This window comes from Leptolyngbya sp. FACHB-261 (assembly GCF_014696065.1).
In the GTDB taxonomy this organism is placed as follows: domain Bacteria; phylum Cyanobacteriota; class Cyanobacteriia; order FACHB-261; family FACHB-261; genus FACHB-261.
In genome coordinates this window covers 55,122-112,495 of record NZ_JACJPL010000036.1, presented here as the reverse complement: position 1 = coordinate 112,495, position 57,374 = coordinate 55,122, and the positions used below count along the sequence as shown (strand labels likewise).

Annotated in this window: 57 protein-coding genes, 1 tRNA gene and 1 pseudogene (2 of these 59 cut by a window edge); 33 read left to right on the top strand and 26 right to left on the bottom strand. The window is 48.8% G+C overall.

All coding sequences use genetic code 11. The features are described from left to right. The 3 genes from H6F94_RS31425 to H6F94_RS31415 form a co-directional block, all read right to left on the bottom strand. On the bottom strand, positions 1-1,035 hold the 5' portion of the coding sequence (locus H6F94_RS31425; protein WP_190806231.1) for a site-specific integrase. Its footprint begins 918 nt before the window's first position; 1,035 of the gene's 1,953 nt are visible here — the first part of the coding sequence; it begins with the start codon at positions 1,033-1,035; its stop codon lies beyond the left edge, outside the window. A 978-nt stretch (positions 1,036-2,013) separates the two neighbouring features. Further along, a complete protein-coding gene (locus tag H6F94_RS31420) occupies positions 2,014-2,379 on the bottom strand; it encodes a hypothetical protein (RefSeq protein ID WP_190806230.1) in 366 nt (121 codons plus the stop codon). Between the two features lie 118 nt (positions 2,380-2,497). Continuing rightward, positions 2,498-2,650, bottom strand: coding sequence for a hypothetical protein (locus tag H6F94_RS31415; protein ID WP_190806229.1), 153 nt, complete (start codon positions 2,648-2,650; stop codon positions 2,498-2,500). A gap of 772 nt (positions 2,651-3,422) precedes the next feature. Here H6F94_RS31415 and H6F94_RS31410 point away from each other — a divergent pair. After that, entirely contained in the window at positions 3,423-4,496 is a 1,074-nt protein-coding gene (locus H6F94_RS31410; protein ID WP_190806228.1) for a PDDEXK family nuclease, read from the top strand. A 213-nt stretch (positions 4,497-4,709) separates the two neighbouring features. Here the strand turns inward: H6F94_RS31410 and H6F94_RS31405 are convergent. The 11 genes and pseudogenes from H6F94_RS31405 to H6F94_RS31355 form a co-directional block, all read right to left on the bottom strand. Further along, positions 4,710-4,952: pseudogene (locus tag H6F94_RS31405) on the bottom strand (IS1/IS1595 family N-terminal zinc-binding domain-containing protein); the annotation flags it as partial. 158 nt (positions 4,953-5,110) lie between these two features. Beyond that, positions 5,111-5,653: an SHOCT domain-containing protein gene (locus H6F94_RS31400; protein WP_190806226.1), complete on the bottom strand. Its 543-nt coding sequence runs from the start codon at positions 5,651-5,653 to the stop codon at positions 5,111-5,113. A gap of 45 nt (positions 5,654-5,698) precedes the next feature. Then, positions 5,699-6,235, bottom strand: coding sequence for an SHOCT domain-containing protein (locus tag H6F94_RS31395; protein WP_190806225.1), 537 nt, complete (start codon positions 6,233-6,235; stop codon positions 5,699-5,701). 385 nt (positions 6,236-6,620) lie between these two features. Beyond that, positions 6,621-7,010, bottom strand: coding sequence for an IS4 family transposase (locus H6F94_RS31915; RefSeq protein WP_313949412.1), 390 nt, complete (start codon positions 7,008-7,010; stop codon positions 6,621-6,623). Positions 7,011-7,112: 102 nt separating this feature from the next. Beyond that, complete coding sequence (locus tag H6F94_RS31910) at positions 7,113-7,385, bottom strand: hypothetical protein (protein WP_199320791.1); 273 nt, start codon at positions 7,383-7,385, stop codon at positions 7,113-7,115. A gap of 108 nt (positions 7,386-7,493) precedes the next feature. After that, positions 7,494-8,027, bottom strand: a complete 534-nt coding sequence (locus H6F94_RS31385) for a hypothetical protein (protein ID WP_190806224.1) — start codon at positions 8,025-8,027, stop codon at positions 7,494-7,496. Positions 8,028-8,863: 836 nt separating this feature from the next. Further along, entirely contained in the window at positions 8,864-9,313 is a 450-nt protein-coding gene (locus tag H6F94_RS31375) for a hypothetical protein (RefSeq protein ID WP_190806222.1), read from the bottom strand. A gap of 277 nt (positions 9,314-9,590) precedes the next feature. Continuing rightward, positions 9,591-10,229 (bottom strand): RNA polymerase sigma factor, encoded by a 639-nt coding sequence (locus H6F94_RS31370; RefSeq protein WP_190806221.1) that lies wholly within the window; start codon positions 10,227-10,229, stop codon positions 9,591-9,593. 593 nt (positions 10,230-10,822) lie between these two features. Beyond that, entirely contained in the window at positions 10,823-11,491 is a 669-nt protein-coding gene (locus H6F94_RS31365) for a PD-(D/E)XK nuclease family protein (protein ID WP_190806220.1), read from the bottom strand. Positions 11,492-11,836: 345 nt separating this feature from the next. Further along, positions 11,837-12,142: a hypothetical protein gene (locus H6F94_RS31360; RefSeq protein WP_190806219.1), complete on the bottom strand. Its 306-nt coding sequence runs from the start codon at positions 12,140-12,142 to the stop codon at positions 11,837-11,839. A 1,032-nt stretch (positions 12,143-13,174) separates the two neighbouring features. Further along, complete coding sequence (locus tag H6F94_RS31355) at positions 13,175-13,630, bottom strand: hypothetical protein (protein WP_190806218.1); 456 nt, start codon at positions 13,628-13,630, stop codon at positions 13,175-13,177. 444 nt (positions 13,631-14,074) lie between these two features. Here H6F94_RS31355 and H6F94_RS31350 point away from each other — a divergent pair, with 444 nt between their 5' ends. Continuing rightward, positions 14,075-14,332 carry a hypothetical protein gene (locus H6F94_RS31350; RefSeq protein WP_190806217.1) on the top strand — a complete coding sequence of 86 codons (258 nt, stop codon included), beginning with the start codon at positions 14,075-14,077 and terminating at the stop codon, positions 14,330-14,332. Positions 14,333-15,221: 889 nt separating this feature from the next. Here H6F94_RS31350 and H6F94_RS32760 read toward each other — a convergent pair. Then, a complete protein-coding gene (locus H6F94_RS32760) occupies positions 15,222-16,382 on the bottom strand; it encodes a site-specific integrase (protein ID WP_190806216.1) in 1,161 nt (386 codons plus the stop codon). Positions 16,383-16,546: 164 nt separating this feature from the next. After that, positions 16,547-16,618, bottom strand: a tRNA-Cys gene (locus H6F94_RS31340). Positions 16,619-16,731: 113 nt separating this feature from the next. Here H6F94_RS31340 and H6F94_RS31335 point away from each other — a divergent pair. Both H6F94_RS31335 and H6F94_RS33170 read left to right on the top strand, forming a co-directional pair. After that, complete coding sequence (locus tag H6F94_RS31335; protein ID WP_190806215.1) at positions 16,732-17,850, top strand: FHA domain-containing protein; 1,119 nt, start codon at positions 16,732-16,734, stop codon at positions 17,848-17,850. Between the two features lie 51 nt (positions 17,851-17,901). Beyond that, positions 17,902-20,136: a protein phosphatase 2C domain-containing protein gene (locus H6F94_RS33170; protein ID WP_190806214.1), complete on the top strand. Its 2,235-nt coding sequence runs from the start codon at positions 17,902-17,904 to the stop codon at positions 20,134-20,136. Between the two features lie 14 nt (positions 20,137-20,150). Here the strand turns inward: H6F94_RS33170 and thiS are convergent, their stop codons facing one another. Continuing rightward, positions 20,151-20,375, bottom strand: a complete 225-nt coding sequence (gene thiS / locus H6F94_RS31325) for a sulfur carrier protein ThiS (protein ID WP_190806213.1) — start codon at positions 20,373-20,375, stop codon at positions 20,151-20,153. Further along, positions 20,351-21,439: a thiamine phosphate synthase gene (locus tag H6F94_RS31320; protein ID WP_190806212.1), complete on the bottom strand. Its 1,089-nt coding sequence runs from the start codon at positions 21,437-21,439 to the stop codon at positions 20,351-20,353. The genes thiS and H6F94_RS31320 overlap by 25 nt, the downstream gene beginning before the upstream one ends. A 124-nt stretch (positions 21,440-21,563) precedes the next feature. Here H6F94_RS31320 and H6F94_RS31315 point away from each other — a divergent pair, with 124 nt between their 5' ends. The 6 genes from H6F94_RS31315 (at position 21,564) to rbp (ending at position 27,462) form a co-directional block, all read left to right on the top strand. After that, on the top strand, positions 21,564-23,402 hold the full coding sequence (locus H6F94_RS31315) for a DUF1565 domain-containing protein (RefSeq protein WP_190806211.1): 1,839 nt from the start codon (positions 21,564-21,566) through the stop codon (positions 23,400-23,402). 117 nt (positions 23,403-23,519) lie between these two features. Next, the gene (locus tag H6F94_RS31310) at positions 23,520-23,738 is read left to right on the top strand and encodes an Hfq-related RNA-binding protein (RefSeq protein WP_190806210.1); all 219 of its coding nucleotides are present in this window, start codon (positions 23,520-23,522) and stop codon (positions 23,736-23,738) included. Positions 23,739-23,973: 235 nt separating this feature from the next. After that, entirely contained in the window at positions 23,974-25,158 is a 1,185-nt protein-coding gene (locus H6F94_RS31305; protein WP_190806209.1) for a glycosyltransferase family 4 protein, read from the top strand. 104 nt (positions 25,159-25,262) lie between these two features. Further along, the gene (gene mazG, locus H6F94_RS31300; protein ID WP_190806208.1) at positions 25,263-26,135 is read left to right on the top strand and encodes a nucleoside triphosphate pyrophosphohydrolase; all 873 of its coding nucleotides are present in this window, start codon (positions 25,263-25,265) and stop codon (positions 26,133-26,135) included. 41 nt (positions 26,136-26,176) lie between these two features. After that, positions 26,177-26,956 (top strand): DUF1350 family protein, encoded by a 780-nt coding sequence (locus H6F94_RS31295; protein WP_190806207.1) that lies wholly within the window; start codon positions 26,177-26,179, stop codon positions 26,954-26,956. A gap of 197 nt (positions 26,957-27,153) precedes the next feature. Beyond that, entirely contained in the window at positions 27,154-27,462 is a 309-nt protein-coding gene (gene rbp / locus H6F94_RS31290) for an RNA-binding regulator (RefSeq protein WP_190806206.1), read from the top strand. Between the two features lie 309 nt (positions 27,463-27,771). Here the strand turns inward: rbp and mdh are convergent, their stop codons facing one another. Continuing rightward, positions 27,772-28,743 carry a malate dehydrogenase gene (mdh, locus tag H6F94_RS31285; protein ID WP_242041540.1) on the bottom strand — a complete coding sequence of 324 codons (972 nt, stop codon included), beginning with the start codon at positions 28,741-28,743 and terminating at the stop codon, positions 27,772-27,774. A 261-nt stretch (positions 28,744-29,004) separates the two neighbouring features. Beyond that, positions 29,005-29,844 carry a calcium-binding protein gene (locus H6F94_RS31280; protein WP_190806205.1) on the bottom strand — a complete coding sequence of 280 codons (840 nt, stop codon included), beginning with the start codon at positions 29,842-29,844 and terminating at the stop codon, positions 29,005-29,007. A gap of 308 nt (positions 29,845-30,152) precedes the next feature. Here H6F94_RS31280 and H6F94_RS31275 point away from each other — a divergent pair, with 308 nt between their 5' ends. Continuing rightward, positions 30,153-30,980 (top strand): hypothetical protein, encoded by an 828-nt coding sequence (locus H6F94_RS31275; protein WP_190806204.1) that lies wholly within the window; start codon positions 30,153-30,155, stop codon positions 30,978-30,980. An 83-nt stretch (positions 30,981-31,063) separates the two neighbouring features. Here H6F94_RS31275 and H6F94_RS31270 read toward each other — a convergent pair whose 3' ends face one another. From H6F94_RS31270 to H6F94_RS31260, 3 genes are all read right to left on the bottom strand, one after another. Next, entirely contained in the window at positions 31,064-32,599 is a 1,536-nt protein-coding gene (locus H6F94_RS31270; RefSeq protein WP_190806203.1) for a cryptochrome/photolyase family protein, read from the bottom strand. A 531-nt stretch (positions 32,600-33,130) separates the two neighbouring features. After that, positions 33,131-33,457: a hypothetical protein gene (locus H6F94_RS31265; protein ID WP_190806202.1), complete on the bottom strand. Its 327-nt coding sequence runs from the start codon at positions 33,455-33,457 to the stop codon at positions 33,131-33,133. A gap of 21 nt (positions 33,458-33,478) precedes the next feature. Continuing rightward, a complete protein-coding gene (locus H6F94_RS31260; RefSeq protein WP_190806201.1) occupies positions 33,479-33,856 on the bottom strand; it encodes a hypothetical protein in 378 nt (125 codons plus the stop codon). A 1,572-nt stretch (positions 33,857-35,428) separates the two neighbouring features. On the opposite strand from H6F94_RS31260, the gene H6F94_RS31255 reads away from it, so the two are divergent. From H6F94_RS31255 to H6F94_RS31170, 18 genes are all read left to right on the top strand, one after another. Continuing rightward, positions 35,429-39,502, top strand: a complete 4,074-nt coding sequence (locus H6F94_RS31255) for an NACHT domain-containing protein (protein ID WP_190806200.1) — start codon at positions 35,429-35,431, stop codon at positions 39,500-39,502. Between the two features lie 360 nt (positions 39,503-39,862). After that, on the top strand, positions 39,863-40,069 hold the full coding sequence (locus H6F94_RS31250; protein WP_199320790.1) for a hypothetical protein: 207 nt from the start codon (positions 39,863-39,865) through the stop codon (positions 40,067-40,069). 86 nt (positions 40,070-40,155) lie between these two features. Next, positions 40,156-40,476, top strand: coding sequence for an isochorismate lyase (locus tag H6F94_RS31245; protein ID WP_190806199.1), 321 nt, complete (start codon positions 40,156-40,158; stop codon positions 40,474-40,476). Positions 40,477-40,644: 168 nt separating this feature from the next. Beyond that, the gene (locus H6F94_RS31240; RefSeq protein WP_190806198.1) at positions 40,645-40,842 is read left to right on the top strand and encodes a DNA-binding protein; all 198 of its coding nucleotides are present in this window, start codon (positions 40,645-40,647) and stop codon (positions 40,840-40,842) included. Beyond that, the gene (locus tag H6F94_RS31235) at positions 40,842-41,225 is read left to right on the top strand and encodes a type II toxin-antitoxin system death-on-curing family toxin (RefSeq protein ID WP_199320789.1); all 384 of its coding nucleotides are present in this window, start codon (positions 40,842-40,844) and stop codon (positions 41,223-41,225) included. Before H6F94_RS31240 ends, H6F94_RS31235 begins: the two co-directional genes overlap by 1 nt. A gap of 277 nt (positions 41,226-41,502) precedes the next feature. Beyond that, entirely contained in the window at positions 41,503-42,423 is a 921-nt protein-coding gene (locus H6F94_RS31230; RefSeq protein WP_190806197.1) for a fructosamine kinase family protein, read from the top strand. A 90-nt stretch (positions 42,424-42,513) separates the two neighbouring features. Then, positions 42,514-43,071 carry a dihydrofolate reductase family protein gene (locus tag H6F94_RS31225; protein WP_190806196.1) on the top strand — a complete coding sequence of 186 codons (558 nt, stop codon included), beginning with the start codon at positions 42,514-42,516 and terminating at the stop codon, positions 43,069-43,071. A gap of 108 nt (positions 43,072-43,179) precedes the next feature. Further along, entirely contained in the window at positions 43,180-43,713 is a 534-nt protein-coding gene (locus tag H6F94_RS31220) for a nucleotidyltransferase domain-containing protein (protein ID WP_190806195.1), read from the top strand. Between the two features lie 79 nt (positions 43,714-43,792). Continuing rightward, complete coding sequence (locus H6F94_RS31215; RefSeq protein WP_190806194.1) at positions 43,793-44,392, top strand: class I SAM-dependent methyltransferase; 600 nt, start codon at positions 43,793-43,795, stop codon at positions 44,390-44,392. A gap of 211 nt (positions 44,393-44,603) precedes the next feature. Then, positions 44,604-45,053 carry a GNAT family N-acetyltransferase gene (locus tag H6F94_RS31210; protein WP_190806193.1) on the top strand — a complete coding sequence of 150 codons (450 nt, stop codon included), beginning with the start codon at positions 44,604-44,606 and terminating at the stop codon, positions 45,051-45,053. A 211-nt stretch (positions 45,054-45,264) separates the two neighbouring features. Beyond that, positions 45,265-45,621, top strand: a complete 357-nt coding sequence (locus H6F94_RS31205) for a hypothetical protein (protein WP_190806192.1) — start codon at positions 45,265-45,267, stop codon at positions 45,619-45,621. 60 nt (positions 45,622-45,681) lie between these two features. Further along, positions 45,682-46,464 (top strand): aminoglycoside phosphotransferase family protein, encoded by a 783-nt coding sequence (locus H6F94_RS31200; protein ID WP_190806191.1) that lies wholly within the window; start codon positions 45,682-45,684, stop codon positions 46,462-46,464. 244 nt (positions 46,465-46,708) lie between these two features. Continuing rightward, positions 46,709-47,578 (top strand): helix-turn-helix domain-containing protein, encoded by an 870-nt coding sequence (locus tag H6F94_RS31195; protein WP_190806190.1) that lies wholly within the window; start codon positions 46,709-46,711, stop codon positions 47,576-47,578. A gap of 61 nt (positions 47,579-47,639) precedes the next feature. Continuing rightward, complete coding sequence (locus tag H6F94_RS31190) at positions 47,640-48,749, top strand: Kelch repeat-containing protein (protein ID WP_524537859.1); 1,110 nt, start codon at positions 47,640-47,642, stop codon at positions 48,747-48,749. 65 nt (positions 48,750-48,814) lie between these two features. Continuing rightward, positions 48,815-49,717, top strand: a complete 903-nt coding sequence (locus H6F94_RS31185; protein ID WP_190806188.1) for a helix-turn-helix domain-containing protein — start codon at positions 48,815-48,817, stop codon at positions 49,715-49,717. A gap of 433 nt (positions 49,718-50,150) precedes the next feature. Continuing rightward, positions 50,151-51,182: an aldo/keto reductase gene (locus H6F94_RS31180; RefSeq protein ID WP_190806187.1), complete on the top strand. Its 1,032-nt coding sequence runs from the start codon at positions 50,151-50,153 to the stop codon at positions 51,180-51,182. Between the two features lie 319 nt (positions 51,183-51,501). Beyond that, positions 51,502-52,245 (top strand): SDR family oxidoreductase, encoded by a 744-nt coding sequence (locus H6F94_RS31175; RefSeq protein WP_190806186.1) that lies wholly within the window; start codon positions 51,502-51,504, stop codon positions 52,243-52,245. 42 nt (positions 52,246-52,287) lie between these two features. Next, positions 52,288-52,578, top strand: a complete 291-nt coding sequence (locus tag H6F94_RS31170; protein WP_313949410.1) for an antibiotic biosynthesis monooxygenase family protein — start codon at positions 52,288-52,290, stop codon at positions 52,576-52,578. Positions 52,579-52,696: 118 nt separating this feature from the next. On the opposite strand, the gene H6F94_RS31165 is transcribed toward H6F94_RS31170, so the two are convergent. Then, positions 52,697-53,362 (bottom strand): TetR/AcrR family transcriptional regulator, encoded by a 666-nt coding sequence (locus H6F94_RS31165; RefSeq protein ID WP_190806185.1) that lies wholly within the window; start codon positions 53,360-53,362, stop codon positions 52,697-52,699. 118 nt (positions 53,363-53,480) lie between these two features. On the opposite strand from H6F94_RS31165, the gene H6F94_RS31160 reads away from it, so the two are divergent. Together H6F94_RS31160 and wrbA are read left to right on the top strand one after the other, a co-directional pair. Further along, positions 53,481-54,482, top strand: coding sequence for a Rieske 2Fe-2S domain-containing protein (locus H6F94_RS31160; RefSeq protein WP_190806184.1), 1,002 nt, complete (start codon positions 53,481-53,483; stop codon positions 54,480-54,482). Positions 54,483-54,641: 159 nt separating this feature from the next. Then, positions 54,642-55,271 (top strand): NAD(P)H:quinone oxidoreductase, encoded by a 630-nt coding sequence (gene wrbA, locus H6F94_RS31155; protein WP_190806183.1) that lies wholly within the window; start codon positions 54,642-54,644, stop codon positions 55,269-55,271. A gap of 252 nt (positions 55,272-55,523) precedes the next feature. Here wrbA and H6F94_RS31150 read toward each other — a convergent pair whose 3' ends face one another. Both H6F94_RS31150 and H6F94_RS31145 read right to left on the bottom strand, forming a co-directional pair. Next, positions 55,524-55,862: an ester cyclase gene (locus H6F94_RS31150; protein ID WP_190806182.1), complete on the bottom strand. Its 339-nt coding sequence runs from the start codon at positions 55,860-55,862 to the stop codon at positions 55,524-55,526. Continuing rightward, entirely contained in the window at positions 55,784-55,993 is a 210-nt protein-coding gene (locus H6F94_RS31145; protein WP_190806244.1) for a hypothetical protein, read from the bottom strand. The genes H6F94_RS31150 and H6F94_RS31145 overlap by 79 nt, the downstream gene beginning before the upstream one ends. 493 nt (positions 55,994-56,486) lie before the next feature. Between H6F94_RS31145 and H6F94_RS31140 the strand changes: the two genes are divergently transcribed. Next, positions 56,487-57,236, top strand: a complete 750-nt coding sequence (locus H6F94_RS31140; RefSeq protein WP_199320787.1) for an SDR family oxidoreductase — start codon at positions 56,487-56,489, stop codon at positions 57,234-57,236. Between the two features lie 80 nt (positions 57,237-57,316). Next, positions 57,317-57,374, top strand: partial view of a GAF domain-containing protein gene (locus tag H6F94_RS31135; protein ID WP_190806181.1) — the 5' end (the start) only. It continues 560 nt past the right edge of the window; only the first 58 of its 618 coding nucleotides appear in the window; the start codon lies at positions 57,317-57,319; its stop codon lies beyond the right edge, outside the window.

Here is a 57,374-nt window from a genome sequence, read left to right as displayed (position 1 = left end):
CGTACCTGGAGCGATGGGATGGCCCTGCTCATCCAGAACCTCATCTGGCTTATCAGTCGGGTTATGTTGCCACCTCAGCCAATGAATATAGGCAGAAGCTAAAGCAGAGGTCTTCCTGGCAGCCTGGAACGCCTTTTCCTGAACTTCCTTGCGCTGCACACGTTCCAAATCCTCTACGCCTTTGATAGACACCAGAGGCATGAGTAATTCAAGACATAACTGTTCAGTCGGCACGGGAGGATAGGCTTTAGCCATGTCTCGAAGCCATCTGGGGATGGGCAGACCTCGTTTAGCCTCTGAGGAGAGGCTAGTGTCTAACGATTTTGCCTTGTCAATTCTCAGCCAACCTAGAAGCCTATAGACACCTTCAAGCCTGATTCTCAACGTAGCCTTGCTGACCGTTTGCTCAATAGGTCTAGCTTGCGGATAATACGAATCGTGCCAAAAGCTATAGAAATCGCTTAACTGTAATTCTAGTTTGGATTCCCGTTCCTCGGTACTGGTAGCTAGTGCAGAATCTTCATCCACCCTGCCATCTATTGCCCCTGCCATAGCTGGTCTGTAGCTATAGGGTTCTAGTATCTTCTTCTTGGTCAGGCGATTCTCTGGCCTCCAGCAGCCCGGTTTGCCTTTTAGCCTCGGGGCACAAACCTTGGGTAACCGTGTAGAGCTTTTGGCAACGGGAGCAGTGGTAAACCAGCCTTTGTTCTCGCAAGCTTGCAAGAACTTCTTGAGATGGTGCTTATATTGCCGACGACTACCAGGAGAGGTACCAAGCTTCTCGAAGATCTCAGACTGCCACCGTTCTACTTTGTCAAGGTTTTGTAGATCATCTAGACTAACTTGGTGCGCAAACTCCAGGCCTAGTTCAATCTCTTGATGTGTGAGGCTCTTGCCAGTTTGAGGCAGAAGTGCGTTCCAATGAGGTAGTAAATAGCGAATCACAGAGGTGTGAAGCTTCGCAATATCACTTTTACTCAGGCCCTGCGCATATAACAATAGCGCAGCTCCGAGAGACTGGGAAGATGAAGCCATAGGGAATAAGTCCGAGACTTAGTGACTGCTCAATTTTAAACAATTGAGTGCTACCAATATAACACTTTCTTATCTAGACGAAAAGACATTGCAAATTAGTTAGCTTTATAACTCACATCGTTATAAAGCTAGAACCCTCACAGAACAGCTGTTTCGGTTTATTTATCTGTTACATGCCTCTAAAAAGCGTGTTATACACCGTTATATGGAAAGTTCTTGCAAATGAACTTTTTGATATCGCTCCTAACAGTTCTCTAAGGTGGGAAAGCTAACGCCATTCTTTCATGCTATCTAGAGTTCAAAATCTTCTAAAGCTCGCGAAACCTACAAATAATCGAGGATTTAAGTAAGGCCCGATAGCAGTGGGGGGTGCCCGGTCCAAAAACGCCACAAATATAGCCAATGCACGAGACGCTAGAGTCATAGTCTGGGAATTCAACCCTTGTGAAGTCCTCTGGTTACATTGCGATGAAGCAATGAAGCCCTGCATCTTGAGTCCTAACAAGCCTCAGGAAGCCAATGAACTTCCTGGGGCTTGTTAGTGTCTAGCGGTTCCAGTCTTCTGGGTGATCGGCGATTGAGCAGTCTGGTTTGAGCAGCCACTTGGCTGGGGCTGCTTTCCAAAAGTATTGAAGCTGATCTCGGAAGTCAGGGTTTCAACAGGAGATGACGGGCCAATACATCTGGCACTCAAGCACTTAGCAAGTCCCTGCCCATCAAGGTCTTGCCCTGCGGGTGCTCCGCTCCGCTCGCAGCCTTGACTCGACCTCAAGATCTTGCACCAGTTCTCAACAAAAAGCTCCCCACGACATCCAGGGGAGCTGAACTGGTCGTTTTTGTGCCAAATGGCCCTCTCCAGGTTTCCCCTCGGGCTGGAGGTTTCAACAAGAAAGCCCCTGCCGTGGGGCGGGGGCTCTATGTCTGAGGAAATCGTCAAAGTCGTGGCACAGCGCGGCACTGGCGATTACCTGTTGTTGCTTAAGCGGTCAGCATGTGGGTTTCTACTTGGGCGGGAATCGCAGCTGTCTCAAACCGTTCCCGCAGCTTCTCAGGAATCGCGGCTTGCAGGTTGCGCACATCGTACTGGCTATCGGACGGGCTGATCACGCCAGCGGAAGCGGTCAGTAGGCGGTCCCGCAGTTGTTGGGGAATCTCAGCCGTCAGCAGATGGTTACGGACTTGAGCCGGAATCTCTGCCGTCAGCATGTGGTCCCGCACTTGGGTTGGGATGGCGGCAGTTTCAAAGTGCTCCCGAATTTTTTCGGGGATGGCCGCTTGAGCAGCAGAAGCTAAACCGAGCGTGAAGAGGGTAGCTAGAGCGGCGTTGCGAAGAGTGCTTTTCATTTCCTTTGCCTCAGACTGTTTGGACTCGAACTCTCGATGTCTTTAATGTAAACCCTAACAGTTTGTATATCAACAGTCTGAGCTGAAGATCTTTGAGGGGAGGCTGGTGGCTCCTGCCTCAACTGCCTTGGCTCAGGCAAGAGCCAAGGAGAACTCCGAAAAGTGCCTGTACATAGTCATGCAGTAGGGCACTTGCCAGAACTGGGTTGAATTGAGCCAGTAACAGCAGCTCTCCTAGAATCAGCAGACTCAAGATTGCGATTCGCTTCATCGGTTTCGAAAGTGGGAGGGAAAGACTGTGACCTCCCATCTCCTAAACCCTTGTCCAAACGACCCATCGCCCTCGCTAGCTACACACCAGCACCCCATTCGGAGCTGGATAGGCTTCGCCCGTGGGCGAGCTAGAAGATCAATTCCTAGAACATAGGGCTGGAAGTCTCAGCGAGCAGTTGGGACAATGCCTTGCAGGCAAGAGCTCAGAGCCTTGCTCGTCGTCAATGCCATGCTCCTAGGAGGCGCTCTGAGATGCCCTTATCCACTCTATGTAACTGCTAAGGGTGAAAGCGAACGCCACTCTGCTTGAACAGTCAAAGGTCATGCCCCCGTCCTCAACCATAGGTAGTGCAAACAATCAGACTGCTCTCCTGCCCAACTACCAGTTGCACTTTCTATGTGTGCCGTTTCCGTTTGCCAATCTGGTAACAGCACTGTTTTTTGAGTGCTCAATCAGTGTTTTCATCACATGCATGACTACATTACACTCATAGATTGAGAACTGCAGTTGCTTCTTGTCTAGCAAGTGGAAGAGCCTGCACTTGATGAGCAGTTTCTCCACCTTCTGTACAGCCCGACAGACTGTTACTTTGCTTTCAGGCGATGTGAAACTGGGTATGGCATTCCCGCTAATATATGGGAACGACCAACAGTTAGTCCTCAACCCCAAGCTTGTAAGCCAAGCTTGCTAACTGGGCAACTCATTGAGTACCCCTTTCTCTATCAAATCTGAACGAGTAGAATTGACCAGACTTTAAGTACATGACTCTATGAACCACGATCTACCTAACGCGACAGGAGTAAGATTTTTCTTCGAAAGTGAAGAAGCATTGGAAGATTTTGTCTGGGAGAATTTAGGAGAAATACTGAATTTAAATCCAATAAAGCGTCAACACTTCACGGACAAGCAGGTATGTGACCTCCTCGCAGTGAATGAGAATCAACAGTTAACTATTATTGAACTTAAGAACTCTGAAGATCGATATATCGTTCAACAGTTGACTAGGTACTATGATGCTCTGTTAGAGGAGAGGCCTTTCTCTGAGAAAATTGACTACAACCGATCTATTCGCCTGGTAGCTATCTCCCCCTGTTTTCATAAGCATAACTTTGTAGATAGAAAGCATCATGCTTTACCTTTCGAATTCTTCTCTTTTGAAATTACTAGAATTGACGACGGACTCTATTTTGAGCTTAAGAACGTAGACAACGGCCAGGTTATCAAGGTCAGGATTCCTGGCCAACTGGAAGGCAGCAAAGTGTTTTCTACAGTGTCTGAGCCTATCCCTAACCTAAAAGCTCCCCACCCCAAGCCGCTACAGAAATTTTTGGAGGAAATAAGCAAAGAGGAGCAAGAGAAAATCTTGTACATCAGAGACAAGATGCTTAGTTTCAATGAGCAGATGAAGGAAATCACAGAAGGAACAACAATTCTTTACGGGCTGAAAAAAGGCCAGAATGATATTTATAGAAGTAGTATTTGTGGCGAACTGTTTACTCGGAATTTTAAGGATTGGAGCGAAAAAGGTTTGGCTTTATGGCTTCCTTATCCAAAATTAACAGGCGGAGGAATGAGTTTTTGCAAACCTCTTGTAAAAAATACCGTTAGAATAAAGGTCGAAACTAGCGACTGGGAGAATATTATTAGACTCTCGATTATAAAATCCAGACGCCATTGGGGCGCAGTAAATTCTCACACTCCTCAAGAATATATGAGAATACATACAGCCTTAACAGGAAGCACAAAAGCTATAAGTACCCTGAATGACCTACTGGAGGTGACCCTGAAGAATTGGCAAGAAGAAATCTCTAGCAATAACAAACCTCTTATGAAGAAGATTTGAGTAGCTGACTCTATCAAATGCTTGAGCTAGGGTGCTCATAGACATTGCTTGACTAGCTCCTACATATACCCGCTTGCTCGAAACCATCTTTCTAATCGGTAGTGCATCAGATTGTTGTGGGATAGGTAGCAATATCACGCCAATTCCAGGGTTGAAGGGCTAATCCTGCCGTTGTACGGCTGTCGTCTTCAAGCGACTATGCTGCCATATCCAAATGCCCACGACCGTGTTGTAAGCAAGTCTAGTTGTTCGACTAATATCTCTTAGGCTACTTCCCTTACTATACGCTTGTAGAACTTGTCTAACTTGTTCGTAACTGATCTGGCGACGGTAATACAGACTGTCAAAAAATTCTGAGAAGGTTTGATAGCAAGCGGGGCACAGATATCGCTGATGACCGTTGGGCAGCTTGCCATGTTTATGAGCTTTAGCGTGACCGCACAGGGGACAGCTCATATCAGTGTCTCAGGGACTAGATTATCCCTTCACTTTACTAATTCCGCATTGGATTAACGCACTACCAAAAAAGCCGCCTACTAAAGGCGGCTCATTCTGCAAACATTCAACAGTCAGAAACCTGACATTACCTTGATGACTTTTCAGACATTTTTTTGTTACTCAAGCATTGCTTTTCTTCTCAGATATTCATCTCGGCTAATCAAACTTCGCTCAAAGGCAATCTTTAAGTTATAAAGCTTTTCAAAGTTATCGACACGCTTGTTCAATTTAGCTTCTGTAACTTCAAATTCTTCTAGGTCAATTACTCCCATATCTTTGAGTTCTTGGAGTTTGTGCACTTCATCCTGAACTTGCTTCTTGGCTATAATTAGTTCTTGCGCTTTCAGTTGATCGGCTTGCTTAGCTTTGATTTCTTTAATGACTTCCAAAAGTTGCTGTCGCTCCCAATCTAGTTCCTTGATAGGAATAAATAAAGGCATCAGAAACTCTTGATTAACAGGCTCAGTTTTTCGTAGAGAATCAGCAACTGTTTGCCCTAGTAGGGTATATCTTTTCTCGATTTTGAGATCAATTTCCTTGATTTTGACCTCTAAATTAGAAAGTTCTTCATTTCTTTGGGCTTCGGCTGAGGTTTGAGTTGAGACTTCCGAAAATCCTTCATTAATTGCTCGACCTAGATTACCGAGAAACTTATTCATGACTAGTAGCTCCTTTTAGATTAACAATGTCTCAACAACTTGGAATCACAGAGATTCCAGAATTATTTGTTTTTGTTGCTTGAATTCTTCTTCAGAAATTTCACTGGCTTCATATTTTTCCCTGAGGTGCTTCAGCCGGTTTATAGCTTCTTGATTTGTTCTGACTCCAGTGAAATCTTTTTCGGATTTATGGAAGCTAGAAGCTGAAGCGGCTATGTTTTTTTCTTGTAGCCGTTGACGAGCTTTGTTAACTGCCATTACTTGTTCGGCTGCTATAGCTCCAGCTCCTATCAGACCCAGAGAATTGTCAAAACTTTTTGAACTTTCTTCTGCTTCCGTCACTGAGTAAAACATGAAGCTTACAGCACAAAAGTAGCCTAGAATCTTAAGCGAATTGATCCCTCTATTTAAGTAAATGAGCCCAGCCAGGGGAAAAATGAAGCTCAAAATTCCAGCTGTAGCAGCATTTTTTGAAGCCAGTTCTTCAGTTCGTACTATATCTCTATTGGTGGGAATAAGAGGGTTCCAAGGGTTTACAGTAGTATTGCTTTCTGGGCTGTTTGCTAATATTTCTTTGTTCATTGCCTGTATTCCCTAGCTGCTATAGTTCTGAATATAACGGCTGAGGAAAGCGTAGGTAATTAATGAATTCACTGATTTTTTTTTAGACTTATAATTTAATCCAGTATTTTCACGGTTCACTATGCAGATAGCTCGCAAACTTCACAGAATGTGCTTGAAAAGTTAACAGGTAGCGATGGAGGCAGTAATGTGTTTGGCTTCGCTCAAGGGATAGGGAGCCGGGCTCTCTTGTCTGTTTGGCTCCCCGACGCGGGGGCTAAGCATTACCCATAAGTGTTGAATCAGGTGGAGAGGCAGAGCTAGGGCGTAAGAGTTGCCAAGTGGCGGCAATATCATGGAGCCTTCGTAAGCCTCGCCAAATCGTTTTGACGCCCGGTTCCCCATCCTATTTACGACCTAAAAAACTGCCCAGTTGAGCCAGCCAAGCGACTGCCTGATACAAAGTTGGGGCGCTCTGAGGCAGTGTGGTCGTTTGGTGAATCGTGCCATAGAGGGCTTGCCATTCATGGCCCTTCAACACAGCATCACAAGTGGTCTCTGGCTGCTGCCGCGCTTGGTAGGTTAACCACAACAACCGCCAAGCCACAATACAGTAAGTGGTTAAAGCCCGCTCCAAGTGCTCCGCCGTCTCCAACTGCAGCTTCTCGAGTTGACAGCCGCTTTTGAGGACATAGTGGTAGCGCTCAATCAGCCAGCGCAAGCGGTACCAGCGCACACACTGTACGGCTTCTGCCAAGGAGTGGACCGGCAAGGTCGTCACCAGTAACCAACGGATGGGGGTAACGTCTGGCGATAGACTCCTCCTCGGCTAAGACTACCTGCAAGCGAACCGGGGACAGGGTCGAGGGCTGCCGATGGTGGCGAGGCGGCTGAATGCTCAAGCTGACAAGCGCAGGCTGAGCTTGGCCTGACGCTCCGGTCGCTGCTCCTGACGCGGCACGGCTACGCTTATCTCCCCCGACACTGGCGTTTGCTCCAGACTTTGGTGCAGATATCGCGCTTCGTGGTCCACTCGCCGATTGTGAGTCACCCGAATCAGCAGATGTGACGCCGGGCGTCGAGGCAGGGCAAACAAGTCATAAATGTCTGCTTCACGGTCCGCTACCGGGTAGTCTTTTAGAGATCTGGGTTTACCTATCCCTTTTGCCAACCTTAGTTACCAAGAGCAAGATCCATAGCTTGACGTTGGTCAAATGCCAAACAGGTGAGCGCTCTCTGGCAGACCCTTCGGCAGCTTATATAGTTCGATCACTTGTTGCTATGGAGAACAGATCCGCCATTCTCCATCTTCCATCTCAAGTTGATAAAGTTCATTGTCTCCAAGAACCTCCTGGTAGCTACCAAAGAGAAGATTGACGATGAAGTATCCCCTAAGTTGAACTGTTACAGAGTTGCCGTTGTTCTTAGCTTCACTTATTTGATACTCAACGTGGTTCAAATCGATTGACAGAACTTTAGAGCCGTCTGGACCCATGTTCTTGGCCCAACTCAAGATAAAATACAGAAGCTTTAGCTGCTCTGCTTCACCAGTGTTCTTAATAAAGTCTGAACGAATCTTCTGGCAGACTAGATTAGTTGCTTGAGCTAGATCAGCGTTTGCTATGGCCTGAGTAAAAAGCTGCGCTACATCCTCAGGCCTTTGCCAATGCTTGTCTCTGTACGACAAGGGGATAGCTTTCCAGTTTAGGCTTTTTGAGATCTCAGAATCCAATCCGGGGGGTTTACTAATAAAAGCGGCTGCCACTATGACGAATACACCTAACGTAGCAGCACGCTTAGCTGTTAGTCTCATGGCTCAAACCGTTTCCTCTCAACTAGGTTTTCAGAGTTAATCAGGCAAGAATTTAGTGAAGCCTTTGGAAGACGATTGAGAAAAATTAGCAAAATGGTGCCGCTCGCGAAAATTGTGCTGACCACGACTCCCAGACTCACTATGGAAGTCAGCAATATAAGTAGAATTCTTTTTGTCTTTCCCTCATTTTTGTTTCTGTACGCATAGCAAGCTAAGCATGATGCTAGAAGTAAGCCTGATATACTTCCTAAGAAGATTCCCGAGATAGACGAACTGCTGAGTACAAAGGCTTGAACTATCTCTGCACTTTGCTTTAGTCCTATTCGCGTTCCTCGCCTCAGGCCCTCTCGGTAACCCTCTATTTTTCCTTCTGTAAATCCTTGGTTCCTACCAGTATTCAATCCTTGATGGAATCCTGCTGTTTCTCCCCGGCTGTATCCTACCCTCCATGCGTCTCTGTGCAGATTTCTTGAACCTGGGACAACTCCTAAAGCAATGAACACCACAGCAACCAATAAAAGCTGGGTGGGTGGATTGGATTGCAATGCCATAGTCTTATTCTTAGTACCCTATCCAATGAATGGCTTTCTATTGATAAGTGGAAATTTCTATGTCTTTGTGACAGATTTCTCTTTCAGTCAGCTGAATAACCTCACTAGAGTGTAAGTAAAGTCTAAATTTTGATGCGAGCGTTTGGAGAGTAAAGTGTTGTAGGATGACATTCTCCATTCTCAAGTTATGGGCTCAATAGGGGAGCCAATTTTTGGTGGAATTGACCTAACTTATGAGTACAGGCTGCTACCACCCGTACTCATAAGATAGTAGCCTCGGAATTTTTATCTAAACCTCGGTTGCGGCTTGATCTTTTGGAAGGAAAAGCAGCTAAATCTATGTCCCCCTAAAGGCTTGCCGCACTCAGGACAGGGGTGTTCAATTAACTCGGCTAGAGTTGGGTCAAAATCTCTCCCTCTAGGTAATAAGTCAATGACTTGATCCTTACCTTGAGCTTGTATTGATAAAGAGCAGTTGGACTGCTCCTTATGGGAGCCGGGCTCATATAGAGAGTCAGGTTGCTCACCGTTTCTATAATCTTCTTGAGAAACACCTAGATATTCTCTCAACCAGGCTTGCTGATTCCTGTCAGCTTTGATATGGTCGTCAGTCTCTGAATTCAACTTGTGATCTAGAAAATGGTCGGTTTCATTCAACCAAAAATTTAGAAGATTGTCAGACTCAGCTTTACTCAGTATCTCTTCCATACGGGCTGCGTCTTCTACACCTAACATCGGAAGTAGGGACAACTTGTAGTACTCCCGAATTAGGCTCCTGTGTTCTTTGGAACACGGAAGTGCATAATCTCTACCCGCTTCCATCAAAAGTAACTCCTTTACACGTTCCCGTGATTCAGATCCTAAGATAGTGACAGAACCCCTAACTTTGTGACATGCAAATCGGCTATAAATTTTCCCAACGCTGAGGGCTAGCTTGAGTTGAGAAAAGGCAGATTTCACCTCTCCTGTGCCTCAGGGAGACGTACTGAGTCGTGATTGAGTAAGCTGAGAGTTAGGAAATAGGTTCTGGCCAGCGCAATTGGTGAAAAATTCTTCGCAACTTCTTGCGGGCGCGACTGCTTCTCTGCCTCAAGGCTGCTTCACTAGAAGTACGCCGACCCTCAGAGCTTAATCGCTCGCTAATCTGCTTGAAAGACAGTCCATCAACGAACTGTAGATACAAAATTTGCCGATCATCCTTAGAGAGCCGCTCAAAGGCAAACGATATTGTCCTTAGATTTTCATCAGCTTCATCCTCAATACCAGAACCATTATCTTGAGACACCACTCCACTCTCTATCAAGAAGTCAGTTAACAGTCCTTCCTGATTAAGACCTGTGTGTCTCCGGTTGAGTTCTCGGACGGGCTTCTTTCGCTTCGCTTCATCTCGGCTAAGCTCATTGATATAGTTGAAAGCTACCCTCCTAGTCCAAGCTCCACAAATCTCGATATGAGTGACCTGGCCTGACTCGAACTTGCTGATGGTACGCAGCCAAACCTCAGAAAGAATGTCTTTGGCCTCGTACTCGTGCAGGCCATGCTGGTTCAGCATCCGCCGGAGATACGCAAACAGAGAACGAGCTTCTGGGTTACTATCCGAGGCCAGTAAAGCTAGGAAGCCTTTCTGGAATGCATCCCTTCCACTAGACATTGAGCAACCCCCATAGTTCTATCAAACTGTTGACGGAGCTGATACCACATATTTGTACAGGCCTGTAAGTAGGCTGGGTCAGTAGCTACCGGAACATCGCTTCTGGGAAGTTTTTTCAGGGTTAGGATGTGTGTGAGCACTGTATGCCTCCTAATTTAGGACTTGCTTTAGAAGTCTGTGACGCCACATCTCAGATTGTGACAGTTTCCTAAGAAAGCTCGCTCAAGCTCCCGATAGCGCCATTCTGCTTGAGCTCAGCCAAAATCCTAATTAAAAGGGCCTTCGCCTACAGCATCAGTACGCTTGTACTAATCTTCCAGCCTTGATAATCATCCCGTATTTATGCTGTCCTTAAAGAAGGTATGAAAAGCTAGCCAAGCAGAGGCATTACGTTAGTGCGCAACTAATAATTCTGGTGTTAGCAAGGCAATTTTTAATGTGATTTGCCCCGCTTTTTTATAAGTGCGAGTTTCTCAAGCCTGTGGGAAACTGTTGAATGGTAGTAGTGTTGCTCGGTTCCCTCGTTCCTGTTTCCGCTTGTTAGGGAAACAGTTGAGTAGAACTCTTTAACTCTTAGGCGCCTAGAACGAGTTTTAGAAGAGATCATGCTCTTGACTTACCTCAGGGAGATCCTCATTTACTCTCTCTGAGCAGTATTTCTTTGAGACATCGCAGAACCGGCACTCTCGTAAACTTGGAACTTTTCTGGCTGGTCTTGAATTGCTCACGGTTTCAACCGTTCTTCGAAAAGTCCCTCTAAAGCTGTCTACTGACGATGCGAGGATGTTCTCGACGCTGTCCAAGTACACTATTCGTCCTTCCAGCTTTAACCCCTGACAGTGTCTTGCCCCCAGGGGCAGCAATAGCATGTAGATTAAGACCTGCATATGGTCTGAGCTTCTCGGCTTGCCTGTTTTGCAGTCCTCAACAATGGCTTGATCTCCCTTAATAGCTACAATATCTGCCTTCCCCGCAACCTTGGTGATTCCATCTCTACCCAGAATCTCAAATCTATTGTCATCCTCGACGTAGACTGTGAATCCTTCTGCTTCCAGCTCTTTCACACGTCTATTAACCAACTCGTTGTGCGCAGAATTCCATTTCACTGCGTCGAAACCACTAGGTGTCTTCTCATACTTGTAATGTGCGCGAAACCAGGACGCCCACTCGCACTGATTTTCATCAACCATGAGCTTAGACAACCACGTCACCCAAATGTAAGGAGTTACCCTTCTCGATGCCAAAGAATCTATTGAAGTCATGTCAGTTGAGCTCCTGAGGCTTTAACTTCAACACAAAACAGGCTCCCGCTTCTGGCAGAGACACTTTCTACGAGGCTATCTCCTGAGAACCACTTTGTTAATCAACGACTAGCTAGCAATGGAACTTGAGTTTCTATTTAGAAAACGAAAATCTGCAGAGCAACACGCTTAGGAGCAGTGCAAGACCAAAGCTCTTTGATCCTGGTAAGACCTTGAGCGCAGTACCCGGAAATATCGGCTCAGAGCCTTTATGGGCAGTCAAGACTCAAGATGGCGTGCTAGCTGAACAAGACCGACAGAGTTTCCTCTTGTCCTTACTCAGCTCTCGCTCAGCTGATGCTCGCTTTAGGGTTCACCCGAGATGCCGTCGCGTTCAAACTCTTCAACGACATCATCAAAGAGAGCTGACTCCAAATCAGGCCCCTCCACCTCCGTGATGTCCTCTACTAAGAGCTGATATCGCTCGATTGCCAGGTCGCTAAGCTCATCACAGAGTTCTGATACCTGTCGCAACTCCTTGGCAGTGGCTTCGAGGGGCGTGCGATGAGTGGAAGCACTGATGCCGATATCCGCAATTGCCTGCTCTCGGGTGGCAGCTTGGGCTGCATCAATTCGGTAAAGAAGCCGGAGTCTAAGCTCGGTGAGATGCATGCCTTAGTTCTCCAACATTACAGTGCGAGTCAAAACACGGACCACGTGTCCAGGAGAGAGGTTATCTGGCACAGGGGGGCTCCACTCCGTTGGCTGTGCAAAGCCGATTAGAAACAGTTGGCGAAGGACCTCATCAACGGCTCCCTTCGAACCGCTGGCTAGGAGGAGCACCTTCTGTCTTCCTGGCTCGTCAGTTTGTATTCTCCCTGGCGGGAGTGGGGTTCTCGGACCTTCTTGCATGTCATGTTGCTCCTTGTTGAGTGATGTTCTATTGCAACGAAACCCAACCTGTATTGACCTTCTGCCGTGCAACACCTTGAACTCTCAAGGCTGATGCTGCTCTACCTTTTTCGCCTCTACTGGCTCTTTCTTTAGATCGATTTGCCCCTTCAACGCCTACTGACGTAAGCAAGTTCAGACACACCACTGCTGTACCTTCTATAAAAAAGCTCTCCGGAGTGGAGAGCAAGTTTTTTGTCGTCACTGACGATAGTTATTCTTCGGGAAAATTTGGAGGAAGGGGGATCAACTCCCGCACCTGGTTGATAATATCTTCCTTCCGAATGCTCTGGAGAATCTGATCTTTGAGCTTTTGAGGGTAGCTTTCAAGGGTTGGCCCCCAGTTGTTTACCGAGCTGTATTTATAGCCTGTGATCCTTGCTATTTCCTTAACACAGGCTATTCGGTACCCGTGCTCATCGGGTTCGATCTTATAGAACTTCGGCACCCATCGCCGACAGTATTCCCAGGGCTCCAAGGGCTGTCTCCGAACCACGTCAACCCTTTTATGGGACGTCCAGGGAGGAATTGCTAGCAGAATTTTTGCCCCCTCATCTCTCATCTATCTTCACTAGCGACTCTTACTCTACATCAGTGACGACAGATGTAGAGTTCACTAGCTAGAACTGGAGGGACTGAAAACTGAACCGGCAGCAGCGCCAAACTGCTTTAGTAGCAAGAGTCGTTGAACCATAAGGGCAAAGCTTCATGCTTGAGCAAACCCCCAGTATCGACGTGAGGGAATCATTGCTGCTACTCACTCTGCCTTTGCTTCCATTCTCTCTCTAGTCTTTGCAGTCCATCCTGGATAACTGCTAGGACTTCCTCTATAGGCGCATGCTGCACCCACTCCCGAGCGGGCAAGCTCTCGATCACAGCTGCTTTGGGCAGGTCTCCCATAGTTGTAATGGGCCGTTTTGAGTGGATTTGAGGTACTTCGTCCTGTCCAGTCAGCCAGTCTCGTACTGTTCGGGATGTCCAAGGTTGGGTTTCTTTCTTTCGGCGATACTGAGCAATCGCATCGAGACTTGCCTCACTCAGCCCTCTTATGAGCTCACCATTGCGCCACTTCTGCAGCGCTCTAGGGGCCAGGCCCAGTTGAAGTGCTAACTGGCGTTCACTACCTAGCTGCCTGCTCTCATCCTGTACCCAAGCCGCAAGACGCTCTTTGTACTCCGCGTCCAGTGGGGAAGAAAAAACTGTAGCCATATGAGGACCAACTGAGGACTTTGACTACCAAAAACCTATCAAGTTTCCCGGCTACATTTTATGAACCATGTTGACTACTATGGTAGCCATGCCGTAGGATTCATTTGTATTCATTAGACACGTGGAGAACCCAACAATATTTGAGAGGATTGGGTAGACAGATCAGTAGCAAGAGCCAGTGTGCCTTGCTGCATTCATACATGGGGAGCGATAGCTAGAAAATGGAGCAGATTGGATGAGCTGATATGTGACTGGGCTAACCGAACTACTAACACTCACATGCAGATTAAAGTTTGCTGAAACGGTAGTTTAGCTTCAAATAAAAGGCACGAGAGATTTGCTCTGCTGCACTCAACATCTGCTTTTCCGCGGCGGATGTTCAGCTCTCTGATAAAGCTCTTAGAAATGTAACAATTCCTAGGCGAGAGAAAAGGAGATTCAGTTATGCGCAGGCTCAAGATTGGTCTGGTTCTTAAACCCTCCGTTGATGACAAGTGGTTATCTTTAGATGAGGCCAGCCAAGACCTTGGCAATGGTTATAGTCGCTCAAGTATCCTAAGGCGGATCAAAGAGAAGCAATGGAAAGAAGGCTACCACTGGATTGATGTCTCGGCTTCTAGCAGGAAGAATGGTAAGCGCTTCTACAAGGTCTACAAAATTAATGTGAGTGCGGTGCGTCGGAGTTGGATAACGAGCCAGTAGAGGCTGGGGGATTTAGACCTTCTTGAAGAATTAGCGCATCACAGGATTTACGACAGGTATCTTCACCAATTTATTCTCTGTGAATTCTGTACGTGTTATTAGTGAATGACCCGTGAGTGTTAAGGCAAAGTCGGGTAGCAAACTAAGCTCAGATTCCCGTTTGTAAAGCAGTGTCGAAGATCGTAAGGCTTCATGAGAGACTCGTGCTCATAAAACCACTTAGATATTTTAGTGCCGTGCCAAACGTTGTCATAAGCACCAGTATTCGGCAACCTGATGTTTTGGAGTTGCCAAAGTTTTGCCCTTTCGGGGTAAAGAGGATAAGTGAAACGCTCACCAGTCTTTGTAAGTAACTGCACCCTAGCCACCGGCAAATCTTTCCAGTCCAAACGAAACACTTCGTATGGCCTTAAACCCGAAGTAACCATAGCACCGTAGCCCATTGCCATGCCTCATTTTTGATCTGCCCCGATAATTTGAGATTAGATCATCGTGCCTATATTCAGACTCAGGCTATTCAGGCTCTGGGCAGAAGCCAGACTCTAAGGAAATCAGCAGACGCATTGCTGCCATGCAGCCAGAGAAAGCTCAGGCAATTTTTGAGCAGCTGCTCAACTTAACTCAAGGTTAGAGGCGAAAAAAATGCCTAGAATTGCTCAGATCAAAATCCCCTCCAGGCCCCAGCCATTGCCTACAGATCAGTGGTTAGATCTTAAGGAAGCTGCTGAACACTTAGGCAACGGTTACAGTGTCCGCTCGATTCAAAGGCGTATTGATTGGGGTCTTTGGCTCGAAGGCTATCACTGGGCGAATGCTCGCGTTACTCCCGTTCAGCCCGCTCCCTCGTCTGACAATAGAAAGCGCAAATATAGAGTAATTAAAGTCAACGTCACAGCTGTTCAGAGGGACTGGTCGTCCGTAGGATAGTCGGTGCTTGAGGACGATCCGCTCTATTAATTATGGCATGGTAAGCTCGCCTGTAAGTTTGCTCACCAATCCAAGCTCTATAAATTTCACAATGCACAGTGACTGAATGGCCCATCAAGACGGCGGCAAAGTCAGGCGGCAGTGCAAATTCAAATGCTCTGCGTGCCCAGCAATGCCTGAGCTCATAAGGCTGAAATGGAACCTTGTTTTTAGAGAACCAGCCAGAGACTTTAGTTCCTAACTTCGAATTGTCGTAATCAGCTTCCTGCTTATTCAGTTCTTCTAAATTAGGCAGTTTTATATCTTGTAGTTTCCACTGCTCTGCCCACTCTGGATAAAGCGGATAAACATATCGTCTGCCCGTTTTCGTAAATTTGCTCACTTCCACCACCGGGAACTCTCGCAAATCAAGGTGAAAGACCTCGTGAGGACGTAAACCCCAGACGGCCATTGCCCCATACACCCATTGCCAAGATTTATTCTTGATCTGCTCTCGATAGCTGGCGATCAGTTCATCTGAGGGCAGCTCACGGGCGCTGACCCTGCGCATTGAATACTTGCCGCGTAGGTCGCTGAAGCTGACTGGCAATCCTGCACACTTGGCCAGCGCATTGCAAACCATTACCGTGCGTGTGCGGTTTTTGCTGTCGGGCTCAGTCTCCAGAATAATGCGACGCAGCAGAGCCGGAGTCATTTGCTGCGTTGGAGGAAGGCGGCGCAGCACCGTTTTGTAATCCTTCTCCCAGGTGGGTCTACTTTTGGGTTTATGCTTTGCCCAGAATTGCTCCTCCAATTTGGACGACCAGTAAAAACAAGTGCCCTCGTTCAGGTCCGGCTTTAACCAATCACTCCATTTGAATTGGTCTAAGGCAAGCTCTGCCCCCATCATCTGTGCAACCTTTTCTGCCTTGGCTACTCCTTCTAATGAGGCATCTAATCCCAGGGCAAGCTTCTGTTGATGGGGCTTCTCTCTCACACTTCCTGGCTTCGGCGGGAATGTTGCTTGGACGCAGATTGCGCCCCCTCTGCGCATCAGACTGATGCGCAGCCGGGAATCCTTCAGCCGTTGATTGGCTTGCTGGATCGCCTCATCAATCACCAGATCGTGCCCGTCCTCGGCCATTTTGTACTTACTTTTGTCTTACTTTATTGTCATTCTCTGTGCAAATCTGTCGTTTTTGTGCAATATCTGACACTTTCTTTAAGCCAACTAATACGGACTTAAGGCATAAAAAACAGCCCTTCAAGGGGGCTGAAATGCTTTTCTAATAAAGGTTTCAGGTCTTAAGGCGGCACCCAGATTCGAACTGGGGGATAAAGGATTTGCAGTCCTCTGCCTTACCACTTGGCTATGCCGCCATGCCAGAAGGTTAGTATATCAGATCTGTAGAGTCTGGGATTGCCTGCTTTATCCTGGAGGGGATGCATTGAACTGGGGAGGGGCTGGTGTAGCCCCGCATCACTGGACTGCTATGACCTCTAACCCCTCGCCTCTGATTCAAAAAACTGGCCTTGGCCTTTTGACGCCGCTCTCAGTGGCTACGATTGAGGAAGGGTGCGTTGGCTTTCTGCTCAAGAATGGGCGCTTAGTTCGTACCATGCCACCAGGCCGCTATATGAACCTGGCAGTCCCATTGCTCGAGCAATGTCAGCTTCTGATTGTAGACACGCGCTTACGGACTTTACGCGTGCAAAGCAAAGCGGGTGACTTCTGCTCACGCGACCAGCAGCCGCTCAAGCTAACTCTGAGCCTCACTTACCAGGTCATTGATGCCAAGCGGGTAGCTTTGGAGTTGTCAGATCCTCTAGAGGCCCTCACTGTTGCCGTGAAAGATAATCTAGCTTTGCTTCTGGGTGGCTATACCCTAGCTGAGCTGCAACAGGATGGCCCCCTGCTGGTCCGTGATTTGCTGATTACCCGTGTGGATGCTTTCTACCCTCTAGGATTTCACCTAGAGGAAGTACGAGTGAGCAATCTCGGTCCAGATGCAGCGCCACTCCGCTCAGGGCGTAAGCCCGTAAAGATCCCAGCGCCAGAGCCCTACATGCAGTCAGCTGAGGATGCCGAGATCCAGGCTCTGCGGGCAAGCTTGGGAACGCCTGAGGCTAGAGTTTTTAAGGCAGGTGTTCCGGAAACAGGTGTTTCTAAGGTCAAGATTAACGAGGCTAAGCTTAATTCTTTACCGGATGTACCAAAGGTGGCAGCGACGTTTGTTGTAGAAGCTCCTATACCGACCTCACGCCCAACGCCTGTATCGCGTACACTCAGTACGCAGCCGACAGAGTTAGCCGCTCAAACACCTCGCTTGGTGCATTTGGCTTCTGGGGAGAGCATCAACCTGGCGCGAGTGCCCCTCACATTCGGACGCGACGGCAGTAATCGAATCCAGATTCAAGACTTGCAATGCTCTCGCTACCACGCTTGTATTTCGCTCAGCTCTCAGGAGAGCAGACAGTACCACCTGATAGATTTGGGTAGCTCTAACGGTACCTTCGTGGATGGTCAGCGATTGAAGCCCCACGAGCCGGTAGATTTACGGAGAGGAGAAGTGATTCGGATGGGTCAGCAGGAGTGGGTATTTGAAACATAGAGTTTCAGGCTTCAATGATTGGAAACAAGCCTCCAAGTGTGAGTGGGTCCCATGAGCAGCAATGAGCCGATCATCTACTGCCCCAACCCCAGTTGCCAGAGCCCTAATCCGCAGACCCATAGCTTCTGCCAGCGCTGCCGCACGTCGCTGCCGCATGTCTACCTGTGGGCCAGTATCCCTAGCGAGTTAGCCGATACTGCTCAGCACTGGGAAACGGGCAGCCTTTTACAAGACCGATATCGAGTTGTAGGGCCCCAACGGTTGCTCGATACTCGTCCCAGTTGGATGCCGCAATTGCCGGAGGAGCTGTCGGATACCCTCCTAACTTATCTCAAGCTTCAGCCCTGGCGATTACACTTGCCTGAGGTTTATGGTGTGTTGTCAGAGGAAGTGGGAGAAATTCTGCTTCTAGAGAAGAGCCCCCTAGATGAGCGGGGCGAACTCAAACCAACTCTAGAGCAAACCTGGGCAGGAGTTTCGACGCTGCGCAAGCTCGCCTGGTTGCAGCAGATTCTCGCGCTCTGGACACCTCTGGCCCAAGCAGGGGCAGCTACGAGCCTGCTCTGGCCTGAGAATATACGCGTGGATGGGCCATTGGTTCGGTTGCGGGAGTTGCTGTTTGACGATATCGAGCACCCCGTCTCCGAGCTGCAACTAGTCGGTCTGTGGTCCCGTTGGCTAGCACAATCGCCGGTGGAGCAAGTGCCTGCCCTACAAGAGCTATGCCAGTCTCTGACCTCTGGCAGTCTGAGCATTCCAGAGGCTCAGAACAAGTTAGATGCGATTTTAGTGAATCATGCCCGAACCGTCCCCCTGAGCATTCAGATTGTAGGTGGCACTGATACAGGCCCTCAGCGCTCTCAGAACGAAGATACCTGCTATCCCAATGACCGTTTGGGAACCAGCCGCGAAATTCGCCTGGGCATTGTCTGCGATGGCATCGGTGGGCATGAAGGCGGGGAAGTGGCGAGCCGTCAGGCTGTGCAAACGCTGCGCCCCCAAGCTCAGGCCCTGATCACCGAGCTAGACCAGGAGAACTTAACGCCTCCGGCTGTGGTTGCAGCCCAACTAGACACGATGGTGCGGGTGGTCAACAACCTGATTGTGGGCCAGAACGACAGTGCCAGCCGGGAGGCTCGCCAGCGGATGGGCACCACCTTGGTCATGGCTTTAGCCCCGGCGTCAGGAGTCAGCCAGAGCAGCCACGAGCTGTACATTACTCACGTGGGCGATAGTCGCGCCTACTGGATCAGCCGCGATAGCTGTCACCAAATTACTGTGGATGACGATGTTGCCTCGAGGGAAGTGCGTCTGGGGCATGCCCTGTACCGCGAGGCACTGCAACGGTCAGATGCCGGGGCTTTAACTCAAGCCTTAGGCACCCGAGCCTCTGATTTTCTACATCCCTCAGTGCAGCGCTTCATCCTAGATGACGACTGCGTGATTCTGTTGTGCTCTGACGGCCTCAGCGATTACGACCGGGTGGAGCAGTATTGGACTGAGACCCTGCGTCCGATTCTTGATCAGCAGCTCTCGCTTACTGAAGCCTGTACTCGCTTGATCGAGTTGGCCAATACCCGCAATGGTCATGACAACGTCTCGGTGGTGTTAATTCACGCTCAGTTACAGCCACCCAAAGCAATTGATCCTGAGTCTTTGGAAGATACACTGCCCCGGAACTCAACCACGACCCAAGCAGACGCGGATGGTGTCCCAACGATTCGTGAGGATCCGCTCGCTCAAGGCATAGATTTGGGTGACGTCCCAACGATTCGCGAGGATCCGCTTCCTCCACACTCAACGAGTGAACAGGCAGAACCTAGCGTTAGGTTGGGGCAATCCACTGCTGCGGCTCAAGTTGCCGAGGTTGAACCGCTCAGCGAGCCGCAACCCACGCTGATTCCCGGTCACTTGGTCAAGCAGCCTGAGCTTCTGCCGGAGCCACGGGGTCGTTGGCGAGAAGCGACACTGGCGGTGCTGGTATTGCTGGCTTTGGGTCTCGGCTTGGGCGGTTGGTGGTTCTCAGATCGTGCCAACCAGGAGCAACTGCGTCAGTTGGTACAACCATCGCCCGTACCAACGCCGGAGTTTAGTCCCTTACCAACCCCAGCACCATCTCTAGAGGTGCCTACACCGAGCCAAACACCCCCAGCGCCAACAGCACCGGGCTTGACCTCTCCTGCACCAGCGTCTCCAGGTCTGGTCTCACCAGGACCCACCGCGCCAGCAGTACCCACAGATCCCACAGCACCAGCAGTGCCTAGTCCAGCAGTGCCACCTTCTTGATCTAATACTTCCGTTTAGCCTCCGCCGACAACTGTCACGATTTCTAGCCGGTCGCCATTCTGCATCTGCGTCTGCTCCCAGAACTGACGGTGCAGAATCTCGCCATTGTATTCAATCGCAATCAGGCGCGGGTTGAGCTTGAGTTGGGTCAGAAATTCGGGCAGTAGCGTCTGAGGAGCACAGGTCTGGGGCTCGCCATTGACCTGGAGGGTAATCAGGTTGGAGCAGTCGGAGGACATGGAACAGGACTCGCATTCAAGGTCAGTTGCGCCAGCAGGGCGCGGGTGGCTTCGGTGGGATTGGCTGCGCTCATAATCGCCCGTACGACCGCAACCCGCTCAGCTCCGGCAGCCAGCACATCCGGCAGGTTAGTTGCGTCAATGCCGCCAATGGCGTACCAGGGCAGAGGTGCTTTAGCGGCGGCATAGCGAGCATAGTCTAGACCAGTGGCAGCCTTACCCACCTTAGTGGGCGTTTCATAGATTGGACCCACACCGATGTAGTCAGCGCCGGATTCAATCGCTTTAGCCATTTCGCTGGGGTTGGTGGTGGACTGACCAATAATTCGGTTCGGCCCTAGCAGTTGGCGCGCAATGGCAACGGGCATATCCTGCTGGCCCAAGTGCACACCGTCTGCGTCCACAGCAAGCGCCAAATCAACTCGATCATTAACGATAAACAGAGCCCCATATTGGCGGCAGAGTTGAGCTAGGTGCTGCGCTAACGGTAACCGGACTTCGTCATCAGCAGTTTTGTGGCGGTACTGAACCAGGGGCAATCCTCCCTGCAGTGCCGCTTCCACCACGGCCAATGGGTTGTCAACCGGAGAGGTCACTAGATACAAACGAGCTGCTTTCAGGCGCTCCAGCCGTTCGTTGGTCACCGGGTTACTACCCAATAAGGCACTTTCTAGGATGTAGACTCGGTAGCGCAAGTGCTTGAAGTGACTGCCCATCCGAGGTTGCCACAGCTTGCCGTATTCCTCCAGAACCCGGAAGGCCTCCTGAACCCGGCACAAATTGGCCCGCAGCACAGCCTCTAGACTATTGCGCTCCTCTTCAGCGGCATGGGACAGCCCTGTCCCTGGATCTTGAGCCGTATCGCGGGCTGCTAGGAGGTCTGCCGTGTGCCAGGGCGCTAGCTCCGCTCGTAACTGTTTACATTCCTGGCTGAGCTGGGCATTCTCCAAGCCAAAGCGACACCATTCCTCAACCACTCGCAAGCCCTCACGGGCGCGATCTAGATTGGCATCCAGAATGCGCTTGATCGCTTGGTGATGGAGCTGAGCTGGGGCTGATGGCATCTTTTTCGCTTCCCAATCAGTCTTAATCCTACCTGAGCAGGCTCAGCGCTTTGAAAGTGAGGGGTTCTTGAAAAAAATCGGCTACAGTCTCAAGCAATATGGTCCTGTGATGAGGAGAAACGCTATGGGTAGGAGTGGGGGTAGGACGGGTTACAAATGGTCAGCAGGCAAACCACTACAAACAGGCCGCTTTTACGGTCGTTTGGTACTGGTGTCGCTGCTGCTGGGTAGTGGTGGCGCAACCGTCTTAGCCCAAAGTATCAATACCAACCCACCTGGTTCGCTTACCCCTCAGACCCAGCGCTTTCTCTACGTCGATCCGGTTAACGGTAACGATGCCAGTAACGGCACTTTGCAAGCGCCACTGCGCACGATTACCAACGCCCTGACCCGAGCCCAAGTGGGAAACATCATTCAGCTTCAGCCGGGGATTTACAGCAGCGCCAGCGGCGAGAGCTTTCCGATTGTGATGCGACCAGGTGTTGTTATTCGCGGTGAGGAGAGTAGCCGGGGCAATGGCATCGTAATTACAGGCGGGGGTGGCTTCACCAGCCCCAGCTTCGCCGGACAAAATATTGCCATCTTGGGAGCCAGTCAAGCTGAACTGCGCGGGGTCACTCTCACCAACACCAATCGACGCGGCTATGCACTGTGGGTAGAGTCGAGCAGCCCAATTGTGGTGAATAACACTTTCACTGGCAGCACCCATGACGGCATTTTTGTTACCGGCAACGCTGCTCCTACAGTGCTCAACAACTACTTTTACCGCAATGGCGCTAACGGCATTTCTATTGTCGGTACCTCTCGGCCAGAGGTTCGGCAAAACGTGTTTCAGCGGACTGGCTTTGGCGTTAATGTGGGCCAGAACGCTAGTCCCTTAGTTGCCCAGAACCGCATTGTCGAAAACCAGGATGGCGTGATTACGCAGGCGAATGCTCGTCCAGTCCTACGCGGTAACCTGATTGCCGATAACGTGCGCAACGGCCTAGTTGCAATCACCAATGCGCTACCCGATTTGGGTACCCCCACCGAGCCCGGTAGCAACAGCTTCCGCAACAACGGTCAGCGGGATATCCAGAACACGACCCGTGGTAATACCCTGGTCTCGGTAGGTAATCAGTTAAGCGCTGCCCGCCTAGCAGGCAAGGTAGAGCAGGTCGCGACCGGTCAGCCAGTGCCCGAGCCGAACGTGCCGCCAATTGCCGTTGTACCGCCTGCTCAGGCCTCACCTACGCCACTTCCCAGCTTGCCCTCACGTCCCACGCCCACGGCAACGCTGCCCATTCCCACGCTTCGCCCCAGCCCCGCCTCGCCTGTGGCAACGCTGCCACCACGGCCCACAGCGACTCTGCCAGGGGCACCAATTCCCATTCCTACGGCGACTGCCGCACCTTTTCCGACTTCCACGCCAACTGCCATTCCCATTCCGGTGCCCACTTTTCGACCGGGTCCTACGCCGCCCGTGGCAGTTCTGCCGCCAATAACCTCACCGACGCTGCCATCAACACCTCTACCAGGCCAGGCTCCCTTCACACCTAGCCCTTCTCCCACTAGCTCATTTCCGCCTCTACCGCAGCGACCCGTTCCGGGTCCGGTTGGGCAAATCCCTACGCCGCGTCCACTTCCTAGCCCACAACCTTTGCCTAGCCCGCAACCGCTACCCAGCCCCGCAGCCCCTCCAGTTTTACCCACTGTGCCAGTGCGTCAGACCCCAGTCTCGCGTCCTTTGCCAGGGCCAACGGGCTCAGAGGTTCGCTATCGAGTGGTGGTTCCAGCAGCCAGTGACAGCCAGCGGGCGCAGGTCCGTCGGGTAGTGTCAGGGGCATTTACGACCAGCTATAACGGTCAGTCAGCCATGCAGGTGGGAAGCTTCCGTGATCGGGTGAATGCTGACAGCTTAGTGGAACAACTTCGGCAGAATGGTCTAACTAATGCCACTGTTGAGGTCATTAGCCCTAAATAGTATGGGGACAGCGTTAGTCCCCTTCAGGGCTGCTGTACTGCTCTAGCAGATTGTCCCAGCGAATTATTCTTGCAACAAATTTTCCCGTTGAGTTGATGCGCCCCTAAGGAGAAATCTGTGCCTACTGAACTTGAGACTAATCTGCCCAGTATCCGTCAGCTCCAAGCCCTGATCAAAGAAAGTCAGGAAGTTGAGATCAAGTTATCCACTAATGACCTGATTGTCGGTCGGGTGCGCTGGCAAGATCCCTATTGCATTTGTGTGAATGATCAATACGACCAACCAACGATCATCTGGCGACAGGCAATCGTGTTCCTCAAATACAAGCCCATCTGAGATTAGATAAAGGGCCAAATAAAGGGCCAAGACAGGAGTCTGAGATATCCCGCTTACTAGGCCTCCTTACTGGGCCTCACAGAACAGCCTTCTAAGAGAGGACCTCTAAACGTATTTCTTGATTTTCTCGATGATGTCTTAAGCGATATCGCAATGTTGCGATCCTCGGATGGTGAGAGTCGCAACATTTTTTTATGATGTCGATGACACAGTTTTATCGGAGTGTGCGCTGCCCATGAAGATTCTGGTCCTCGCTTGGGAGTACCCGCCTCGGATCGTTGGCGGCATTGCTCGTCATGTTGCAGAGCTGTACCCAGAGCTGGTGGCGCAGGGCCACGAGATCCACTTGATCACGGTCGAATTCGGCGCAGCTCCCCATTATGAAGTGGTGGATGGAGTGAAGGTTCATCGGGTGCCGGTGGCCTATAGCCACGATTTCTTCCATTGGGTCGTCAACATGAACGAGAGCATGGGCAACCACGGCGGCAAGCTGATGCTCGAAGACGGCCCCTTCGATCTCATTCACGCCCATGATTGGCTAGTGGCCGATGCGGCGATTGCCCTTAAACACAGTTTCAAGCTGCCACTGATCGCCACGATCCACGCCACCGAATATGGTCGCTACAACGGTATCCGCACCGATACACAGCACTACATCAACAGCAAAGAAGAGCGGTTGGTCTATGAAGCTTGGCGGCTGATTGTCTGCAGCCATTACATGCGCGATGAGCTGGGCCGAGCCTTCCATTGCCCCTGGGAAAAAGTGGACGTGATCTACAACGGCATTCGACCTGAGAAGAAGAAGCATCAGGACTTTGACCGTTGGGCTTTCCGTCGTCGTTTCGCTGAGGACCACGAAAAAATCGTGTACTACGTGGGCCGCATGGCCTACGAGAAAGGCGTCCACCAAATCGTCAATGCAGCTGCCAAAGTTGCCTGGGAAATGGGAGGACAGGTCAAGTTCGTGATTATTGGCGGCGGCAACACCGACTCTTTGAAGCGGCAGGCAGGGAGTTTGGGTCTGTGGGACAAGTTCTATTTCACAGGCTTCATGTCCGATCAGGATCTAGACCGATTCCAGACCATTGCCGATTGCGCCGTATTCCCTAGCCTGTACGAGCCCTTTGGCATTGTGGCTTTAGAAAGCTTTGCGGCCCATGTGCCAGTCGTAGTCTCAGATACGGGCGGCTTCCCTGAGGTGGTGCAACACACTAAAACGGGCATCGTCACCTGGACCAATAATGCCGACTCCCTAGCCTGGGGCATTCTGGAAGTGCTCAAAAATCCTGGCTATGCACAGTGGCTAACTGACAACGCAGCCGAAGATTTAGAGCGCCGCTTTAAATGGTCCAAGATTGCGCAGCAGACCGAAACCGTCTACGCCCGAGTTGCCTACGAACGCGCGACCTCTAACTGGTAGCGTCGCTGGCTGGTAACGTCGCTGGTAAAGTCAACTGAGACAACTCGGAAACCCCTGGTAAACCCTCGGCAACCCCCCGGCAAACCCTTGGTAGTGAAGTGGCCATGAAGCAACTGGCAGAGCTGATCGAAATTGTGGCTAGGCTACGCGCTCCTGACGGTTGTCCCTGGGATCGCGCCCAAACGCCGCTAAGCCTGACCCCCTATGTGGTTGAAGAAGCCTACGAAGTAGTTGATGCCATCCAGCAAGGTGATCCTGAGGCCATCGCTGATGAATTGGGCGACCTGCTGCTGCAAGTCGTCTTGCAGGCTCAAATCGCTAGTGAAATGGGCCAGTTCAACCTGGATACTGTCGCTGAAAAAATCTGCGCCAAGCTGATCCGGCGGCATCCTCATGTCTTTGGCACCGTCTCTGTGAGCAGCCCCGAAGAGGTGCAACGCAATTGGCAGCAGATTAAGGCCGCCGAGAAAGGCGAGTCCGAAGCTGACCGCAATGCCCTCAGTCGCAAGCTCGACCGCTATGCCCGCACAATGCCACCGCTGTTAGCTGCCTTGAAAATTTCAGTCAAAGCGGCGGAAGCAGGCTTCGAATGGGACGACATGGGCGGGGTGTGGGCCAAGTTCGAGGAAGAGCTGCAAGAGTTCCGCGAAGCGCTGACTGAGGGCGACCTAGACCACATGCAGGCCGAGCTAGGCGACTTGCTGTTTACTGTGGTTAACTTGGCCCGCTGGTCCAAGCTCGACCCTAGTGATGCATTACAAGGCACCAATCGCCGCTTTGTGCAGCGCCTCCAGCTCATGGAGCAGGTGGCTGAGCGCCCACTGGAAGAGTATACGCTTGCCGAACTTGAAGGCTTTTGGCAGCAGGCCAAAGCTCGCTTGCGCCACGGCTCTGAAGGGAAGGGCTCCGAAGCTAGGAATTCTGAGGACAGGGATTCTGAAGACAAAGCCGCTGAGCGCAAGACCGACCCAACCTAGATAGAGCAGGCTTAGATCAAGAAGCGCCTAGAATAGTTCACATGACTTCACAAATCACACCGGCCTGGCGAGACTTCGCAGGTTGCTCGGTTCTGATGCCACCGGAGCCGATTGCAGTCATCCATTTTCTGGGCGGGGCCTTTGTCGCAGCCGCTCCCCACCTGACCTACAGTTGGCTGTTGGAGCGCTTGGCCAGCTCTGGCTATGCCGTCATTGCCACACCCTTTATCAATACCCTCGACCACAAGAGCATTGCCGGCGAGGTCTTACGCAGTTTTGAGCGGACCTGTGCTCGGCTAACGCTGATCGACCTGCCAGTTTATGGCCTCGGACACAGCATGGGCTGTAAGTTGCATTTGCTAATCGGCAGTCTGTTTCCAGTCGAGCGCGCTGGTAACATCCTGGTTTCCTACAACAACTTCAGCGCCCGCAACGCGATTCCGCTGGTTGATCAGTTACCGCCACCGCTGGCCTTTGAGTTCGACCCCTCGCCTCGCCGCACTAATTTGATCATTGAGCAGCGCTATCGGGTACGGCGCAACTTGTTGGTTCGCTTCACTAATGACACTCTGGACCAGAGTCAGATTCTGGCTCAGCAGTTAGAGTCTCTATTTCCTGCCAAGCTAACCACCAGCGTGACCCTAGATGGCAGCCACCTCACTGCTTTGGGCAATCACCAGCTCTGGCAAAATGCCTTTGGTCAGGTGGGTCAGGTCTTCACACCTTTCGATGCGGTAGGCCAGTGGTTTAAGCAAGAAGTCACCCGGGAGATCCGTCAGCTTGAGGGTGTCGTGCTACGCTGGCTAACTCAAGCGGCATAACCCAGTGACTAGCAACAAAGACGCGACTCCCCTTAAAGGGATGTGGGAGGTTTAAGTTGCTGCTATAGTTGACGATCTCCCGTAATTATCATCTACAATGCAGGCAGATTTAGTTCGGCCTCAAGATCTGATGAATCCGTTCCGGTCTCAAGTTCTTCCCGAACTGTCCTTTATGCCCTCAGTTTGGGGAGAGATCCATGACAATTTACGTTGGTAACCTGTCCTACCAAGCCACGGAAGACGACATCCGTGAAGTGTTCTCCGAATACGGTAAGGTCAATCGTGTAACCCTGCCTATGGACCGTGAAACTGGTCGCATGCGCGGCTTCGCCTTTGTCGAAATGGCTAAGGATTCAGAAGAAGACACAGCAATCACTGAACTAGACGGCGCTGAGTGGATGAACCGCCAGATCAAGGTCAACAAGGCCCGTCCTCGTGAAGAAGGCGGCAGTGGCGGCGGACGTGAGGGCCGCAGTGGTGGTTTCTCAGAGCGTAGCCGTTACTAAAACCTAAAACCTGACCCCTTTCAGAGTTCAGTTTGATTGTTTTTAGAGGCCCTTACTGGGTCTTTTTTATTGGCTGTTTGAAGCTTTTCAAGGCTTTTTGAGAGTGCGTAATAGGCTTTGGTCATGCCTTGACAAGACTCAACAACCCTAGAGCCAGAACTAGAAGCATTGTTTGCTTGAAGCATTTTGCCGGTCTGGAGCTAGGGTTGTTGGTTAAATAAATGGGTGAACAAGCAGGGCATACTCAGGCCAATAACCAACAGCCTAAGGAACACAAGAAACTCAGGAGCCCCGTTTTTCAAGGCGAAGTCAGGAAGTCAGCGCAGCCAGTTGAGACAGACTCTTCTGAATAGACTGCGCCGATTGTTGTAAGGCTAAACGCTCCTGGTCCGTCAAAACCAGCTCCAGAATCGACTCGACGCCCCGACAGCTGAGACGCACTGGCACCCCGATAAATAAGTCGTGCAGACCATACTGACCAGCGAGATAGGCCGCGGCTGGCACAATTCGGCTGCGGTTGAGCAGGATAGATTCGAGCATCACATAGGTCGAGGAGGCGGGCGCATAGAACGCTCCTCCCGTTTGCAGCAGTTCTACGATTTCCGCACCCCCGTTGCGCGTGCGCTCAACCAAACGCTCAATCGTGGCTGCATCCATCAAGTCGGTAATCGGGATGCCGTTCACGGTCGAGTAGCGCGGCAGAGGCACCATCAGATCGCCGTGCCCCCCCAGCACAATAGCGCTGACATCAACGCTTGAAACCCCCAGTTCCATGGCAATAAAGGTCTGGAAGCGAGCTGAATCGAGGATGCCTGCCATCCCGATGACCCGTTGAGCTGGCAAACCGCTCGCCTTCCAGGCCAAGTGGGTCATCACATCTAAGGGGTTGGTGACGACAATTAGTACCGCATCAGGAGCATGAGCAATGACCTGACGCGCCGCACCGGACACAATCTCGGCATTAACCCGCAGCAAGTCATCCCGGCTCATGCCTGGGGTGCGCGGTCGCCCAGCAGTGATCACCACGGCATCAGCCCCAGCAATGTCTGCGTAGTCCATCGAACCGGTAATCTTGCGGTCATGGCGCTCAACGCCCCGAGCTTCCATTAAGTCCAAAGCAATGCCTTGGGGCCGTCCTGCCGCAATGTCCAGCAGCACGACATCCGCCAGGTTCTTCTCAGCGACCCGTTGCGCCAAGGCACTGCCCACATTGCCAGAGCCGATGATCGCAACCAGGGGCGTTTTGCATTCAACTTGAGGAGGCGTGATGTGCAGAGACAAGGTAGCAATCTCCTGAAAACGCAGTGCCCGAAAACCTAGTACCTGAGAATATGGTGCCTGAGAACGGTGGGAGTGGAGAACTCCCTATGGGACTGTAATCGCTTTCAAGGCTGAACCGCCAGAGGAGCAGAGCATATTACTGCTCAACTCCCCCAGCGGTTCTTGTTTAAGTGTCAGTAGAGCTGTCAGGAAGCTGTCAAAAAGCTGTCAGAAGTTGGCAGCAGGACAGGCGCAGGACAGTCTAAGTTACCTCTAAGTCGTCTAAACAAACTTGAAGTAACTATCATTCAAGTTCAGGTCAGAAACATCCTGAACAACCGCAATTAGTTGATTAGGTTCTGGGAAACCCTGGCGAAGATAGATGGCTAGATCTTGATCAGAAGAACCGACAGAAATCGGCGAATTCCTCAGAACATAGTCGCCTCGGTCGCCTTTGAGCTGAATGAAATCTTCGTCTTCAAAGAAATCAGTCAGCACGGCATAGTCACTCCGGCCAGGAGATAGAAACTCCCGGTCATCGTAGAAGACTTTATCTCTGCTACCCAGCACAAATCGGTCTCGGCCACTGCCACCAGTTAGCGTATCAAGTTCATTTTTGCCAGGATTATCGGCGGCACCGTAGACACCCACCAAGACATCGTTGCCGGAGCCACCCGTCAGGCTATCACGGCCAGTTCCTCCGTATAGGGTATCGTCGCCAGCCTCGCCGTAAAGCTTATCCCAACCGGATTCGCCTCTCACAACATCGTTGCCATCGCCGCCATACACCTGGTCATTACCGTCATAACCGTACAGAGTGTCGGAGCCCGCGCCACCATAGAGGCGGTCATTGTCACGGCCGCCATCCAAGATGTCATCGCCGTTGCCACCGTAGAGGACATCCTCACCAAGCTCACCTTTGAGCTCATCATTGCCCCATTGGCCGATCAAAAGATCATTGCCGTCGTAACCCAAAACTAAATCGTTGCCACCGCCACCGTAGAGGGTGTCATCACCAAACGAACCATCTAGTCGGTCGTTGCCTTCAAAGCCAAAAATTGAATCATTCTCCGACATTCCAATGAGGTTGTCGCTACCAGATGTACCGTTAATCACTGCCATGCTAGGGACTCCTTCTTGCTTACTTCGGAGGTTCTTTCAAATTACGATTGTTCAGAGCCAATTTACTTCATTCGACTGGCTCACCTGATTGGATGACTTGACGGCGAAAGTTTCATAGAGTTCCGCAGTAATTTACAAAAAGTTTGTAATTTTTCGAGATTCAATCTGGAAACAATAGGTATGCTGAGATAGGCCTAAGTCACCCAATCGGGTGATTCTTTGGCAGGAAGGAAACAAATCAGGGGCATAAGAGTCTTATAGAAGAAATGCTATCTGGAGGCTCGCCAGGGCCTACAAGGTGAGTGATGATGAAATTTGGGATGTTAGCCACGACCGTCCTGCTCAGCACATTCAGCCTGAGTCCCTCAGCGGGGGCTGTAGACCTGGATGCTGGCGCGGGAGGCATTGAGGCAGGTTTGCCAGCCAGTCAAGAGGTCTCAACTGTGCAGTTGAGGCTTGCGGATAGCCGCGAAGAACGCGACGACTCGATTGATGGCCGGAATGAGCGCCGCGACAGAGATAGAGACCGCGACCGCGACAGAGACCGGGATAGAGATAGGGACCGGGATAGAGACCGCGACCGCGATTGGTCTAGCTGGGATAGGCGCGAGGATGCCCGTCGCGAACGCGATGCTCTAGAACGCGAACAGGAAGCGCGGGGACGAGAACAGGACGACCGGATCGAGCGGGCCGCGGAGGAACAGGAAGAGCAGGCACGGCGGCGGCGCAGCAATCGGGACTATCGCGACGATCGCGACCGTTGGGATAGAAATAATAGAGATTCCTATTACTATCGGAACTCTCGAAATCCCTGGGGTTCTTGGGGCTACCAGAATTGGGGGAACTACCAGAATTGGGGCTTTCGGCTTGGGCAGCCTCAGAATGGCTTGACTATTTTCAACTACAGCCGGCAGCAACCTCTAAACAACGGGGGCTTCTACAACTACGGCTGGCAACAGCCTCTAAACAACGGGGGCTTTTACAACTACAGCCGGCAGCAACCTCTAAACAACGGGGGCTTCTACAACTACGGCTGGCAACAGCCTCTAAACAATGGGGGCTTTTACAACTACGGCTGGCAACAGCCGCAGATTGTACCGGACAATCGAAGTCTCGGTGGCTGGCGTCAACGATGATGACCTAGGACCTAACCCCCCAACCCCCTTCCCTGCGAGGGAAGGGGGAGCAGGATTCGGAGTTTGTTGGGTTTGCTGAAAATTTAACTCGGTGAATTCAATTGCTGAGTTCGCCACTCGGAGGCTTGCAAGCGGATTTGTTGCAGTTCTTCGGGTGCGAGGCGTTCTAGGTTGCGTAGGATTTGGCCCATGCGGTGGTTGTTCTTGAGTTTGTCGTAGTGGCGAGCTAAGAAATCCCAGTAGAAAAAGTTGAATGGGCAGGCGTTTTCACCCGTGCGGGCGCGTGGGTTGTAGACGCATTTTTTGCAGTAGTCGCTCATGTTTTTGATGTAATTGGCTGAGGCGGCGTAGGGTTTAGAAGCGATTAGACCGCCGTCGGCAAACTGGCCCATGCCAATGACATTGGTTTGCATGACCCAATCGTAGGCATCGATAAAAGCGGCGTGGAACCAGTCTTCCAATTCTTGGGGGGAAATGCCTGCAATTAGTGCGAAGTTGTTGAGTATCATCAAGCGTTGAATGTGGTGAGCGTAGCCAAGTTCTTTGACCTGGCTCAACACTTGATGCAAACAGTTCATTGGGGTCTCTGTGGTCCAGTAAAAAGTGGGTAGGGGCTGCGTGTGGCTGAACCAATTGCGCTCGGGGTAGTCGGCGTCCATGTAGCAGTAGATGCCGTGCATGTATTCGCGCCAACCCAGGATTTGACGCACGAAGCCCTCGACACTGCTAAGTTCCCATTCGCTTTGATTTTCGGTGTAAGCTTGCTCGGCAGCTTCGAGAACTTCTAAGGGATGCAACAAGCCTAGATTGAGATAGGGCGAGAGCATGGCGTGCCACATAGTTTGCTCGCCGGTCACCATTGCATCTTGATAAGGACCAAAATCAGATAGGCGCGTTTGCACGAAGAACTGGAGAACTTGCAACGCCTGTTGACGGGTCACGCCCCAACGAAATGGTTCGGTGTCCCAATAGGTTTGGCTAGCTTTGAAGGCTTCCGATTGTTTGACCCAATCGATGACTGCTTGCGTGATGGTGTCTGGTTCAAACCAGAGGGCTTCGGGTAGGGTGAGTTTGCCTTTGGGCGGTTTGCGATTTTCGCGGTCGAAGTTCCACCGACCACCTGCCGGTTGATCGCCGACCATCAAGATATTGAAACGGCGACGGCCTTCGCGGTAGAAGTCTTCCATTACCAGGCGTTTGCGTGAGCTGGCCCACTGTTTGAAATCTTCCTCATCCCAAACGAAGCGGTTATTGGTAAACAGAGTGAGGGAGCAGGGCAGTTCTAGTTTGCGAATCAGTTGGGCAAAGGGACGGTCGGTGGGCGTCATTACACGCAATTCGCTGATCTGATGCTGCTCAATCCAGTCGATGAGTGGTGTTTGAAAATCAACGGCCTGGGTATAAGTGACTGGCCAACCAGCCTGCCGTAATTCTTCAGCAAAATGCCGCATGGCTGACCAAACCAGCACCAGTTTTTGCAGGTGGTAGGGCAATTGCTGAGCGTGGTGCAGGGACTCAATGAAGATGACGGGAGTTTGTTGGTTCTGTTGGATACGACTTTGCAAAGCGCTCTGTCCTGCCCAAAGTTGATCGCCTAGAACCCAGATGCCAATCGTCATGATCTTTCCCTTCAGTTGAGCTTTCAGCCGGCTAGAGACTGCCTGCAATTTGTCAGTCTGTAATTCGAGGTTGTCTAATCCCCCACTCGCTATTGTTGCACTGTGCTCAGGAAGCCTTTAAACTTGCTACGCGCCAATGCGAATGACAGGTCCAGGTTCAGAATGGCCGGTCTTGGGGACCTAGCATATGGGGCCTAGCTCGTGAGTGCGCGAAAGCGTAAGTTTAGAGCGGCAAAAGAGTAATCAGACCTGCCTTAACAGGAGTGGTTTGCGATGGGTGTCGTTGTTATTTGTTGTATAGGCGAAATTCAATGGTCGTAATGGCGGGAACGGGGAAATTGAAGTCATGTTTACAGATAAGAAAAGGCTGCTGCTGACCGAAGCACCAACAGTTAAATCAGAGGCTGAGGAATCTAGCTCCGAGAAAAAGTTGAGTGAACTTGGCCTGGTTTTGCTATGGGGTAGTCCCTGGCCCTGGTGGTATTTTCAAAACTATTAAGTCTGAGACAATTTCTCAAGCGGAGCTTAAGTTCAAGCTGGGCCTAGAACTTGTCGGATGAGCTGCGCCGAAAGATTGTAGAGCATTACTGAACGTCCGGCATCGGAGAGCACTCGCGTACTTTCGACCCAATTGGCGGCTTCTAAACTGATTAACAAACGCTTGATTTCTTCATCGCGCAGGCCAGAGTCTCTAATGATTAGAGATGCGGGGATGTTGGCTTTGTGGCTGTGGGAATCGGTGTAGTTTGCCAGGACTAACAAAATCAGTTTGAGGGGCGGCATGAGCTTGAGTTCGCGGCTGATGTAGTCCCAGAGGCGCAGGCGGACTTGGGAAGGGGATAGATGGGAAGGAAGCATTGGGGGTTGGGTCCTGAGGGATTAGGGGTTATAGAAGCTGCGAAGATTGAGGTCGAGATCTAACTGGGCTTTGCGTTGTTGCCACAGGCGACGCAAGTAGGCAATGGCATCAGGCGCGTAGGTAAAACGCTCGATTTCGGTTTTGAGCTGTTGGCCAAATTCTTGAAGGGCTTGATGGGTTTCGCAGCTGCGAATGGTCTGCACGCAAGCTTCGAGCCAGTGAATCAAGTTGCGGTAGCTAATGAATTGCCCACCCCGGTCTTTGCGATGCACAAAGAGGACTTGAGCCCATTGTTCGAAGCGCAGAATGCAGTCGGGTGGGATGCCGAGATAAGTGGCGAGGTACGAGAGCGAAATCTCGAATTGACGCGGATTGATGGTTTGCAAAAGTTTGCGCATGGGATGCGAGTGGTGGATAAGAAGTTGGGTGTTTCTGGCCCCCCGGCCTCCCAAGGTTGGGGGGAGAAAGAGAGTGGTTAAAGGTTTAATTCGGTAGCAAAAATCAGTACCAGTTCCCGCCAGAAGTGGGGGATTGGAGGGACCAAAATGCGGTCGTGGGTAGGGGCGAGGTTGTCTCGCCCTTACCGAGATGCCGCCAAATGATTAGCCACCCTGTTTTTGGCAATGCAAAGTCGGGGTGGCTAGGGGGGTGTTAAAATCACCCGTTAGCCTCCTGACTGGCCTCGTACCAGTTGAGGGGTTAGCTGTCCACAAGTTCCTCTATAACTTCTGGGCAGCGATAAATTTTTGCAGCGTATTAACCGTGATTGACGATAGGCAAAAGCTCCGCTCAACGCGATGCAGCCAAGATTAGCAGAGCATCAGTCGTTACGCAAGCGAGTCTTCTACTGATTAGCGACCAGCCAACCAAGCCAGAGTTTAGCGACCCGTCCCTCCGCAACAGGCACCAAAGCCTAACGATTAGCCAACCGAGCCAAAAATTAGCCAACCGAGTCAAAAATTAGCCAACCGAGCCAGCCGTTTAGCAACCCGTCGCTCCGCAGTAGGCAACGGAGCCTAAAATTAGCCAACCGAGCCAAATTTTTAGCTCGCGTCGGTCTGAGATAGCAAAAGATGGCTACTGAAATACAAATGGCTCTAAAAAATTGATTGATTTCCCTCCGAATCATTAACTTTCCAAATCAATTTAGTCAACTTTCGCTATTCAGAAGCAAATTCTGAAGAAAATCTAACAAAGTTAGCTAAATTTAGCGAACTTTCGCTGCTGCGACTGAAACTTCGCTACCAAATAGCAAAACTTCGATCTGAGATAGCTAATCGAGCTTCTTTTTAGCGAAACTGTCCCTAATCTCACTGAGTTTTTGAACTCTGACACTCAGACTTCAGTGTTTTTACGCAGTTAAAGCTTGGCCTTTTGGAGGTATTTCTAAACTCAAGGAGTTCACAGCTGCTGCAAGTTGTGAAGCTATGAAAGTGCTGCATCCAATCCTGATGTCCCTAACCACCTGTGCGAACAAATGAATGCCCCCTGCCGTGCCGTTGGTACTCAAGCTTACACTCGGCCAAGGCAACCGGCGAGAGAGCAGTAGATGGTCACTGAGTTAACTGAACCGCTACTTTGTCTGCCAAACCTGCAAAATCAATCTGACGATGGAGCCTCCTGAGCAGTCTTGTTCAATTCTCATAGCCTTAAGTCTCCCACGCTTCTTGCAGAGCCTTGCAAGGGGCGTTTTTTTGCGCCAACACTTGTCTGGGTTGCTAGGAGAGAAAATGTTCAAAAACTTCTGTTTCTACTAGGCGTTCAGCAAGAGATCCGCTATCTTGAAGCAAGTCCTGATCCTCTAAATTGAGACGACTTAGAAGACAGGTTTAGACTCCTTATCAGTTGATCAAGATTACTAGTTCACTTGGTAGGCTCCTCCTTAAAGTAATCAAAGACGAGATCTTTGTTAACAGGCAGTTCAAACTACTTCTTAAAAACATCACATGTCAAAATACTCGTTTGCTCGTATGCAGCCAATTGACTTTGAGGCCATGGTACAGGCGCTCTTAGAGAAAACGTATCGTACCAATGGCAATTTAATTCAGTTTGGTCCAGGGCAAGATGGTGGACGAGAAGCTACGTGGACGCAGCCAATCAATCATTCAGAATATTCCCGACCAGTTGATCAAAAAGCAGATATACCAAAGGAGTGGGTTTTTCAAGTTAAATATCATGACCCTGATCAGCGTGGCTGGTTTACTGCTCGCGATGCAGTCGTGGCAGATTTGGATAAGGAACTAGAAAAGATTGTTCATAAGTATGCCGTGCCATGTCACGCCTACGTGATGGTTACTAATGTACCCTTCACTGGAGCACGAAACGTTGGCACTCGAGATCAGATAACAACACTAGCAAAAAAGTGGAGTAAGCATGTTCCAGAAATTCATGTATGGGACGCTGCTGACATTTCAAGAATGCTAGATGCGAATGAGGATGTTCGGACAGCCTATATAGATACTATTCTGGTTGGTGACACTCTTAAGGCTCTGTACAACGAAGCAACTTCCAAGGCAAGTCGTAAACAGAGCGCTTTTAAAGCTTATTTGAAGTTTGTTACAGAGCGCGAAGGATCCGCTCGTGCAGAAGAAGCAGGCGATGAACTTGATCTTCCACTGTCTGAGGTTTTTATCGATCTAACCTTAAAGATTCAAGACAGTAACTATGAACTTCCCATTGAATGGCTTTCCAGGAAACCTAACTCGAAGCCTAATACCGGCGCAGTTCTGTTGCCAGAAAACTTAACGCAAGTACGCGCATCATTCGCTCTATTTTTTGCAGACCATCCGTACACTTTACTTTTAGGTGGACCTGGTTTAGGTAAGAGTACTCTAACTCAGTTTTTGGGTCTTTACCAAGCTGCTCGAATTGCTTCTCCCGAGCTGTCTCTGCATCTTGCAGATCGACTGAAGTTGCCGGAGGGAAAAACTGCTAAAGATTTGGATGCTTATTGTCGTCCACGTTTTCCTTTCCGAATAGAGCTACGCCGCTATGCAAAGTGGATGAGTCAGCAACAAGATAAAAATCATGAATTGGCTCGCTACATTGCTGAGGGTTTAATTAATAAAAATACTTCATCGAGTCTTGAAATGGATGACATATTTGATTTGGCATCTAAAAACCCTATTCTTTTAATCTTTGATGGTTTAGATGAGGTTCCAAACCCAGAAACACGACAGCAGATTATAGAGAACCTACAAATATTCCTGCGTCGCATCGATTCAGAAAATGGGGACATTCAAGTAATTTTGTCAAGTCGCCCGAAAGGATACTCTGGTGAGTTTGAAGGATTTAAGCCGATAACTTGGGAACTTAACGAACTTGAAAGACCAGATTTTGATGAGTATTGTGACTGTTGGCTAAAAAATAGGATTCGTGATGCAGACGAGCGAAGTGAAGCAAAAGAGCGGATTAGTCGTGGCATGCTTGCTGAAGCAGTTCAGCGCTTAGCTCGATCACTTCTACAAGCAACGGTTATTCTTACTATTGTTAGGGGCAAGATTGAAATTCCACATCAACGGAACTCACTCTATCAGAAGTATGTTGAAGTAATTTTTAATAGAGAGAAGGAAAAATCAGAGATTGTGAGTGAGCGTGCAAAAGAATTGCTCCGCCTTCATGAGAGAATCGGCTATGAGCTTCACTGCAAAATGGAACAAAGCCGCATTGAAGCTCTCGATAGTGAAACATTTCGCAGCTATGTCTTAAGCGTTTTAGAAGATTATTCAGCACCTCAACTTGGAAACAAAACATTTCGGGTCATAGCAGATGAAATTATTGACGCAGCAAAAGATCGTCTCTGCCTATTAGTTGGCAAAGGAAAAGACCAGACAGATGTAGACTTTGTTGTACAGCAATATCGGGAATATTTTGCTGCTGTATACTTATCGAATCACCCTGACGCAGATCCAGATCGTGTTTTTGATATGCTGGTCCGTCGTGGTGCTTACTGGGCTTATGTACTTCAGTTTTATGTTGCTCAAGCGAATACTAACCAGCAAATGCGCTGGGTTACAGGTATTCCCGACCAGTATGATGAAGAGGACCCTATTGAAGCCCTTGTTAGAAAAACTAGAACTCGTCGAGCAATTCTTAATGTCTTACCCGAATTTACTCTCCAACGCAAGAGCGATTTTGAACGTGCCCTCAAAATAATCTTTAGTTTAGAAACTAGATGGGCATGGTTGGAGCAGGAAGCGGTGATAGAAATTTTACGACTTATTCCTTCTCTTGATATTTTTCAGACACTTTGGAAAATGTTTGGAAATCTATCTTTAGAAGATAATGCAACACTAGCTGTAGAACTTTGGCTTTTAGCTGAACTATCCTCTTCTCAATCTCAAGAACGTGTAGATCTTTGCAGCAAGATTAAAGACCTTCTAGGACGAGAAGACACACAATCAACTGCCTTGTTTTCAATCTTTCAAAATGACCTAAGAGTAGATTTGATAGATTGCAGTATTTATGAAGTCAAGGTAGCATTCGAAAATTATTTCTACAAAGAAGGTAGAAGGCGACCCCATAAAAAACAGAATCAGCTACATACTTCAATATCTTGCCAAACTAAGGAGAAACAGTGTGAATTATTGCTTTCTATAGGGAGTTCCTGGCGGTTGAGTAATATTCGTTTTGTCTTTTTATCAGGGGCATTAGAAGAAATCCTATTTCCAGGGGTAGAACTATCAATTTTGGAAGATAGTTTAGAACTGCGATTGTTCCCTTATCTGTGTCGCAGTTTTGGTGAAGCTAGCGTTCTCAAGTGGTGGATCAGAAAACTTGGTAATACTGTTGGCTTGTATTCAGACTATTTAAGGAGCCTTGCGCGAGCAATACAAGAGCCGGATAATAGTGACTTGGATAACCACGCCAGACTGGTTGAAAGCCAGATTTCAGGAAGTATTGGTTATATATGGAAAACCGAACGTATTTTAGGCCCATCTATCTCAGATTTCGCTTCGACAGATTCCTGGAAAGAATTCAAACGAAAAATTAAACATGCCTCCACAGAAGATCGTGAGTGGATTTCTAGAAGTGCTGATTTTATTAGGTCAGAAAGTTTGTGGATATGTCTTTTCTTTCATCCAGATCATTGGTCATTACTAACAGAGGAAAATTTAATCACGAAAGATGAATGTGCTCATCTTCTGAATACGCCCCTTGGAAGCGTTCTTCAGCTTCCTATAATTCCTCTAGATATATTTCAAGGTATATCTTCATTCTCTGAATCTTCGCTCGAAATTCCTTTCCATAAAATGCTTCGAGTGGTTCTTAATATTCTTGAGAAAGAAGGGATTAACCGTGTCAGTAAAGCCCGAGGTTTAGATGGACTATTTTACAGAGGTAGAATGCAATCGATTTCTACAGAAGAAGCGGGAAGTTTACTAGAGCGAGCAAACAACTTGCCACCACTTCCTTCCGTGTGGGTAAGTGTTATTTTAAGACTTTGCATTGATGTACCTGAACTAGATGTTGAGCTTTTGCTTAATTTTTGGGAAAAGAGCGAACATTTGCATCCCCGTCTTTCCTTTATCCACAGGGAAGAATTGCCAAGTAATTGGAACCAGCTTTTGGAGAAACTCTTAAGTAGTGATCGTGACAGCGCACTTCGATTAGGAATACTAATAGCAGCTTGCTCAAAACCTAGTAGAGAAATTGGATTCTTTTTGAGACATCGATTGTTAGCCAAGCCCAACAATTATTTAAATAATGACCATGTATCGTGTGATTTGTACTGCCTCGCACTACTAAATCTAGATCCTAGCTTGGAAGAATTTTCATTATGGTCACAACCAGAGTTTATTCATCGACTACGTGAGTCACCATGGCTGTTAGATCGTCTTGACAAACGGTTTGCTGATGCAGCTAATCCCAAATTTAGGCTTGGTCATGAGCAACTACGAAAACAACTATCCCTTTTTATTGCTAAACGCTATGATTATCCAGCAACCCTAGTTCTAGGAGCACTTGAAGCTATTTTAAGGATTGACGAAGCTAATCTGCCAGCTTTAGACTCTAGCATATGGCAGCAATGCCTCGATGAATAGTTGGTGAATACTCAGAACGCAATGATCTGTAAGCTTGTTGAGTATAAGTCAATGCTTTGAGCAGTTTAACAATGCCCAAGTACCCGACCACCGAAAGGTTACCTTTTAGGCGTTTGAGAATATCTGCGGCGGATGATGATGAACAACGTTAGTCAGCAAAGCGCCGTTAATAAGATATGCCTTAGTAAGGCTTTTTACTCGGTGCCTCTTCCATAACTTCATAGGTCCAGACTTCTTCTCAGAAGAAACGACATCACGAGACATCAGCCTTGGCTACCCCTTCAACTTGACCTCAGACCAGATAGAACTGAGCAACGTACTAGACATAACACACTAAGGAACTGCCAAAAATTGCTAAAAATGATTCAAACCCTCATTCTTCAGGCCTTACGTCGGCCAATCCAAACCAAACCCGGCTCTATTTCCCAGTGGTCAGATGTTGTCCTGTCCTACGAAGAAATTCCTGATTTCCCCGCTTTTGAGTCCTATCGTGATGAACTTCTCCCGCCTGTTGAACCAGAATTATTCTGCTGCGATACCTGGGCGATGAACTGCCAGCCACCGTGAGAGCAGACTAACAGCACGCAATTCGACTATCACATCCAACTCGATGTAGAGTTCAAGCTGAAGTGTCAACCGAAGCTCATCAGCCTATGAAGACACCAGAAGAATGTGAAAACATGACAGACATTCGAGCCGAAATCGATCAGCTCGACCGTCAAATTATTGCGCTACTCGGTCAACGCTTCGCCTACGTCAAAGCCGCTTCTAAATTCAAAACCAGCGAAACCAGCGTCAAAGCCCCCGAACGCTTCCAGGCAATGCTAGAGCAACGCCGAGTCTGGGCAGAAGCAGAAGGATTAAATGCTGATGCAATCGAAAAACTGTATCGAGACCTAGTAAGCCACTTCATTGACGAAGAAATGAAGCATTGGCAACAATCCAGAGCTGAACAGCCGCCCCTTGACATTTGAGAAGCTTTCTAGATGCAGCATCTGCTCGATACCAACATTTGTATTAACCTGCTTAAGCAAGAGCCTACCAGTCACACAGCTTTTCTCCTATCTCAGGGCTGTGCAGCAAGCAGGTGAGCCAGTTGCGAGTGCTAAACTTTACTCAGAGATACTGGCAGAGCAACAGCTATGACTTCTATCAACATTAATCTTTCAAACAGTCAATTTCAAAAACTACAAGAGCTAGCAAAATTACACGGAATTCCTCCCGAAACACTACTACAGGCAAGCATAGAAGATTGGCTCAACTCCCCCAGAAGCGATTTTGATCAAGCCGCAGAGTACGTACTCAACAAAAACGCTGAACTCTACCGGCGTTTAGCATAATGCGTTATCTAACGCTGGTTGAAGTATTGAACTTACACCATCGCATTATTAAACAATCAGCGGGAGCACTGGGCATTCGTGACTTAGGTTTGCTGGAGTCTGCCATTGCTCAGCCCCGCATGACTTTTGGCAACCAAGATCTATATCCAAACCTCATCGATAAAGCCGTTGTTTTGGGATTCTCCATCATCATGAACCATCCTTTTGTCGATGGAAATAAACGGACTGGTCACGCGGCACTGGAAACCTTTCTCATCCTGAATGGCTCGGAAATCAGCGTTTCCATAGATGAGCAAGAGCAAATTATCTTGTCCGTGGCGTCAGGTGTAGTAGGACGAGAGGAATTCACTGAATGGTTACGGCAACATATCACTCCGAGCTAACATTACGCTTAAATGCAGCACAAGCAATCTTACGAAAGAGAGCCACACCAACCCCTAGAGAATCAGCAACTTAAAGCCTTATTTAATTCATCTGATTAAGAAAAAACTTCCCAAAATACTGGCACGATCCCAAGCCCTTTCTCTATCAAATATTGGCATTTCTTCTATCACTGCAGCGGAATTAGAATATGGCGTTTGTAAGAGCCAGCCGCAAGAAGAAAAATGTAGTGCCTTGCGTTAAACTCTTGCACACTGCCCTGCGAGAGACCACGATTTTATGAACACTCAAATACCAGAATCAATCGGACAAGAAGTTATAGCTGCCCTCCGCCAGTCAGGAGACAAAACTCCTCTGCGCGACACTCAAGAAACCATACCCGGCGGCGTCAGCGAAACACTTCTTCTGAAAACAGACCTGAACGTTTACTTCTTGAAGTGGAACGAGAAACCTTGGTTTGGCACATTCACAAACGAAGCATTTCAATTGTCATTGCTTCGACAAACCAACACAGTAACTGTGCCCGTTGTGATTGGTTTCGCCGAAGCTGAACAAGGACAACCTGCCTGGATGCTGCAAGAATGGGCAGGAACTACAACCCAAGACGATGCTGAGCTGCGCCTTGGCAGAAAGTTGGGCCAGCGCATAGCCGAGTTACACGCAGCAACCTCAAACACAGCACCTGGTTATGGTTATGTAGAGCGAAACGAAGACGGTTCGACACAGCTTCCCACCCAGGACTGGGCGAGTTTTCTTTACGAAGCCCACCTGCGCCACCATATCGAGCGAGCGAGAAAAGAGAACCGCTGGACAACCGAGCGCAACCAACGGGTAGACAGATTAGTAGAACAGTTACCCAATTTGCTGGCAGGAGTGAGACGGGCTCCAACATTGCTACATGGAGATCTTCACAGCGGCAACATCCGCCTTGCGCAGAATGGAGAACCCGTTCTTGTTGATCCTTGGTTATTTTATGGTGACCGCGAGATTGAAATTGTGTCTACATTCCTATCTGGCGATTTCCCGCCAACTTTCTATGCATCTTATAATGAAATATTTCCTTTAGAGCCAGACTTTCAAGACCGCGTTGACTTGTACAAACTCGTTTGGTTACTCAGTGGCTTATACTACTCCTCAGAAGCCAGCAGCGGTGAAGACAACGCAATAGCTGACCCGATATTAGCTCACTATGTCGGCTAACGAAAAAACGAAAGGGGACTTCGCAGTGCTAACAGCAGAAATGGCCATCAAGTCTTGGCATCTGGTCTTTGTTGAACTAGAATCTTCTCCATGAAAACTCAGTATTACACTGCCACCAGCCTAGATGGCTTCATTGCTGACTCACAGAACTCTTTAGATTGGCTCTTTCAGTTCGGCGAACCCGAAAGTACCAGCTACCCTAATTTCATCCGCGAAGTTGGCGCTATAGCAATGGGTTCGACAACTTACGAATGGATTCTAAAGCATCAGATCAATGAAGGAGCCGACCATCCACAAGGCTGGGCCTATGAGCAACCAGTTTGGGTATTTACCTCTCGCACTCTGCCTGCCGTCAAAGGAGCGGATATTAAATTTGTCAAAGGGGACGTCCGCCCTGTGCATCAAGAGATGATGGCGGCAGCAGGCAACAAGAATGTCTGGATTGTGGGCGGTGGAGACTTGGTCGGTCAATTCCACGATCAAGGCCTGCTTGATGAAATAATTGTTCAGATTACCTCAGTAACACTTGGAAGCGGCGCACCATTGCTACCGCGCAAGATCGTAACGCCTCCGTTAAAACTTTTATCTGCAACGACGTATGGCAACGCCTTTGTAGAGCTTCGTTATGAAGTCTCCCGCTCAAGCTAATGACATAAGCATCAAACCTGCCATCTAAATTGCTGCCGACCGCAACACGTTCCTCACATTCTTTCAGCGTGAGTGTGCTAGACCGTTATAGGGCTCCGTTTTATCAATATGGATACAACAGCTCAACACTTAGCAGTCATCCAAACCCTCTTCGATGAAGCTGAACGCCGAGGCATTCTCCTGTGGCTTGAGAGTGGCTGGGCCATTGATGCCAGGCTTGGTAAAATCACCAGAGAACATGAGGATATCGACATCGCCTTTGCTAGAGACAAAGAGGATGCTTATCGAGAACTAATCAAGACACTTGGATTCAATCAGCACGAAGAGATGGACTATGGGTTTCTGTCTTGGCGTGAAAGCATTCTTCTAGATTCAGAGCCTTGCTTTAAGGTCAACGACGAGTATAGTTTTGAGAACTTTCCACCTGGCTCCTGTCCCCTGCTAAAAGAAGGTGTCATTGAGGGCTATAGCGTCCGGTGCCTGAGCTGGGAGGCGATGTATTTTGAGTTCTTGGGCTACATTGATGAGATTCCACAGGAGCAGTGGCGAAACAAAGACTTCCAAAGCCTCCAGATCATCGAAGCTCATTTGGACGAAGTCAAAAAGCAGGCACTAAAAGACTTATATACAAGGACGGCTTAACCCAGCATTGCACCCAATGCTAATGCAACTGCCTGTTTAAGGTTATCTACCACCGCTAGTTTGAGGCACTGGTCATCCTATGGATCCGAAGGATACAGCCGCTCGATATGACCAAATTGCTCACTGGTGGCAAAACGAGCATCAAAATTCACCATACGGGATCGCACAATTGGAGCGGGCTATCCAATTTACTTCTCAAAGGCACTCAGCTCTTGACGTAGGCTGTGGAAGCAGCGGACGTTTTATCAAAACTCTATTCGAGCATGGCTTTCAGGCTGAGGGACTCGATATTTCGAGAGAAATGATCAATCTAGCCAAGCAACTGCATCCAGAAATCACATTCTACGTGGAAGACATCTGTCGTTGGATACCGCCAAAACTTTATAGCTTGATTTCTGCTTGGGACAGCACTTTTCATCTGCCGCTAGAGGCGCAAGAGCCTGTTATAGAAAAGCTATGCAATGCTCTTGAGCCCGGCGGAGTCATCCTGTTCACCTGTGGTGGCGGACATACAAACAGCGAGATTTCAGGAGCATTTCAAGGTCAGAACTTTGAGTACAGCACTTTGGGGGTAGATGCTTTCCTGAGAATTCTGGCTAAGCAGAACTGTACCTGCCGCCATCTTGAGTATGATCAATATCCTGAAAATCATGTTTATATCGTTGCGCAAAAGATCTAATTAATCATTGCAGTAAACATGTAAGCAAAAGCTCCTGAGGGAACACAGCAAGGGCCACATGAAGCGTTGGCAGTGAATTAATCACAATTAGGCTCGGACCAATGGGAGAATTTGCAAGCGTTTAGAGCTGCGTTCGAGATAGTTGATGAGGCAATCTTCTAGTATATTTGTCTGCTCTCAGCGTTTATAGAATCAAAATTGAGCCAGCACCATGACTACAGAACTTAAAGCAGCATCGCTCGAAGACATTGACCTGCTACTTGAGTTAATGGCAGGCTTCAATCAAGAAGAAAACATCGATTTTGATACAGAAGTCTATCGAGAGCTAATACATGTTGCATTTCATTCTCCTCAACTCGTGAAGATATGGATGATTGTTGTAAACTCATATGCTATTGGCTACGCTATCTTGACTTTCGCGTTCAGTTTTGAGTTTGGCGGACTTTTAGCGACGATTGATGAGATCTACATTGCTTCTGAGAAGCGGGGCAAAGGTTTGGGAACATCAGTTTTAGAGCTTTTGGCCCAAGAAGCGATAACTTGTGGAGCAACTACTCTAAATGGTGATATCTCTGACGAAAAGCCCTGGCTCTCTGCCTTTTACAAGCGTGCTGGCTTTGAATGTTACCCGTATCGTCCCTACTACAAGCAGTTACAATGACTTCACTTGCAAATGGTAGGTGTAATAAGGGGCGAGTCTACGCTAGATTGTACGTTAGCGGTTGGAAACACTTGGTAATGGGACGTTTACAGTTTAATACTCAATATTAGTAGATAGTCCTTCAAAGCCTGAATAGGAGTGACTGATGCCTTCACTAAGAACAACTCTTTTAGCTGATAGTGTAGTCTGCTTCGTTTATGGAACAGTATTAATGATTGCTGCTCGCTCACTTTCTACGCTATTTGCAGATGAAGCTATCTCTGTATTCGGTTACACATTCGAGGAGTTCTTGAGAGCCTTAGGGCTCGGCGTGGTTGCAGTCGGAGTAGGTGTTTGCATTATTGGTTGCACCAAGCAGATTTTGCCCCTTGCAGTTTGGCTGATTATTGGCATCGAAGCTATCTGGACAATGGGTAGTATTTTGCTGCTTGTGTGGGCAGGAAACGCACTCTCTTGGAGCGGCATAGCTTTCGTTATACTCAGTGCAATGGCTGTGCTTGGCTTCATGATATTTGAGCTTATTGGGCTACTTTCTCTACTACATGACAGTGTTGAAAACGCCACATAGTAAGCCTGTTGTACCGGAACAAATCTAAGTTGTTGGTGAGATGTATTATTTTCTTAGCATATGAAGCTTATCGATAGTCAGAACAGTGATGTCGCTATCTTGGGTAACATTGTTATTCGCCGTCCTCGCCATATCGAGGCGATTGCGGGAGTTCGTCGAGAATCTACAGTTTTGCCACGACTCCGCGACCTGGTTGTTCTTCCAATTCCCGAAATGCAACTTGTCGAGATTGGAGATGAAGTTATTGCCCTCCATCAGCAACTTCCAGGCGAATCACTGTGGTCAGTGGAGAATCTCCCCGACTTGACCCAAGAGGGATTAGCGGCTCAGCTTGGTAGTTTTCTCAAGTCCCTGCATGATATAGAGCCAATTTCAGTGAGCGCTCTTGAACTCCCCCATATTGATCAAAGTTGGTGGAGGAATTTCCGAGAGAGAGCCGAGCAGCTAGTTTTTCCTGAGCTAGCTTCAACGAATGCAGAGGCTTTACGTTCACAAATTGAATCTCACATTGAGGAACTGCCCAATTTACCTTGCACGCTGCGGCATGGAGACTTTGGTTCGAGCAATATCTTGTGGGATGGCGAAAAGACTATCACCGGCATCATTGACTTCGCTTCATTAGGATGGGGGGAACCTGGATGGGACATCGCAGGGCTTTACGCCAGCTATGGCAGTCCATTTGTTGAACGGCTTGCATCAACTTATCCGGGCGTTAAATCATTTCTAGAGAGAGCTCCTTTTTATCGTCTAATGTTTGCTTTGATGGATGCGGTCTTCGGTGCTGAACATTCAGACCAGAAAATTTTCAATTGTGGATTGACTACGCTCAATTTGGTTGCCTAGCACAGCTCATACAGGCGTAGTCCAATCATTCTATTGCAGCGGACTGGCTCAAGCCACTGATGTTGATGCCGAAGTTGTTTATGACCACTGAACCGAGTCGTTAGCCTGCAACCTTGACCAAAAGCAAGATCCCTACATATCAAGAATTTAGGTATTAAAAAACTAAATAGAGGATGGACTAACATGAGTTTTGTCTAGCGATATACTTGGCATTGATAGGTATTGGGAAGAGATGGAAGCACTTATGAACACCCAAAAACGGCCTAAAAAACAGACCTCAACAGTCAGGGTGTGCCATCCGGATCAGTTTGTCGGGTTAGAACTGAAACAAGGAACGACTAAGACTAAGCCTTCAGCTCCCCACCTGCACGAAGCTTATCAAATTAGTCTCATAACTGCTGGTGCAACAATTTTCCGTTACAGACATTCGCAACAAGTTGCCCCCGCACACAGCTTGATGGCAATCGTCCCAGGAGAAGTACACGAAAACATATCAATTGGAGCGAGGACGTTTGCCAACATCTATGCAGAACCTAAATTTCTTCAACAACTTGGGCTACTGAAGCAATCAGAGCAATTACCTTATGTCTGTGAGGCAGTTATTCATGATCTAACTGCCTTGACTTTGTTTTCTGCTATCCTCCAGTCTTATAGCGAGCCAAGTTCTCTTATAGAACGTGAAATCCGTCTAATGCAGGCTTTTACTCATCTTTTCACTCACTATACAGATAAGAATCTGATTGGTACTAAGGTTGGACAAGAGCATCGTGCAGTGAAATTTGTTAAAGACTTCATGCGTGAGCGATACGCAGAGGAGGTTACGCTCTCCGAACTCTCGACCTTAACAGGGTTACACAAAAATTATTTATTGAACGTGTTCACAAAAGAGGTTGGCATTAGCCCTCATCGCTATCTCATGAACATTCGGATCTCCCAAGCAAAACGATTGATAAAGCAGGGAAGACCTATTTCCGAAGTTGCGACGATGACCGGCTTCAGTGATCAAAGCCACCTTACTCGTGAGTTCCAAAAGCACTCGCTGGTTACCCCTGGTGCTTATTGCCACAAGGTTTCAAAATCTTTATTTTGTTCAAGACGCAGTACTAAAAACTGAAGATACTGAAAGGCATTGATGCTAACGAAGTAAAAACAGTTCGATCTTGAGCAGTCCAGCTATGTACTCTAAATCCCTAAAAGCAGCTAGGTTCAAGAGCAATCCAGTGCTAGTGCTTAAGTGGCTACTTGTGCTAGTGCTGGTAATATCTGCGGCATTCATAGCGTCTAGCGTCTTCGCGCAAGCTGCTGTCAATTCAGCCGCTGGTTACCAACCCGATTTTATCCGGGGGACAACGCAATCACTCGATAGTAGAGTATCTCCTGCGCCGCCTGCTCCTACACTTGGTCGGTGGATGCAGAAAGCGCCACTTCCTATTCCACGCACAGAGATGACATGGAGCGCCGTTTATGACGGGAAGGTTCACGTCATCGGAGGGTATGACTACAAGGGTGGATTTCAAGGGCGCTACCACCAGGTCTACGATCCAAAAGCCAATGCATGGTCAGAGAAAGCTCCAATTCCCCAAGGTGCTAATCACATTGGTCTGGCAGTTTTGAATGACAAAATCTACGCAGTCGGTGGTTTTTTAGAGCAGAACAAAACCCCCCACAACAAAGTGTTTGCCTACGATGTTGCTGCTAATCGTTGGGCCGAAGTTGCTCCCTTGCCCAAGCCATTAGGCGCAGTCGCAACAGTTACCCTGAATGGCAAGATCCATGCGATTGGCGGACGCGATACTGTCAGCGTTGGCGATCACTATGTCTATGATCCCGCTACAAATACATGGTCAGAGTTAGCTCCCCTGCCTGGTGCTCGCGACCACACAGGAGCCGTTGTTGTAAATGGCTTCATCCATGTGTTGGGTGGACGTTTCAACCAGTTTGAGTACAACACAAATCTGCATCATGTCTATTCCCCGAACACTAATCAGTGGAAGGAACGTGCTCCGATTCCAACGCCTCGTTCAGGGCATGGGGCAGTGTGGTATCGCAATCGCATCTTCGTTTTCGGAGGCGAAGGAAACGGCTTTGTCTATGGCCAGGTTGAAGCCTATGATCCAACAACAAACTCTTGGCAGAGCTACGCATCAATGCCAACACCACGTCACGGCATGGGGGCATCGCTTGTAGATGACACAATCTATATTGCAGGTGGTGGTCCGGTGACTGGTGGCTCACTGATGACTTCAACAAATGAAGCTTTCACGCTGGGTACCCAAGGACGGTAGCAGGGATAGCGATTGTATAGCCGGTTTTTAGTTTTAAGCTCAGGCAAATTCAGGCAGCACTAAACATGAGACAAGGGACGATCAAAGTTGTTGATGCTGTGAGCAAAGAGGTTGTGCCATTACCGGTCACTCCAGGTACTTCCCTATTAGCCAAATCCTCGTCTCAACTTCTCAATGAACTGAACATCGACCGCCTCCGTATGCCAGCCTCGGAAATGCCCGAGGTAATTGTTCAAGATCATCTGCTAACACTGCAATTGAGCCCTCAGCATTTATTCGAAACCTGGGAAGAGGGGCAGCTCAAACAGATTCACAAGGGAATTGGTAGTGTCACTCTAGCTCCCTCTGGATTCAGGTTTCGGGGTAGATGGGATCAAGAGGTTGAAATTCTAGTTCTGACGCTTAAACCGGCTGTAATCGCCAGGTGTGCCGCCGAATTGCATGATGCCAATCAAACTGAACTCGTTCGTTGTACTGGCAAACCTGATCCCCAGATTTGGCATCTTGGATTAGCCCTAGAAGCCGAATTCAAAGAGGGAAATCCTAATGGTCAGTACTTCTGGGAATCTCTAACCAATGCAATCGCGATTAGAGTGCTCAAGCAATATTCAACCTTTGAGCCAGAAATTCAACATTACTCAGGCAGTCTGTCCCCTCAGCAACTAAAACATGCAATTGAATACATTAGCGACAACCTCAGCAGCCAGCTTTCGTTGAATGTGCTTGCAGCAATGCTTGGCATGAGCCCATACTATTTCGAGCGATTATTCAAACAGTCAGTTGGGCATACACCTCATCAATATATTCTGCAATGTCGGATAGAGAGAGCTAAGCAGCTCTTGCAAACAACTCAGCTACCCATTATGGAAATTGCCTTCCGAGTGGGCTGCAAAAACCACAGCCATTTCTCAAAACTGTTCCGAAAACTAACGGGGATGGCGCCTAAAACTTATCGCAATCAGCTTTAGGTCTAAGGCTTTAGAACTAAGGGAGAATCACCTCAGTGTCATCTGGCATTTCATCCACCGCTACAATTCATCATTAACTTGCTTAGCACTACCTTTTTGTGTTTCCTTATACTGGCTTGCTCAATATAAAGTAGACCCTTGCGTAGATAGACATCTACACTTGGATATTGATATCTTCCATTTGCAAGCGAATAAAGAAGATCTCAATTAACTAACTCATCCAGGAGAGATTTAGAAGCTGAACAGAGCTAGGGGCAACTGGATTAGCGCAAGCCCGACGCACCTCAAGCTCGCTCACAAGTTTCAATTAAGAGCAGGTCACCCTCGCTGCCTTTGTGCTGCCATTAGCAATTTGAGCTTCTGCCGAGAGTTGATGAAGCAAAGTGATTGCCTTTTGGTCAATGTCCTTCTTTCCTGTCTCCTGGTCTTAAGTATGGCAAGCAAAAAAACGACGCGGCGTGACTTTCTGCTTAATAGTGCGGCTGTGGCTGGCTCGATTGTGGGTACTTCTGCCTGCCAGCAGCAGCTAGCCAAAACCGAAACCAAACCTTCAAGCATTGTCGCCTCTGCAGGAAAGCCTACAGCCCCTACTACAGTTCCTACCCCCACAGAAATGCCACAACGAGTGCTGGGGCGTACAGCGATCTCGGTGCCGATCTTTGGCTTAGGAGGAGTAGGGCGCACACCGCTCTCTCGTTCCGGTGAAGAGCGCGAAGCAGTGGCGATTATCGAGCGGGCACTAGAGCTAGGCATTCGCTACTTTGATACGGCGGCGAATTACGGGCCCAGTGAAGAGCGGTTAGGAAAAGTGCTGCCTCCCCATCGGTCCAAGTTATTTCTCGCCAGCAAGACTGGGGTTCGGGACCGCGATGGAGCGTGGCGAGAACTGGAGCGCTCTCTTCAGCGGTTGAAGACAGATCATTTAGACCTGTGGCAATTGCACGACATCGCGGTTGAGCGAGAACTAAATACAGTTTTAGATGAGAGACATGGGGCAATCCGAGCCTTTGAAGAGGCGCGAGAACAAGGAGTGGTGCGCTTGATTGGTATTACAGGCCACCGCGAGCCCGCAACTATTGCAAAGGGATTGCGCCGCTACCCCTTTGATACCGTTTTGATTCCGATTAATGCTGCTGACAAACACCATCCGCGTCCTTTTATCACAGGTGCGTTGCCTATAGCTCAGCAGAAAAACGTGGGCGTGATCGCCATGAAAGTACCCGCTTACGGTCGCCTGCTCAAACCTGGAGTCCTAGAGGGTATGCATCAGGCGATGGGGTACACTTTATCTCAGCCTGGAGTTCACTGTTGCATTATTGCCGCAGAGACAGTGCCACAACTAGAACAAAACATTCAAGTGGCCCGAGCCTTTCAACCGCTCGATGCCCAGGATTTAGCAGCCATTGAGCGACGCACTTCAACAATTGCGTTAGAGGAGGGCAATTTCTTTCGCAATTGGGTCTAGGCTGCCTATCTATTCACATCTATTCAGCGAATGATAGACACTACTCAATTTATTCGAAACTTGGGAAGAGAAGTAACTCAAACAGATCCACAGGGGGTTGATAGTGTTACTCTAGCTCCCTCTAGATTCAGGGCTCGCAGTCAATGAAGCGAGAGGTTAAAATTCTTGATCTCATCGTGTCCCAACAGTAAAAGAAACAACCGTTTTTCGAGCCACAAAAGATTTCGCAAGATTAGGACAGTTTCGCAAGATTAGCCAAGTTAATTTGATCTACATACTGATATAGTCTTGCGGATGTTCTAGAAGTTAAGTAAGAATTATGGCGTCTCTCTCAGGGAAAGTAGCAATCGTTACAGGTTCATCTCGTGGCATTGGACGAGCGATCGCTGAACGACTCGGACGCGACGGCGCGAACGTAGTCGTAACCTATGCTGGCAATCGAGACAAAGCAGAAGAGGTCGTTTCAGTCATTAAAACAAGCGGGTCAGACGCGGTTGCGCTCCAAGTAGACCTTGCTAAATTGGATGACATTCGGAGCTTGTTTCAGAACACCCTCTCGCAATTCAGCAAGCTAGATATTCTTGTTATCAGTGGTGGTGCGCCCAGGCTGGTCAAACCAATTGCTGAAACGACAGAGGAAGAGTTCGATTCTGTCTTCACATTCAATGCCAAAGGAAACTTCTTTGCCTTGCAGGAAGCAGCTAAATACATGGCTGATGGTGGCCGTATTGTCACGTTTTCGACCCCCTATACCGTACAGCCTCAACCCAACTTATCTGTGATTGCAGGCAGCAAAGCTGCAATTGAGGCATTTACGTTTGCACTTGCCAAAGAAGTCGGCTCGCGGGGTATTCGAGTTAATGCGATCATGCCTGGACCAACAACATCCGATTCCTTTACCAGCATGGTTTCGTCTGAGGAGCAAGCACAGCTAAAGCAGATAGCTCCACTACAGCGACTAGCAGAGCCTGAAGATATTGCCAATGCCGTTGCGTTCCTGGTTGGTGATGAGTCTGGCTACATCACAGGCCACACGCTCCACGCTACGGGTGGACTGGCATAATTATCATGACTAACTGGAGGTTGTAGATGAGCGATCCTAATTGTGCTAATCAACACGTTTTCAATACCGCAAGGTAAAGAGGAAGAATTCGTCAAAATGTGGACCGAAGCGCTTGAGTTCATTAAGAATGAACCAGGTTTCATTGATGCAAAACTGCATCGAAGCCTTGATCCAAATGCACAGTTTCAATTCATCAATGTTGCTCACTGGGAAACTCGGGATGCTTGGCAAGCAGCTTTCGATAAGCTTCAGCCTCAAGAGCTAACTAAACAAGTATCTTTTGAGCAAATTCCAGCTCTTTATGAAGTCGCAGTTCACTTCAAGAGAGAATGACCTGCTGAGCATTGCTAAAAGTAATGAGGGCGTCACGAGGGCAAAGAACTCCAATCCTGCAACTGCGATAGCCTAAAGTTTCTCTATTAAGATTCAAAATTCAGGTTGGATCTCTCGTTTATCCCTGCGTTCGCCTCACAGCTGCCAGGATGAACGCGATTGCCTCCTCTGTGTGTTCCTCAATCATCTCTAGACTGAGACGATCCACCTCTGGAGTCAAATGTTTCCAGTTTTCATGCACAGTGAAATAGAACATACAAACACTCAAAATGTGGGTGAGAGCTAAGAACGGCTTCAGTGGGCGAAAACAGCCTTCAACCACACCCCGCTCTAACACCCTGAGTAAGTGTTCGTGCAGGCCTAAGACGTTGCATTCCTTGAAATATGCCCCCTGATTCTGGCTAGCTTCTTGGAACCAAAGCATTTGACGCTGGGGATTTTTAGCTTCGTTAGCAATGGCAATGCGAATGATTTGCTTGAGGGCTTCCACAGCAGGTAAATTATCAAAATTCAATTGCCCCAAGCTGGCCTGTACCTCATCAACCGGGCGTTGTAACACCGCCTTATAAAGGCTCTCCTTGTTCTCAAAATAGTAGTGAATTGTCGCCGAAGTCACCTGGGCACGCTTCGCAATCGCGCTCATCCGGGCACCATTTAAGCCATGCCGCGAAAATTCCTGCTCAGCAGCATCCAAAATTTGCTGCTGAGTTGCCTCTGCATCTCGCACTAGCCGAACAGATTTGACACCGCGCTTAGCTGGACGAACCACGACATCCTCACTCATCGGCTGCCCTCCCATCCTACAAGAGACATCTGAACCGAAAGCTTTGAATCTCTCGATTGACGCCATAGCTAAGGCTTGATAGGCTTACTGATTAATTAGTCAGTCATCGCAGGCCGTTATGAACCAGTTACAAGGTGCCCCGTGGCTTGTCGCGCATCGCTCCATGCTCAAGCCCAACCAGCCGATGAGGATCTCCCTGCTCGGCAACGATTATGTACTCTGGCAAGACAGCCAGGGGGCTATCAACGCTTTGTCCAACGCCTGTCCCCATATGGGTGCAATGCTGTCCGAGGGCTGGTGCGTCGAAAAGCCTGATGGCAACAGCACGGTTGCCTGCCCATTCCACGCCTTGGAGTTTGATCGCGCCGGTTGTACTCTATTGCCCAGTTCGAACAAGCCAACCAAATCCTTGCTGCAACCGTTGGAATTGATAATTCAGGGAGACTTCGTCTGGACTTACGGCGGGCATGAACCGAAGCTTTCAATCCCAGGCATCATGAACGAGATTGCAAGCGAGTATGAGTTTATCGGCGTTACAGGCAATCGCAGCATTCCAACCGATATCCTGAGTTTGCTGCTCAACATGCACGACTACAACCATCAAAATGGCACCCACCGAGAATTATTTGAAATTGAAGAAGTACAGGTAAAACAGTTCATTGATGAAGGATTGCATTCTCACGCCTACTTATCACAACCGAGAAAACAGCCCACTCTCCGTGACATTCTCAGAAACCCTGGTCAGTTAGCAATGCCACAAGTCTTGGAAGCCCATTTAGAAAATTTCTTTCCGTTCATGGGATTGCTGCATGCGGAAAATAAGTTGCTGAGCCTGAAGGAATGCCACTTCTACCTGCCTGAAACCGAACATCAGTCGCGTGTGTTTGTGTTGATGTACATGAAGGCGCATTCTCCGATTGCTCATTTAATCAAGGGTAACTTGCTGAAGTTAATAGATATAGTTGTAGAACAAGACGCAAAAGTTCTGGGCAAAATCTATCCTGATACCGAGCAGCGCATTAAGTTAAACAATGAAGTAGGCATGGATTGGGTACGGCGCAATTTTGCAAGTTTCCCAGCCATTGCTGAGCCCAATCTATCCCGACAATGGGTAGCTTAGCTTGCTCGGCTTCTGCTTGAGGATGGTAACTCAATGCTTACCAGTAAAAGTCAATCAGATAATTATAAACAAATCACGCCCTATCAATTTCTGTATAGCAGAACTATTTTGAGGTTCTGGCCTATACTTTTTAGGCCGTAAAGAGTTCAGAATAAGAGTATGGATGCAATCAAAGTATTAATCGCGTTTTATTCGCGAAATGGGTCCACTGAAGCTCTCGCCAAAGCGATAGCAGAAGGCGCACAGGCAGAAGGGGCTGAAGTTGTGTTGCGTCGTGCACGTGAGATTGTCTCTCACGAAGTTATGCAAAAAGCGGAGGGCTGGGTCGAGAACGCGGAGCGCATGAACGCTCAGTATGAAGCCCCCACCCCAGAGGATGCGGAATCAGCTGATGCCATTATCTTCGGTACGCCGACCCGCTTTGGCAATGTGTCATCTGAACTTAAGGCTTATATCGATTCGCTCGGCGGTCTATGGTTTCAGGGCAAACTGGTTGGCAAAGCTGGCAGCGTCTTCACCTCGACCTCAACAGTACATGGCGGCAATGAAAGCACGCTGATCTCGATGTACCACCCGATGGCACACTTGGGTATGGTTATTGTGCCTCTAGGCTACGCCGATCCAGCCCTTTTCAAGGCGGGCACACCCTACGGTGCATCCTCAGTATCGGGGCAAAACAACACACCGCCCAACGAGGATGATCTCGCAGTTGCCCGTTTTCAGGGCAAACGTGTGGCACAAATAGCGCGTGCGCTAAAGGCAGTGGGCGAGACGGCTACCCAGCAGTAGACGTGAGCTCATCAGATAACGCCACTTCCTTCAGCTCAACAGCATTCGTAAATGGCATTCAAATGGCAGTCAAAAACCACACTTGGAAACATCAGTTGGACGGGTAGCTCAGTGACGTTTCCGTCGAGAATGAGCGTGACCTAGACTGGCTAAAATCTAAACCAATGCGGCTGCTTGTGCTTCTTGACAAGCAGCCGCATTGAAGCTTTGGCACATTCATAACATAGCGTAGAGATTGTGAATTCTAAAAAATCAAGCTTCGATTTCAAGATTGCCAATCACAGCATCTCTCAAAACCGGATACATGATGTATTCAAACGGAAAATTGGTGCCACTCACAATATTTTCAACAATTTTCCCAGCCCTGAAGGTTAAAATGTGTACCTCCTTCAACGGCACTATCTGATTGGTGGCCTGCACTCCATAATAGTCTTTCTTAAACACAGCGGTTGCTGTAAATCGCACGACTACTTTGTCATCAGCACCAAAGATTTCGTCAATCAGAAACTGCTTCACTGGCCAAGCATCTGCGAAAGCAGAGAAAATTTGCTTGTAGTCTTCTCTACCCTCGATTGGACCAGTCGGATGCAAGCCTGTCGTAACAGTGCTGTCGTAACAGTGATGTCTGGATCTAGAGTTTCATCGAACACTGACATATCCGCAATGGCAATCCCATCATTCATAAATCGCGTTGCCACTGCGATATTTTGTTGAACTGTCATCACTATTCTTCTCGCTAGAGCCGGCCAGTAGAGCAGTCAATGCGATAAGGATCGTGCAGTTATTTGGTTACGCCAAGCTTTGAGAACTGTGTGTGCAGCGCTTTGATAGGTCATCACACACCTTAATATCACGATGGCCAATGCAATATTAGCAAGATTTTAATAAAAAGGGCAAGAATGCCCAAGACATTGGGCTGTTCAGAACATTAGATTCTGTACCGTGGGTTAAAAAATAATTTTGATACAGAGCAAGAATGGAGAAAGCCATTTCTCATTTCTTGGAAACCCTCCAGATTAAAGACGTAGCTCTGCATACTTGTGCCATGTTATCTAGATCAACCTAGCCTTTTGTCTAGGTTTTCTCGCCTCAAAATTCGTGCGAATATTGCCAGACATTCAAGCGCAGTTCACTCCGTGTTTACTCGACAAATTTTGACTCAGGAAACTAATTGACGACGGTCAATATCACCAGCATAGGAAGGAGTAATTGACGGTGGTCAACATCGAATCTAACAACAAGGTGGCCTTGATTACTGGAGCCAATAAAGGTCTTGGCCTTGAAATGAGCCGTCAGCTTAGTCAACAAGGATTGACAGTTCTGATCGCCGCTCGCAATTTGCAAGCAGCGGAGACAGCAACCACATCTCTAAAGAATGAGGGGCTTAAGGCCCAAGCTATTGCTCTTGACATCACAAACAGCAGCCATATTCAAACTGCTGTTCAAACAATTGAAAACCAGTTTGGCAAGCTCGATGTCCTGATCAACAATGCTGGGGTCATGTTGGATGGCGAATGGTCCATCAGTAATGCCAGTTCTGTATCGCTGGACATCATCCGACAGACGTTCAATACCAATTTCTTTGCTTTAGTGGAACTCACGCAGGCCCTACTACCGCTGATCCTGAAAAGCTCTAGTGGCCGAATTGTGAATATGGCTAGCATAGAAGGCTCCTTGACCCTACATGCTGACCCGACTTCACTTATCTACGACTCGAAACCGTTCGCCTATGATGCTTCCAAAGCAGCCGTTAACTCCTTCACCGTTCATTTAGCTCATGAGTTACGCAATACACCTGTCAAAGTTAATAGTGCTCATCCTGGTTGGGTCAAAACAGACTTGGGTGGGGAGGGAGCAATGATGGACATTACTGAGGGAGCTAAAACAGGTGTTCAGCTAGCGACCCTTGCCGCTGATGGCCCGAGCGGTGGCTTCTTCCATCTAGGTAAACCAGTGCCTTGGTAAATAGGTTTAGGCCGTTCACTGACTGGCTCTGCTAAAAATTCTGATGTTGTAATCTATACAGCCTCAAAGAGGCCCATCTTATGTCTGATTTGAAGTCGAATATGCATCAGAACATCTATCGGAACGTGGTCACTGGCG

Bases quoted from the DNA above. Each gene is read 5' to 3' on its own strand.
- H6F94_RS31420 (WP_190806230.1), bottom strand. From the start codon at position 2,379: ATGAAAAGCACTCTTCGCAACGCCGCTCTAGCTACCCTCTTCACGCTC.
- H6F94_RS31415 (WP_190806229.1), bottom strand. From the start codon at position 2,650: ATGAAGCGAATCGCAATCTTGAGTCTGCTGATTCTAGGAGAGCTGCTG.
- H6F94_RS31410 (WP_190806228.1), top strand. From the start codon at position 3,423: ATGAACCACGATCTACCTAACGCGACAGGAGTAAGATTTTTCTTCGAA.
- H6F94_RS31400 (WP_190806226.1), bottom strand. From the start codon at position 5,653: ATGAATAAGTTTCTCGGTAATCTAGGTCGAGCAATTAATGAAGGATTT.
- H6F94_RS31395 (WP_190806225.1), bottom strand. From the start codon at position 6,235: ATGAACAAAGAAATATTAGCAAACAGCCCAGAAAGCAATACTACTGTA.
- H6F94_RS31385 (WP_190806224.1), bottom strand. From the start codon at position 8,027: ATGAGACTAACAGCTAAGCGTGCTGCTACGTTAGGTGTATTCGTCATA.
- H6F94_RS31375 (WP_190806222.1), bottom strand. From the start codon at position 9,313: ATGTTAGGTGTAGAAGACGCAGCCCGTATGGAAGAGATACTGAGTAAA.
- H6F94_RS31370 (WP_190806221.1), bottom strand. From the start codon at position 10,229: ATGTCTAGTGGAAGGGATGCATTCCAGAAAGGCTTCCTAGCTTTACTG.
- H6F94_RS31365 (WP_190806220.1), bottom strand. From the start codon at position 11,491: ATGACTTCAATAGATTCTTTGGCATCGAGAAGGGTAACTCCTTACATT.
- H6F94_RS31360 (WP_190806219.1), bottom strand. From the start codon at position 12,142: ATGCATCTCACCGAGCTTAGACTCCGGCTTCTTTACCGAATTGATGCA.
- H6F94_RS31355 (WP_190806218.1), bottom strand. From the start codon at position 13,630: ATGGCTACAGTTTTTTCTTCCCCACTGGACGCGGAGTACAAAGAGCGT.
- H6F94_RS31350 (WP_190806217.1), top strand. From the start codon at position 14,075: ATGCGCAGGCTCAAGATTGGTCTGGTTCTTAAACCCTCCGTTGATGAC.
- H6F94_RS32760 (WP_190806216.1), bottom strand. From the start codon at position 16,382: ATGGCCGAGGACGGGCACGATCTGGTGATTGATGAGGCGATCCAGCAA.
- H6F94_RS31335 (WP_190806215.1), top strand. From the start codon at position 16,732: ATGACCTCTAACCCCTCGCCTCTGATTCAAAAAACTGGCCTTGGCCTT.
- H6F94_RS33170 (WP_190806214.1), top strand. From the start codon at position 17,902: ATGAGCAGCAATGAGCCGATCATCTACTGCCCCAACCCCAGTTGCCAG.
- thiS (WP_190806213.1), bottom strand. From the start codon at position 20,375: ATGTCCTCCGACTGCTCCAACCTGATTACCCTCCAGGTCAATGGCGAG.
- H6F94_RS31320 (WP_190806212.1), bottom strand. From the start codon at position 21,439: ATGCCATCAGCCCCAGCTCAGCTCCATCACCAAGCGATCAAGCGCATT.
- H6F94_RS31315 (WP_190806211.1), top strand. From the start codon at position 21,564: ATGGGTAGGAGTGGGGGTAGGACGGGTTACAAATGGTCAGCAGGCAAA.
- H6F94_RS31305 (WP_190806209.1), top strand. From the start codon at position 23,974: ATGAAGATTCTGGTCCTCGCTTGGGAGTACCCGCCTCGGATCGTTGGC.
- mazG (WP_190806208.1), top strand. From the start codon at position 25,263: ATGAAGCAACTGGCAGAGCTGATCGAAATTGTGGCTAGGCTACGCGCT.
- H6F94_RS31295 (WP_190806207.1), top strand. From the start codon at position 26,177: ATGACTTCACAAATCACACCGGCCTGGCGAGACTTCGCAGGTTGCTCG.
- rbp (WP_190806206.1), top strand. From the start codon at position 27,154: ATGACAATTTACGTTGGTAACCTGTCCTACCAAGCCACGGAAGACGAC.
- H6F94_RS31280 (WP_190806205.1), bottom strand. From the start codon at position 29,844: ATGGCAGTGATTAACGGTACATCTGGTAGCGACAACCTCATTGGAATG.
- H6F94_RS31275 (WP_190806204.1), top strand. From the start codon at position 30,153: ATGAAATTTGGGATGTTAGCCACGACCGTCCTGCTCAGCACATTCAGC.
- H6F94_RS31270 (WP_190806203.1), bottom strand. From the start codon at position 32,599: ATGACGATTGGCATCTGGGTTCTAGGCGATCAACTTTGGGCAGGACAG.
- H6F94_RS31265 (WP_190806202.1), bottom strand. From the start codon at position 33,457: ATGCTTCCTTCCCATCTATCCCCTTCCCAAGTCCGCCTGCGCCTCTGG.
- H6F94_RS31260 (WP_190806201.1), bottom strand. From the start codon at position 33,856: ATGCGCAAACTTTTGCAAACCATCAATCCGCGTCAATTCGAGATTTCG.
- H6F94_RS31255 (WP_190806200.1), top strand. From the start codon at position 35,429: ATGCAGCCAATTGACTTTGAGGCCATGGTACAGGCGCTCTTAGAGAAA.
- H6F94_RS31250 (WP_199320790.1), top strand. From the start codon at position 39,863: ATGATTCAAACCCTCATTCTTCAGGCCTTACGTCGGCCAATCCAAACC.
- H6F94_RS31245 (WP_190806199.1), top strand. From the start codon at position 40,156: ATGAAGACACCAGAAGAATGTGAAAACATGACAGACATTCGAGCCGAA.
- H6F94_RS31240 (WP_190806198.1), top strand. From the start codon at position 40,645: ATGACTTCTATCAACATTAATCTTTCAAACAGTCAATTTCAAAAACTA.
- H6F94_RS31235 (WP_199320789.1), top strand. From the start codon at position 40,842: ATGCGTTATCTAACGCTGGTTGAAGTATTGAACTTACACCATCGCATT.
- H6F94_RS31230 (WP_190806197.1), top strand. From the start codon at position 41,503: ATGAACACTCAAATACCAGAATCAATCGGACAAGAAGTTATAGCTGCC.
- H6F94_RS31225 (WP_190806196.1), top strand. From the start codon at position 42,514: ATGAAAACTCAGTATTACACTGCCACCAGCCTAGATGGCTTCATTGCT.
- H6F94_RS31220 (WP_190806195.1), top strand. From the start codon at position 43,180: ATGGATACAACAGCTCAACACTTAGCAGTCATCCAAACCCTCTTCGAT.
- H6F94_RS31215 (WP_190806194.1), top strand. From the start codon at position 43,793: ATGGATCCGAAGGATACAGCCGCTCGATATGACCAAATTGCTCACTGG.
- H6F94_RS31210 (WP_190806193.1), top strand. From the start codon at position 44,604: ATGACTACAGAACTTAAAGCAGCATCGCTCGAAGACATTGACCTGCTA.
- H6F94_RS31205 (WP_190806192.1), top strand. From the start codon at position 45,265: ATGATTGCTGCTCGCTCACTTTCTACGCTATTTGCAGATGAAGCTATC.
- H6F94_RS31200 (WP_190806191.1), top strand. From the start codon at position 45,682: ATGAAGCTTATCGATAGTCAGAACAGTGATGTCGCTATCTTGGGTAAC.
- H6F94_RS31195 (WP_190806190.1), top strand. From the start codon at position 46,709: ATGAACACCCAAAAACGGCCTAAAAAACAGACCTCAACAGTCAGGGTG.
- H6F94_RS31190 (WP_524537859.1), top strand. From the start codon at position 47,640: ATGTACTCTAAATCCCTAAAAGCAGCTAGGTTCAAGAGCAATCCAGTG.
- H6F94_RS31185 (WP_190806188.1), top strand. From the start codon at position 48,815: ATGAGACAAGGGACGATCAAAGTTGTTGATGCTGTGAGCAAAGAGGTT.
- H6F94_RS31180 (WP_190806187.1), top strand. From the start codon at position 50,151: ATGGCAAGCAAAAAAACGACGCGGCGTGACTTTCTGCTTAATAGTGCG.
- H6F94_RS31175 (WP_190806186.1), top strand. From the start codon at position 51,502: ATGGCGTCTCTCTCAGGGAAAGTAGCAATCGTTACAGGTTCATCTCGT.
- H6F94_RS31165 (WP_190806185.1), bottom strand. From the start codon at position 53,362: ATGAGTGAGGATGTCGTGGTTCGTCCAGCTAAGCGCGGTGTCAAATCT.
- H6F94_RS31160 (WP_190806184.1), top strand. From the start codon at position 53,481: ATGAACCAGTTACAAGGTGCCCCGTGGCTTGTCGCGCATCGCTCCATG.
- wrbA (WP_190806183.1), top strand. From the start codon at position 54,642: ATGGATGCAATCAAAGTATTAATCGCGTTTTATTCGCGAAATGGGTCC.
- H6F94_RS31145 (WP_190806244.1), bottom strand. From the start codon at position 55,993: ATGACAGTTCAACAAAATATCGCAGTGGCAACGCGATTTATGAATGAT.